Below are 57,671 nucleotides of genomic sequence, written 5' to 3'. Positions count from 1 at the left end.
CGAGCAGGTTACCGTCCATTCTTTTTAGCAATCCAGCTCGGTACGGTTTAGCTCCAAGATTCAAAGTAACAAGTTGTCCTTCCAGTTTATGAAGCTGTTGATCTAGTGTCCTGGATAGCGATATAGCGGCAGGTTGTACAGGGAAATGCTCGTGCTTCAGGGAGAATGGCGTCGTATTTACTGGATAGGGTACGATATATTTTAAGTGCTTTACAGAAATATACACCGAGTGGTGAAGGGGAGAGAAAAATACAAAGTAATCGTTCATAATCGCAGTGACGTATCCATGAATCGATGGATCGCCTAGAGATATTTCACTAAAGATTCCTCTTGAATTCATTAGTATTTTACGATAAGAAATTTTACTATGATCAATGGCAGGATCAGGAGGCGTGTTGACGGTCATGTTACTTCGTTTGGGAGCATGTCTCATCTGCTGCAGATGATGAATGGGTATATAAATATAACGGTTATTTTCATAGACGACAACAATATCATTTCCGATATCGATTATTTCTCCTTGAATCGGATTCTTACAACCGGAAAGTACGAATTCTGCTTGTTTGCCTAACCAAGATGTAATCAGCTGCACGGTTTACCTCCTCTCAAAACAAAATTAATGTCCAAATATACAGGGAGACTAGGCTAATGATTAGACTAATGGGTATCACAATAAACGTGACTTTCATATACTGTTTCCAAGAGATCCGAATATGGTGAGTTTTTAAAATATACATCCAGATCAGTGTTGCCAGGGTACCGATTGGTGTCAGCAGTGCTCCAATATCACTTCCTAAAATATTAGCAAGATAAGCTAGGTGAAGTTGATGGTCTGTTAGGCCAAGATCTGTAACCACAAAAGTTCCAATCATAACGGAAGGCAAATTGTTTACTAGATTGGATAGAAGGGTAAGCAAAATGCCGGATGATAGAATTAAAGCAGCATCTCCCATTTCAGCAATCGGCTTTAATAGATCAATTAACGATTCTGTGATACCGGCCCGATGCAGGCTATCCACAATTACATAGATACTGAATGCAAACAATAAGATATGCCAAGGTGTCTTTGTAAACACATCTCGCAGTCCTTGACGAGTGCGGTAATATCTAACGGATAATAAGAGAACAACACCAGTGATTGCAACGATCTCCATGGGGATACCTACGCTCTCAGCTAGAAAGAAACCTCCGCGAATGAAAACGACAATGCTGATGCAGACCCGGAATAACCACCAATCCACCTTTTCCCCTTCATCAGGTGGTGTCTGTAATGGATGATAGTTCAGAGAAGAAACCTGGTTAGGGAAATGATGAATCTTTTTGGGGATATTTTTGCGGAAGTAATAATAGAGTAATAACATCATACTTAGAATACCCAGCATAGAAGGGACAAACATCATGAGTGTGTACGTGTTTAAGTCGAGTCCCACCATCTTCAGTGCAATCAGATTTGCTAAATTACTTAACCCGATAGGAGCACTCGAAGCCGTTGCAATTAACGCCCCAGAGAGTAGATAAGGAAGTTTTTGATGCAATTTCAAACGAAGCATAGAACAGATGCGAATGATAATGGGGGTTGTAATCAATATACTGCCGTCATTGTTGAAAAATATGGTCATCAGGAAACAAAGTAAGATGACAAGCCAAAATAATGCGATACCGGACCCCTTTGCCTTGTCAATCATGTTGATCGCAATCCAGCGAAAGAAACCGATACTATCTAGGATAATGGACATGACGATGGTCGATAGGATGGTTACGGCCGCCCCTGAGACGATACCGAAAATGTCTATAATGTGGGTATAACTAGTTACTCCAGTAAGGATAAGAAGAAGGGCGCCCAAAGAAGTTGGAATAGATTCATTCATTCCGCGTGGACGCCACATTAAGAAGATCACAGTAGTGATGAATACACCAAAGGTCAGCCAAAGCTGATAATCAAGCATTCTATTGGGATTCACCTCCTAAGGGAAGAATTCCTTGTGTCAGCTGTATGGCTGTTTCTTCGGACGGCGGATATCTCTTAGGAAGGACAATGACGTATAGAGGCACGCCAGTTAGAACGATTGCGATAAATATCAACATGATGATTCCCCCCTTTAGTTTGATAGAAAATTGATTCAACTTATTTCTTTATCTTATTTTGCTGTTTTCTTTGCGCTCCGATTCCCTTGGGCTTGTGTACCTCGGGATTGATTGCCTCTGGAGTTACTGTTTCTTGCTCCGGATTGGTTGCCATTCGATTTGTTATCTTTAGATTGGTTATTATTTTCATGGTTTTCGTTATTGTGGCCGTGAACATGGACAGAGATTGTTTTAACATGATGAATGAAAACACGAACAATTTCATTGTTTTTCAAGATGATGATCAATCGATTATGAGTCACACTTACGAGTACCCCTTCTAATTTTTCAGGTCCCCCCTGATTGATCTGCACGCGCTTAAGACGTAAAGATTTTAATACTCCATGAAAATCATTGGCATGGATAAGTTTCTGCTTCGGTCCTTTTTCACGGTGGGAATGTCCTGCTTCGGTTATACTTTTAACATGGGATTCATTCACATAAATGAAGCCTTCTTTGTTACGAACAACCATATAGTCGGAACTTACCTTTACTAATGTTCCTTCAAATGATTCTGGTCCGCCTCGGTTAATCTTTACTACTTTACCTCTTAAACCTCTCATGCTTTGTCCCTTTTTACTCATTATTTATTTCCCCTTCCTCTTACTTAAGATTTGATAGATTAGAAGAATCAATTTCAGATGGTTACCCTCCATTGGTCCTTCAAGTCTATCTGTAGTTTATTAATATGTGACTTGTAGCAAAAAGGGACTAGCCAAACATACATTTGACTTTGAATCTAGTTATTTATCTATGATTTACTGGTAGATCGGTTACTTGTCATCAGAATTCAAAGAGAAGATAAAAGAGGGAAGGTTAAAAGATTAGTATTTTCACTATTTAAAATTTGGTTTACAATTCCAGTTCGGGGTGTTAATCTAATTTTACAGATCGATGATCTGTGAAAACAGATTGATAAAGGGGAACTCATTTATGAATGAGGAAATGCTGAATATTTCCGTTCAACAATCCAAATTATTAAGCAGTGCACTGCGAGTAAAAATTATGAAGTATCTGCTCGATTCTCCGAAGACCTCAAAACAAGTCGCTGATCTTCTTGGAGAATCAGGCGGGAATATTCACTACCACATCAAAAAACTGTACGATGGCGGTCTGCTTGAAATTGTCGAGGAGAAAAAGAACGGGGGGGTTACCGAAAAATATTATCAATCCAAGTCGAAATGGTTTAACACGGAGGGAGCGGAGATCATTGATCCCGTACTCAGTGATCAATATGAGTCCGCAGACGCAACCAAGTTAAGCATCCGGTTGGAGTTAACTGGGGCGCAGAAGGAACAAATGACGAGTGAATTCAGAGCCTTTCTGGAACGTTGGGTTGAGAAAACCACAGCCGAAAGGAACGAAGATACACAAGAATTTAGTATTGGAGTCAAGATCATATCGACAGAGCCGAAGCAAGAGAAGAAAGAGTGAGTGAACCATCTATGAATCTGTTCTTGAATCGGAATTTTCTATTTATGTTCTTTGGAAGGCTCGTTACGAATGTAGGAGACTCCATCTATGCCGTAGCGGCAATGTGGCTGGTATCGGAGCTTGGCGGCTCTACTTTTTATACGGGGCTCGCTGGTTTCCTCTCGCTAATACCCAGGTTTATTCAATTCTTCAGCGGACCGATCATAGACCGGATATCGATACGGCATCTGCTCATCCATACTCAGCTCATACAAGCTTTTCTACTATTGATTATTCCTGCAGCAAGTTATTTTGGTCAGCTGAATGTTGTCCTTGTTCTTATCATTTCACCAATTATATCGATCTTCAACACACTCATATACCCCGCACAAATGTCATCGTTACCTTCTTTCGTCCATAAAAAGGATCTCACCAAAGCGAACTCCTATTTCACCTTTGCAGGTCAGGGGATTGATACCTTCTGTAATGCAGTATCCGGTGTACTCATCGTGATTGTCGGAGCTGTCTCTATTTACTTACTGGATTCCGTCTTATTTATCATCAGTGCTATTTTATTCTCCTTCCTCCGAATTCCGAAGCATAAACAGCAAATTGAACAGAGTCAGCCAGTTAAAAAGGAAAAAATATCAGTGATATTACAACACTATAAAACAGAACTCTGGGAAGGAATCCACATTCTATTAGGCAAATCTTTCTCAAGACTTCTTTGGGGGATGATCCTCATTAACTTGGTCGGGGGAGCAACGTTTGTGGTTTTACCTGCGTTTAGTAAATTACATGGGGGCCCCGAATTGTATGGGATTTTACTGATGGCGCAAGCGATGGGGAGTATGTTTGGAGCCTTGATCGCTCCTTTTTTGAAGTTGGAGAGAATCAGTATGGGTCTTATCTATGCCGTTGCGTTTTCGGTGAGCGGTATATTGTGGACCCTTAGTGTGCTCAGCCCAAATATCTGGATGATGATGATCATATACGGTTTATCTTGGGTTCCCGGCGGAGTGACCAATATTCTGATCAATTCTTATATCCAAAAAGGAATCCCTCAGCATCTATTAGGCAGAGTATTCTCCGCATCCTACAGCCTCAGCGGTATTGCAGCGCCCATTGGATCGTTATGCGGAGGTATTCTAGGAGAAGTGTTTGGAAGTGAAATGATTATTGGTTTAAGCGGACTGTCTGTGTTATTGATTGGTCTATATTGGTTGTTCGATAAGACCACCCGGAAGCTCCCAAGCTCTGATCATGTTACGGATAAAGTATTCCAGGCATAAGCAAATTTGCATAGCTAATTTTTAAAAAAGCACCCTAAAAGAGTAGACATCTTCTATGAGTGTCCATTCTTCAGGGTGCTTTTTACCTTCAGGTATCTGCCTTATACGCTCTTACACAGGCTTCGCATACACAGGATTTGCCTCTTTGCTCGTCTGGAATTTGCGCAAGTAGTAGTTTGGGTACAGACAGATTCATACACCAGCACTCCTCGGCAGGTCTTCCCGCAGCATAGGCACAGTGATTAGGTTTACGGCATAAAGGGCAGATCAGCGGATTATTCATGGAGCGTGTGCTCATATAGAACCTCTCTTACTGAATTATGATTTCATTTAGTTTATCATATTTCTGCGGGATGCCGCAGAAGCTCTGTGTGACAGAACAGAATAGGCGTAAATGAAATAAAGTTTCTACCTTACAGATCCTCCGGTCTTTTTTCGATGGTCAGCCCGGGCACATGTCTTTTGGACATTAATTTCCGCTTCTTACGAATGTCTTTCGACTCAAACACAATATCAAGATCATACTCTTCTGGATACAACTCTTCGGCAGAGATTTGAAGTTGTAATCTTTTACGAGCGATCTGAATTCGTTTGCCCCTTACCAGCACGGTGCATTGACCTCTCGTATCCGTATCTACAATAATTCCAGACTCCTTCATAAAAGGAATCAATACACGATCTCCCGTTTTTATCGGTTTTCCCTTCAGTCTCTCCTTATTGTCATCTTGAGGACTTGAGAGAACAGGCTGCTCCTCCTGGGTCTTCGGATGTACATCTTGCTGTTGTCCTTCCTCGCCCTGATCATGCTGATCATTAGAGGGATCGTGATCTTCTTCCATTATGGTTGGTACAGTCACAGCAGATGCTGCTGAGGATGGAAAGGCTGATGCGACCGGTTTAGCGGCAATTTCTTTTGATCGTTCAATGATGTGAGGCGGTATCCCAAGCTTCAGTGCAATCGCAAAAGCGTAGCTTTGTCCCGCTTGCCCAATCGTTAGTCGATACAGGGGTTTAAGCGTTTCTGTATCGAATTCCATCCGTGCATTTTCAAAACCGGGTGTACTGCTTGCAAAGTTTTTGATCTCGGTAAAATGAGTCGTAGCAACAACGACAGCCTTTCTTTTATGCAATTCTTCAAGCAGGGCAATCGATAGTCCGGTGCCTTCACCGGGATCTGTCCCAGAAGCCATTTCGTCAATCAGAACGAGAGTCGATGCACTCGCTGTACTTAGAATATCAATCATGTTCTTAATGTGCGCAGAAAAAGTACTCAGTGCATGTTCAATGCTCTGTCCATCGCCTATATCCACTGCGATCTGTTCAAACATGCTAAGTTTACTTCCTTCGCCAGTGGGAATAAGCAGTCCCGATTGTGCCATTAGCGTAAGCAGACCAATCGTTTTTAAGCAAAGCGTTTTTCCACCTGTATTGGGTCCTGTAATAATGAGAGACCGATAAGAATCACCAATATGGAAATTGAGCGGTACCATGTTTTTAACAAGAGGATGTCTTGCTTCACGTAAATGGATGCTGCCATCACTCGTTATTTCCACTGATCGTGCCTGTATAGATAGAGCATAACGTGCTTTTGCTAATAGAAAATCGTACAGACCCACCGTATCGGTATTCACTTGTAGTTCATACCTATAAGAGTCAGCAAGCTGGGTAAGTTCACTGAGAATTTTACTTTCTTCACGCTGTTCCTGCGCTCTATACATGTTCAGTTCCATTTGGAGCATCGAAATATCTGTGGGTTCAATAAATACAGTCTGGCCGCTTGCTGATTCGTCGATGATGGTACCTTTTAGCTGTTTGCGAAACTCTTTTTGAACAGGAAGGCAATAACGATCGCCCCTTTTTGCTACTAACTGATCTTGTAAAATGGAACGGTGCTTGTTTAATAAAGTGTCTAGTTTCTTTTTCAGCCGTTCTTCAGAAATTGCTGCTTGTTTGCGGATTTTCGCCAGTTCCTTACTAGCCTGATCCGTAATTCGTCCCAGATGAATACATCTTTCTATTTCCTCCCTAAGGGAATCTAAGGTATACATAGAAGTGGCATAGGATGCCACGCTTGGAGCGATGTCTTGTTTGCTGATCATATATTTCTGGAGTTGATGACAACTTCTCAAAAACTGCAGCAGGTTCATAAAATCTTGTTCTGTAAACAGATATCCGGTGCCCAGCAGATTCATGATATTTTCCATCCCTGTTAGGGAGGGGAGTGGAATGCTGGAACTATAACGGATCAGCCCTAGAGCTTCTTCTGTTTCCGCAAGTTTCTGACGAATGATCTTCACATTCATGATCGGTTCGAGCTGTTCTATTTGAGCCTCTCCGAGATAGGATACTGCATAACCTTTCAGTTGTTCTTTTACCGTGTCGAATTCAAGACGCTGTTTACTGCTCTTATTCATGTGATAAGCTCCTTTTCGTTTCCTAAAGTGTTGTGAAAAATAGAAAAAGGCAGAGCTATGAACGATTGCGCTCATTGCTCTGCCTTTTATGGGGGAGATCTCGGATAGGTGTGGCGTACCATAAGTAGAAATGATTGCAGAAGGCATGTTCTGCAGCCTGTATAAGCTTGTGGCTTACAGAGCATGCATAAATCCTTCGCTTATCATTTCCGTTTATCTACGCGGCTTTTCTTGTGAACGGTACCCTCAAGATGTAATGGAGGTACAAAAAAACCGTGCTGAAAAACAGCACGGCCTTACGTTCACAAAAATATCCGGGGGGTGACTACCCGCTGGAGAGTTATGTTGTCCGCTGTTCTTAACTGATTTCACGAGGATGATCTAGTCGCCATAGCAGGGCATCAAAAAATAAACGTCGCTATAGGGACGAAAAAAAGAAAATCCTCAGTATGAAATTTGATTAGTTAAGAACATACCCCGACATGAAATTCTCTCCTTTGAATAGAAGTTATAAACTATAATATGCGGCTACAGATGAAATGTCAAACCTTAGTTGCCCATAATAATATCCTGGTGTAAACTGGAAGGGATTCTAAAACTAAATCGTAGAACGGGAGCCTGCGGAAGCAAGCTGAGAGTACAACTAATCTGTTGTTGACCGGTGGAACCTGCCATGGATAATGCCAGCGTAGGGAGCGAACATGTATATTTACGCATGCATTCGCATGCGTTTTTTTGTGCATTCTGCAAAAAAATCATGATTCTTCTTATAAGGTGGGAGTCGTATCCCATTCCTCAGTTATCTATCTTTTCACCGTCAAAAACAGTAGATCAGACTCCCTTATCTCGAGAAAGAAAGGTCTGATGAAACATGCTGAGTATAAAGAAACTTCCATCCCTCATTACCCGCATTCATGAAGAACAGCCTTTAATTCATAACATGACAAATACGGTTGTCACGAACTTTACGGCTAACGGACTGCTTTCAATTGGCGCATCTCCGGTTATGGCCTATGCAGAAGAAGAAGTGGCCGAAATGGTCCAAAATGCTCGTGCACTGGTACTCAATATCGGTACCTTAACGACGGAACTTTTAAACGCCATGATCGTGGCAGGCAAAGCTGCGAATGTTTATGGAGTTCCTGTATTACTTGATCCAGTAGGAGCGGGAGCAACATCTTATCGTACAGATGCGGCCCTTCGCATGATCCGCGAGGTGAATGTAACGTTGATTCGAGGCAATGCAGGGGAGATCAGCCACCTGATTGGTGAATTCATGACCGTTAAAGGGGTGGACGCAGGCCAAACCGAGACTTTAGAAAGAGCGCAGTTAGCCATACGGGCTGCACGTACGCTTGGAACCGCCGTCATTGTATCCGGGCCAGAAGATGTGATTACGGATGGAGATGCGGGATATGTGGTGAAGTCCGGTCATCCTCTATTAACGCGTGTGACAGGAGCAGGGTGTTTGCTTACTTCCGTCATCGGAGCTTTTTTGGCTGTCGAACCTTCCATATTGGAAGCAGGAACCGCAGGTCTTGGCTTTTACGGAGCCGCAGCGCTAAAGGCAGCAGAGGACAAAGGACATGCGGGACCGGGTAGTTTTCAGATTGCTTTCCTCGATGAATTATCAAAACTTACTCCTTCTTCTTTTGAGGAATATGTAACGGTCATGGATCTCCATTCTTTGTTCAGCAAGGAGGGGACCCTAGGATGACCGTTGTAAAAGCATTAACCATTGCAGGATCAGACAGCGGAGGCGGAGCCGGCATTCAAGCTGATCTCAAGACCTTTCAGGAGCTGGATGCCTTTGGCATGTCGGCGATTACTGCAGTCACTGCGCAAAATACACTTGGGGTACAGGGAGTTCATCCCCTGCCTGCCCGTTTCGTAGTGGAGCAGATCGATTCCGTATTTTCCGATTTAAGACCGGACGCCGTGAAGACAGGGATGCTGTTTAGCAGTGAAATCATTGAAGCGGTAGCGGAAAGGATTAGCAGGTACCATGTGGACAAGCTGGTTATAGATCCCGTGATGATTGCCAAAGGTGGAACCTCTCTGCTGGAGTCGGAAGCGGTGGAAGCTCTGATCTTGCATCTGCTTCCACTTGCACTTGTCGTTACGCCAAACATTCCGGAAGCTGAGGTCATGACGAATATGGAGATTCGAACAGTTGCTGATCGGAAGGAAGCGGCGAGACGATTATACGATTTGGGGGCGGCAAATGTGGTCATCAAAGGCGGGCATGATGCGGTGAACGACATCATAACGGATATTTTATATGACGGTACATCTTTCACAGAGCTTTCGGGAAAACGAGTGGATACCGTTCATTCTCACGGGACAGGCTGTACGTTCGCAGCGGCACTTACGGCGCAATTGGCCAAGGGGACAGATATGAGAGAAGCAACATTAATCGCGAGAGAATTCGTGCAAGCGGCCCTTACCGATACGCTGGGTATTGGAAGCGGCCATGGTCCTACGAATCACTGGGCATACGCCAAACATAAAGGAGTGATTGTGTGACCCGAATTTCTAGCAGCCGTATGAAGGCATTGCTTCAGGTGTATTTTGTGATGGGAAGCCAAAATTGTAAGAAATCGCCGGAGAGCACGTTAGCTGAAGCGATTCAAGGTGGAATTACCCTGTTCCAGTATCGGGAGAAGGGGCCTGGATCGATTGGAGAGAAACGGATGGAACTTGCTCTTCATTTGCAGCAACTGTGCCGAGAACAAAGCGTTCCCTTCATCGTCAATGATGATGTAGATTTGGCGATTGCGATCGCAGCGGACGGTGTGCATATTGGGCAAGATGATGAAGAGACCGTAAGAGTAAGAGAACGAATCGGCGATATGATTCTTGGTGTTTCTGCTCATACGTTGGAAGAAGCCAGATTAGCACAAGAGCAAGGGGCTGATTACATCGGAGTCGGGCCGATTTATCCCACGAGTTCCAAAGAGGATGCACATGCCGTGCAGGGGCCGGAGATTATTGAGTCTATGAGGGCACACGACATGGATATCCCCATCGTAGGGATTGGGGGCATTACTTCGGTGAATGCTGCTAGGGTGCTGGAGGCAGGAGCAGACGGAGTAGCGGTAATTTCAGCGATCAGTCTGCCAGATGATATTGCAGAGAGCGTTAAAGGGCTGCGACATTAAAATGTAAAATGAAATGAGAAGGATACCTGACATCAGTTAGGTATCCTTTTTTCATGAAGAAACTTGTGGTTTTTTCGTCATGTTTGTAATATTCGCGATAGACCTTACACTGATATAACATACTAAGTGCCTGAGGCACAAATTGTATGAGTCATTTTATATAATTATCCAAATTGAAGTGAATTTAGTTTACATCAGTGACTTCTTCCGATTACATTGGTCTTATCAACGAACGAGAAAGCGGTGAGGTGAATGAACGAACGTTATCAAGGAATGGCGTATGACCAGCTGTTCCTGCCCAGATTGCCTGGACCAGAAATCGGCGAATTAGCAAAAACAGGGGCAATGGTTATCCTGCCGATTGGTGCAATGGAGCAGCATGGGCCGCATCTTCCTGTTTTCACTGACACACTGATTGGAGAAGGGATATTAACGGAAGCATTCATGCATCTTACTCGTGAGGATAATATCTGGCTTTTGCCGCATCTGCCTTATGGAAAAAGCAACGAGCATACCGGATGGAATGGAACAGTTACACTGTCAGCTTCCACTTTACTGGCTGTGCTGATGGATATAGCGGATAGTCTTGCGAAAACAGGTTTTCAGCGGCTCGTTCTATTTAATACACATGGCGGTAACATAGATGCTCTAAATCTTGTAGCGAGAGACATCCGCGAAAAAACAGGCATGTACGTTTTTCGGCTCGACGGCGGCGGATTAGATGATGAGAAGGACCTGCTTACACAGGAAGAACGAATGTATGGCATTCATGCTGGAGATTCCGAGACTTCCCTGATCATGGTTTTACATAGAGAATGGGTTCATGAAAATAACCTTCCGAATGAATTTCCTCCCATTACACCAGACCGGAAACTTCAATTTAGCAATAAACGATTTGCTTGGCTAATGAAAGATCTGTCTTCTTCCGGTGCTTGTGGGAATGCACAGCTGGCAACAGAAGAGAAGGGGAAGGCCATCCTTGCCTCAGCGGGTAGAAATGCAGCAGAACTATTTAAAATGATGTCTGTATTTAGTTTTAATCAGAAGAATGGTCCAATTGGATTCTTACCAAGGGAGAGATGACTTATGAGCAAGATCATTAGCACATCAGGGGTAATTCCAGCTGTAAAAAAAGGATCCGCTCCGCTCGTAGAAATGGAGAGAATCAGTAAAGTTTATCAAACAGGCACCATTGCACTCCAAGATGTAAATCTAAGTATTCCCGAAGGGGAGTTTGTCAGCTTTGTAGGCCCGTCTGGCTGCGGTAAATCAACGATTTTCAGGCTGATTGCCGGTCTTGGAGATCCAACGTCAGGAACGATGCGGCTCATGGGGATGGACCCGGCAGAAGCGAGAAAGCAAAGTGATATTTCATTTGTCTTTCAGGATGCTACACTACTCCCCTGGTGCAAAGTAATTGATAATGTCACCCTGCCGATGGAACTGCGCAAAATACCTAAGCAAGAGAGAATCGACAAGGCCATGCATGTACTGGAAATGGTGGGTCTTCAAGATTATGCTCATGCCCTGCCAAGGCAGCTGTCCGGCGGGATGAAGATGCGGGTGTCTATTGCAAGAGCGCTGGCATCTGAGCCGAAGCTGCTTTTGATGGATGAGCCTTTTGGAGCGCTGGATGAAATGACAAGGCAAACCCTGCAAGATGAGCTGCTTGGTATATGGCAAAAAGATAAGAAAATGACGGTATTGTTTGTTACACATAACGTATTTGAAGCCGTCTATTTGTCCACCTCCATCGTGGTGATGTCGGCTAGGCCCGGTAAGATTACAGAAACCATTTCCGTTCCTGTTCCGTTCCCGCGAAATGAGACTTTCCGTACTGCTTCCGAATTTAGTCAGCTTGTGGGTCAAGTTTCGGGTGTACTGCACCACTAAGTAACGGGTTACCCTGGATTGTTATGTAGACAAAGGAGGGAATCATGATGGCAATTGAAGCGGAAAAAGCCTTTATGCTTGGACTAGGGATCAATCGGGTACTGCTTGATTCAGGCTCAAGAGAGAAATTATCCAAGGATTATTACTGGTATTCTCCGGTACTCGAGAAGAAACTGCATGATAAGTTGGCGGATGGCATTATTCAACCTGAGACCGATGAGGAAGTGGTGAAGGTACTGGAAATTGCCTATGCGCATCAAATGCCTGTTACGGTCAGAGGTGCAGGAACAGGAAATTACGGACAGGCCGTTCCGCTGAACGGTGGAATTGTACTTGATCTGAGTAGACTGGATCGCATTGTGGAATGGGGTGAAGGATGGGCCCGGGTACAGTGCGGAGTGAAATTAGGTGTGTTAGAGCGTGAAGCTCGAGTACGAGATAGGGAACTTCGAATTTACCCGAGCACGTATATGAAAGCAACGGTTGGCGGTTTTGTCTGCGGAGGCTCAGGCGGAATCGGGTCCATCACTTGGGGGGACCTATGGGATGGAAATGTGCTAGAGGCCACCGTGTATACGATGGAAGAACAGCCGAAAAAGATGATCGTGAGCGGCGATGAGCTTCACGCCTATATTCATAACTATGGCACAACGGGCATTTTGACGGAGCTTGTGATTCCACTAGCCCCAAAAACAGAATGGACGCAATCCATCGTATTTTTTGATGATTTTATGAAGTCTATGGAATTCTCTTATACCCTGTCTCTAGATGATTCGATTCGTAAAAGACTTGTTTCCCCGCATGAATGGCCCATTCCCTCGTTCTTCCGACCGATCAAAAAATCCATTCGCCAGAATCAGGCGGCAGTACTTCTAGAGACAGCAGAAGGGACGCTTCCGAAGGTTACTGAACTTGCACGGAGCTTTGGCGGTGAGGTAGGGTACTCTATTCCATCCGAAAAATACCGAAGCGGCATTGGGTTGTCTGATTTTGGTTGGAACCACACTACCCTGTGGGCGCTCAAGTGTGAGAATAATGTTACGTATCTGCAGGCAGGGTTCTCCTTGGAACATTTTAGAGAACAGATCAAGCTCGTAAAAGATACTTTTCAGGACGAAGTTCTGCTTCATTTTGAATGGATGCGAAGCCGTGGAAAGGTAAGCCCTGCTTCTCTTCCTATTATCCGGTATACGACGGAAGAACGGCTAAATGAGATCATTGATTTCTTTAACAAACATGATATTTTCGTAGCAAATCCACATACCTATTCTTTGGATTCCGGCGGCCGCGGAATTTTGCCGCTGATGAAGCAGCGGAAGCTGGAGAATGATCCGCTAAGACTGCTGAACCCAGGGAAAATCGACTAAAGTGCCCTAAGAAAGAAAGGACGTGCGCGACATGGCAATGAATCAACCAAAGCTTGCATATGAGAAAAGCGGTCAGGACGGAAGTGGAACACCTTCCTCTACTACCGAGATGCTGGCCATTCCTCCAGCTCAGAAGAATAATGAATTTATAGAGAAATTCATTCCCCCAGCCATTGCTTTTGTTGTTGTAGTTGCACTGTGGGAAATGGTGACCCGAATGCTAGGATATGCTCCTTATCTGCTGCCAAAACCTTCTGATATTGTACTTGCTGCTGCAGAGAACTGGAGTAATCTGATGACCTCTGTACTCACCACAGTGTATGAATCGGTACTTGGTTTTTTGCTTAGTATTGTAATCGGGGTAGCTGGAGCAGTGCTGCTCGCTAGTTCCAAAATCATTGAAAAAGCGGTGTATCCTTACGCGATTGTCCTGCAGACGATTCCCGTCGTCGCGATTGCGCCGATTATTGTCATTTGGTTTGGTGCGGGGGTGAACTCCATCGTCATTATCGCTTTTTTGATCGGATTTTTTCCGATGATTTCAAACACGCTGATTGGTCTGAACTCTACCGAAGGCAACATGCAAAATTTGTTCAAACTGTACAATGCTTCACGTTGGCAAGTGATGTGGAGACTTCGTCTGCCTGCTGCACTGCCTTACATTATTGCTGGACTTAAAATATCTTGTACGCTTTCGGTTGTCGGCGCCATTGTCGGTGAATACATTGCGGGTATTGGCGGCGGTCAAGGTGGACTTGGTTATGCGATTACGGTAGCTTCATCGAGACTTCAAACGCCTTATCTTTTTGCTTGCGGACTCTCTGCTTCTGTCCTTGGAATTACCTTTTTCTTGCTAGTTAGTGCATTTTCAAAATGGGCACTCAGTTCTTGGCATGAATCAGAAATGAAATCAGAGAACTAGGATAAGAGTTCATAGGATAAGGGGGAAGCGGCGAATGAACCAAAAGGGACTTCCGTTAAAGAAAAGAATGCTCGGATTTACCGTATCGATGACACTTGCCCTTATATTTGCTGGTTGTAATGCGAGTACTGGAACGGGGCCAACAGGCGGGGATGCAGGTGCAGAGGAAGAGCCCACGAAGAAGGTGAAGATAACGCAAGTCACCAACTGGTTTGCACAGCCTGAGCACGGCGGACAGTACACTGCACTTGCGAAAGGGTACTATGAAGAAGAGGGCATCGATATGACCATTGAACCTGGTGGACCTCAAGTGTCTTCTATGCAGATTGTCGCTTCCGGCAAAGCACAGTTTGGAATGGGGCAAGCTGACGAAGTGCTCACCGCCAGGGATTCTGGGATTCCCGTTGTCGCCATTGCAGCAGTATTTCAAAAAAGCCCCCAAGCCATGTTGTTTCATGCCGATGCGGACATTACAGATTTTGAAGATCTGGACGGTCGTAATGTGTATACGGCACCTGGATCTGGTTACTGGGACTTCATTAAGAAAAAGTACAATCTAAATGAAGTGAAAGATATGGCTTATACCGGACAGTTCGTTAACTTTATCGAAGACAAGAATGCGGTCACCCAGTCCTATATTACTTCGGAGCCCTTTACACTGAAGCAGCAAGGGATTGAGATCAAATACTTACTTACCTATGATGCCGGTTTTCAGCCCTATTCTAATGTTCTATACACGACAGAGGAGTTTCTGAAGGGAAATCCTGATGTGGTGAAAGGGTTCCTTGCGGCTTCTGTTAAAGGATGGAATTATTATAAGGATAATTATGAAGAAATGAACGAAGTATTAAAGGAGAAAAATCCGGATCTGACACGAGAAGGGATGAAATATGGGGCGGAGCAGGAAATGCAGCTGATTTTTACGGAAGAAACAGATACTCACGGCATGGGGATTATGACAGAAGAACGCTGGACTAAACTACAGAGCGATATGTATGATCTTGGTCTGCTCAAGAATAAGGAAGACATCGCGGGGGTCTTTACAACAGCATATCTTCCGCAAGCTGAATAAAAAAAGGCAATAGCGTACCTCCTGCCATAGGTCAGTCATGATCTGCTTTCGGGTAAATGACTGTCCTATGGCAGGAGGTTATTTGCGTCTACAGATTTATTCGCGGTGGCTGCAATATTCAATATTCATTTAAGGAGGGATCTGTATGAAAGGTAGGATTCGGCTCATTAATGCGGCACTGCAAGGTAAGATGCATACAGGAAAACAGTATGAAATTGTGGTGGAGAGCGGGCAATTTAAGAGGGTCGAAGAACAACCTTTCGTTGTACATAATGAGCGGTCAAGACCTCTAGAATCTTTCTCTCATATCTCTGAACTTAATAGTCATGACCCGGAAGGGGAGCTTGTTATTGATCTTAAGCAACGAATGGTACTTCCCGGCATGATAGATATTCATATGCATCTAGATAAAGCGTTCAGTCTCCGTGAAGTCGGCAATCCATCCGGTACCTTGCTTGAAGCCATTCAAAGATATAGCCAAGCGGCTCCCTATTTTACGAAGGAGGTCATCCGTTCACGGATGATTCGAACCGCACTTCAGTCTGTTTCTTATGGGTCGACAAAGCTGCGTTCTCATCTGGATTTTCAGCTTGCAGCGGGGGAAGACGTAGCCATGAGAACCGTGGAAGCCGCTTTAGAAGCAAAATCGATGCTGGAGGGAATCGTAGATATTCAGTTTTTTCCTATGGTTCCTTATCGTGATCTTGGAAAAAGAGGACTCGATCTCATCGAAGAATCGATTCGTATGGGGATTGACGGCCTTGGCGGTGCTCCACATTTATCTGCGACCCCTGATCAAGATATAGAAGACATATTCAAACTTGCTGCAAGGCTGGACGTCCAGATTGACCTTCACTGTGATGAATCGGATGACCCTGCGAAGCGCACGGTCTTAAAGGTGGCGGAAGAATCACTGAAATATGGATATCACGGCAAGGTAACCGCAGGGCATCTGTGTTCCTTATCCTCCATGCTGCCGGAAGAGGCAGAAGAAATTATAGATAGGATGTCGCTTGCAGGTGTGCATGCAGTTACCTTACCCGCGGCCAATCTTTATCTACAGGGAAGAGCTGATCTTGGTCCGGTTCAAAGAGGGGTAACGAGGGTCCGTGAACTTCGGAAAGCGGGGATCATGGTAGCCGCAGCATCTGACAATATTAATGACCCATTCCATCCCTTTGGCAGAGGTGATGTGCTGCAAATGGCTTTGCTTACAGGATATGCTTCCCATTATGGTAGTCCGGACGATATGAATAGCTTGCTTGAAATGGTCACGACAGCCCCAGCTGAAATGTATGGGTGTAGAGGAGATTATGGAATTTACCCGGGATGCCCGGCTGATTTTGTCATTATCGATGCAGGATGTGCGGAAGAGATCTTTACTATGCTTCCCGCAGGACGCTGGGTTGCAAAATCCGGCACATGGGTCAGTATGACTCCATTCTCGAGGCAGTGGGGTTCCGCTAAAATGACAGCAATGTGGGAACAAGCATCAGAGACACTTTTACCGGAAAGGAGAGTGTAATATGGCGGAGCATATTCTTCAAAATGTCGTGCTGCTAAATGGACAGCGATCTGATATTTATATGGATCAAGGTAAAATTATTGCAGTAAGATCGTGCGGTACTTCAGATCATAAGCACATCGCTACCTTTACCAGGATAACCGATGGTAAGGGCGGGCTTGTAATGCCTGCTTTTGCAGAGTCTCATATCCATCTGGATACTGTACTTACGGCAGGTCAGCCGGCGTGGAATACGAGCGGGACGTTAAGCGAAGGGATTGCGATTTGGAGTGAACGAAAACAGCAGTTGACCCGGGAAGATATACGGGATCGGGCGATGAAAGTGATCCGGCAACTCATCGCCCACGGCGTCCTTTTTATACGCAGTCATGCGGATATTTCAGATCCGAATATGACTGCTTTACAAACGCTGCTTGAACTCAAGGAAGAGCTTGCTGAGATCGTAACCCTTCAGGTTATCGCTTTTCCGCAGAATGGGATTATAGCTTGCCCTGGCAACCGGGAGCGGATGGAGGAAGCACTAAGGCTCGGAGCGGATGGTGTCGGCGCCATTCCGCATGGAGAAAAAACACGTGAACATGGGATTGCGTCCCTTGAAATTTGCTTTGAACTAGCCCAAAAAGCGAATTGCTTTGTTCATGTTTTTTGTGATGAAACGGATGATCCAGAGTCTCGTTTTCTGGAATGGACAGCGGTACTTGCGATGGAGACAGGACTTAGGAATAAGGTAACAGCAAGTCATTGCTGCGCTTCTGCTTACTACAATGAACCCTATTTTCAAAAAGTGCTTAGCCTCATTCTATCTTCGGGGATTCATATTGTGGTGTGCCCACTGATTAATAGCTCGATGCAGGGGCGGTTTGATTCCTATCCGAAAGGTCGTGGTATCGCTCGTATACAGGATATGCTTCGTGCAGGGATCCCCGTTGCCATTGCACATGACGATCTGCTTACCCCATTCTACTCTTACGGCGATGGAAATCTGCTGCAGGCGGTACATATGGCTGCGCATCTAGCCCATATGACAGGCAGGAATGATGTGTTGCCGCTTCTTGATGCGATTACAGAGCATGCTGCGGAAGCGCTTGGACTAACGGAAGGATACGGGGTAACAGAAGGTTGTCATGCGAGTCTCGTTGTACTCCCAGTCACCGATCCGGCAGATGCTATACGTTTGCGGCCCAAACCTTTGTATGTCTTATGTAAGGGAGAAGTACTTGCCCATACCCCAGCGGTAGAGACTGCATTCAACCATGAATCTATCACGGGGTGATAGACATTTCCCCCTATACTATAGATGATAAAAACTGCCCAAATCCGCTGCTAACAAGGCGCTCCTGGGCAGTTTTTGTTCTATGGACAACAATGAATAGGTTCTACATAAAGTCCCTCCTATATTCCATTTAAAACATAGATAGGAGCCTTTTTTGTGACCACGGGGAAAATAGCCGACAACCTTTGCAGATATCGACATATACTACATGGTGTAAGCGTTTTCCGTGCTTGTTCTAGTCGTATGTATCGTAATATTCTCTGTTCATTTAGTTATAGTTTCTCTATGAAATGGCATTACTGATAGTAACGGAATGAACGAGCATTATAGCGTAGGCTAATTACCTTGCTGTCGGTACACACAATATAGTTCGAAAACGTATTTGTGGCATAACCCACAAACCTACTAATACGAGAGCAGGGTCCGTAAAGATTGATTTTACAATAACGGGCGGTGAGTTATATGCAGGATTTACACTATGACAACAATGATCTGGGTCTCACGTATTGGGGCAATGCCTGCAGGTTTAAGGTGTGGGCTCCTACGGCAAGTCAAGTAGAGGTTGTTCTCTACGAGGAAGCCGGGGAATACGATCAGTATGGTATGGTGCATAACCATGAGGGCGGACTCACTTTTCTCATGAACCCAGGGAAAAAAGGCACCTGGTCTTTGGAACTGGAAGGAAATTATAGCGGGAAGTATTACATGTACCGGGTTGCTTTTTCCGATGGGACCGTAAATTATGCCGTGGACCCATATGCAAAAGCGGTAGCCGCAGGGGGAGCACGTACCGCAATTATAGATATGAAGAAAACGAATCCCGAAGATTGGGAAGATGATGTAAGTCCTCCGCAGATCAGACCGACAGATGCGATTATTTATGAACTGCATGTCAGAGATTTTTCGATTAACGGTGATAACTTGTTTCAGCAAAAAGGGCTGTACCGTGCCTTTACTGAGGAAGGCCTCACCGATCAAGACGGCAATCTGGTCGGTATCGATCATCTGGTTGAACTAGGGATTACGCATGTACATCTGATGCCTGTATTTGATTTTAAAACGGTAAATGAGCTGACGGTTCATGACCCGTCTGTAGAGGATGGGAAATATAACTGGGGGTATGATCCGCAAAACTTTAATGTTCCAGAAGGGTCGTACTCGAGCGATCCAACAAATCCAGCTGCCCGGATTATCGAGTTTAAGCAAATGGTTCAAGCGCTCCACCGAAAAGGAATTCGCGTCATTATGGACGTAGTATATAACCATACTTTTGGTGTTGATGATGGTCCATTTGAGGGAATTGTGCCGGGGTATTTCTACCGTACGAACAGTGAGGGGTATCTTACGAATGGTTCAGGTGTAGGAAATGAACTTGCCACAGAACGGCCTATGGTGCGGAAATATATTAAAGATTCTGTCCGTTATTGGGCGGAAGAGTATCATATCGATGGTTTTCGGTTTGATCTTATGGGACTGATTGATATACGAACCATGACGGAAATTACGAATATGCTGCAGCAAGAGATAGATCGTACGATCCTTGTCTATGGAGAGCCGTGGACGGGCGGAGATTCACCGCTATGGGATAAAACATTAAAAGGTGCACAGAAAGGCAAAGGGTTTGCTGTCTTTAATGATAACTACCGGTCTGCTGTAAAAGGAGACAACGATGGTTACGCAAGCGGCTTTGCTACGGGTTGGTGGGGGGTTGAAGGTGCTGTCCTTAAGGGAGTTCAAGGTGCCATTCATGATTTCACTTACCATCCTTCGGAAACCATTAATTACGTAACGGCCCACGATAATCTTAACTTATGGGACAAAATTGTCACTTCCCAAGGCATGCGGCATGCACTCTCTTTTCCTGAGTGGCATAATGGATCGCCCTCTGGAGGATATAGTGCTCAAGATGCCGTTATCTCCGCTGATCCGTATCGATTTGTTGAACCGGACAATATGCTCAGTAACGATACGGTACGACGCTCACTTCTAGCGAATGGAATTATGATCACCTCGCAAGGAATTCCGTTCCTTCATGCGGGGGATGAGATCCTTCGATCTAAATACGGTGACCATAACAGTTACCGCAGCGGGGACGCTGTAAATGCACTGCGCTGGAGTAATAAGGCGAGGTTTCGCCCTGTATTTGACTATTACTGCGGACTTCTTCGTTTGCGTAAAGCGCATGTGGCATTTAAGATGGCGCAGCGGGAACAAGTGGAGCGTCATTTAAAGGTGCTTAGCTGCGGGCATGGAGTGCTTGCTTATCTCTTAGAAGGAACAGAGGTAAAGGACTCCTGGAACCGAATTTTGATTATTTATAATGGGAAAGAACAGGAGAGCAAGGTGGATTTGCCTCAGGACAGCGCATGGAATGTTGTCGTTAATGACCATGCTGCTGGAGTCGAAGTGCTGGACCATGTCCAAGGTAGTGTGACCGTTCCGCGGCTGTCTATGATGGTTCTCTACGACAAGGAAAGCGGAGTAGAACCTCAGATTCTTACATCCATGGACATCCGGTCTCCTAAAAAAGCAATTCAACGTGCAGAAGAAATGAAGCTTGAGGTCGTGTTTAAAGATCAGCATAACAAAATGATAGAAGGACTGCAGCCGCAGTGGATATCTTCGGATCCTGAAAGGATTATCGTTCGTCAAACAGGAAAAATAATAGGAGCGGCTCTAGGTGAAGGAACCATTACCGCTGTGTGCGGAAAAGTTCAAGCTTCTATCCGTATGATCGTAGATCATCTGGTACCTGCTCGCATTGAAATTACGGGAGAACCTATGATGTATGCGACCCAAAACTATCCTTTACAAACGACCGTGCGGGATCAGTACAATCAAGTCCTTCCCGGTCAAACGGTCCAGCTTGCTGCGACAACTCCCAGAATTGTGTCCATAGATCATACAGGGAAGCTTCTAGCCATTCGTCCTGGTAAAGGAGTAATTACGGCGCAGTGTGGTTCCCTTACAGCGGAGTGGAATGTACAGATTCATCCCTTTTTTATCCGGACGGTTGAGATTGAATATGAACGCCCTGACCATCATTATGATGGATGGAACGTTTGGGTATGGGGTACCGGAATGCATGATGGGAAGATCCCATTCCATCCTACTTCAGATGGAAGCGTGGTTGCGCAGGTCAAGGTTGCTCCAGGTATGAAACGAATTGGGTATATCATACGGCTGAATGAATGGGAAAGGCGCGAAGGTGATCGTGATTTGTTCATTGAACTTCCTTCGACTCCAGGAAACGAACGCATTAAGGTCAAAGTGAAGAGCGGTACACGAGAAGTTGTGGTAGCTGTAGGGGGAAGGCTAATGAAGCTGCATGGTTTAAGCAGTGCATAATTGTGGAGAAGAGGCTGCTTATTTGGCAGTCCTTTTTCTCTTTTATGGAAAGGTCTCTCATCTATTATTTTGAAAAATATTTATTAAAATGTTAGGTTTCCTCCTCTAGTGGGTAATGTAGATTATGACCAAGTGGCCAAATTAGGAAACCACGGATCTTTGAAGGAGGATGTTTTACAATGAAATCCAACGGAAAAACAGCCCAACTCACAGCTGAGCAAAGAACAGAGAACAAGGGCGCAGCACTTGCAACTCTCAGAAAAAGTGGACGAGTTCCTGGCGTCGTATATGGTCCATCGTTTGATAGTATTTCCATTCATGTAGACGAGAAGGACGTCAATCGTTTAGCTCGTACGGGACGTTCTGAGTTATTTGAACTCCAATTGAAAGACGGCAAAAAAGTACCGGTTCTCATTAAAGATATGCAAAAGAGAAATGATCAATTGATTCATGTTGACTTTATTCAAATTTCTAAAAATAAATCCATTCAGGTAACCATTCCGATTGAGTTTCAAGGAACACCAAAAGGGACTAAAAAAGCGGGTGTTCTTCAGACACAAGAAACAGAATTGATTGTAGAAGGATTGCCGGATGCTCTTCCAGCTTCCATTGAAGTGGATATTTCGGGAATGGACGTCGGAGATAAATTATCTGCGTCTGATCTGAAATTGCCGAAAGGGGTCACTTTAGTTTCTTCTGAAGATATGTTGATTGCTTCTGTAACCGTGCTTAGAGCCGCTGATACGGATACAGGTGAAGACACTACTGTTTCTGAAGAATCAGCTGAGGGCTCTAGTGAGGAATAATACGTAAATTAGTAATTTAATAGAAAGCAAAAAAGCTCGGCCCTTAGGGTCGAGCTTTTTTCGGTGTTCACCGTAAGAGGCAAGGAAGAAAGATGATTACTTTGCACAATTATGAAGAATGAATCGAACTAAAATCTCAATTTCCCTATTTCAGTGAAAAATAACAAGGGAATGTTTAAGGATATAATAGTGACTTTAGAACTAATTTATTGAATTAAAATATATCATATAGTTCAAAAGATTTAGTTGATAGTGTAAAAGAACGAATATAGGTTACCGATATAGTAAGTATTACATGTTGATCGTGTTGAAGATGAAGGAGGAAGAACAATGCATAAAAAGATTTACGCAGCTATTATAGGCATGAAATATTATCCGAGTTCTTTAAAAGTAAAAGTGGGAGATCCCGTATTCCTTGTAAAGGATCCTGACAATCTTTCTGATCCTGAAGCAATCCGGGTCGTTCTGCCTTCTCATGGACAAGTGGGTTATATAGCGAATAATTCAACTTCGGTTCCCCGAGGATGCCGCAGTGCTGGCCGGATCTATGATTCCTTTCGGCAACAGACCCTAGGGGTAGTGCAGTTTATTTTTCATGATATCGCCATTATTGAACTGAAGGAAGTAGCAACGAAACCGGGAACGGGAGAGAAGGAAGCGTTCATTATGTACCGCACTCCATCGGAACAACTCTGATAGCGGGCGGCTATATAGGATTCATAGCAAACTCATATAAGCAGATTCTAGCTTTTGAGCAGTTACTTGCCAAGCATATCTTTCTAGTACGGTTGTTCTTCCGTTATTTCCCATCAAGCTTAAGAGTTCCGTTGATTGAGCCAGATGGGAGAGATGAGAAGTAAAGCTTTTTGCTTGTTTATAATTGGTTACTAAGAAACCATTATACCCATGAGTAATAATCTCTTTCATCCCTCCATTACTGGAGGCAATCACGGGGATTCCGCAAGACAGGGCTTCTATATTGACGAGACCAAAGGCCTCGTGTTTTTGAGAGGGACATACCATACAAGAAGCGAGCGGATATAGTGTATGAATTTGCTCATGCGGTATTTCACCAAGAAAAGTAACGGAAACGTGCAGTTTTTGCGCGAGTTTTTGTAAGGTGTTCCTGTAAGCTTTATTTTTTGTTTTTCCCGCAATGATTAGATGAGCTTTAGATTTGATGATTGGTTTTAGATGGTGAATCGCACGAATGAGGGTAGAAATCCCTTTCTGGGGAATAAGTCTTCCTACATAAAGAATATGAAATCGATCTGCCGGGAGCCTATAGAGTTCATAGTAAACTCGCTTCTCTGCATCATGTAACGGTTTGAAGCGAAAATGATCAACACCGAGAGCGATATGAGTGAGTTTTTTTGCCTGTATAGGAAAACGATGGAGGACAGCTCGTTTTAGCGACTTACTATTGGTTACGATAAGATCAGCCTTTTGAAGAGAAGAAGTAATGAGACGATTCTGCGGGATAAAGGTAAGCGAGTGGAGGAAAAGGACCACCGGAATGGAAGGGAACGCCTCTTTTATTCTCGACATGGATCTGGGACGATTATCCACTTGGATGATATCGACAGGTTGTTCCAGCTGAGCGATAGTTTTAATCACCGCTTTACTGTATTCAGAGGGAAGTTTTGCGTTAACTCGTTTAATCCGTAGCTTGGGATTTAGCCACGTTTCTTCGGTTTGATGGGAGAATAGAGGGCTGATTACCGTAACTTGATGGTGCCGGGATAACTGTTCAGCAATGGCAAGAATACAAATTTCAACAGATCCGCTTCCTGGCAAAGGAAATTGCTCCGGGCTGACGATGAGGATATGCACCCTGTATTCATCCTCCTTGTCTATCCTGGTTTTAATACTATATGTACTGTCACGTAAGGAAGACAGCCTAATATAAAAAAGCGATCCGTATCGACAGAAAAAGAACGGCCGATCGAATCGCTATTCATTATTTTATTCTGAAACAGTGATGGCTTGCGGGATCTTTACATCCGGATTCACATCCGCTTCGTAATCAACCCCGTCCATTTGAAATCCAAATAATTGGAAAAATTCTTTCCGATAACCTTCAAGATCCGAAAGTTCATTGATATTATCTGTAGAAATTTCATCCCAGATCTGGCGAACTTCTTCTTGAACATCCGCTTGAAGCTCCCAGTCATCAATTCGAATACGGCCTTTTTCATCCACTGCCGTGCCTTCAGCATGATATAAACGATCTGCGAATAAACGATACATTTGTTCAATCGTACCCTCATGCAGTCCTTTTTCTTTCATTACTTTATAAAGTGCGGATACATATAGCGGAACGACAGGAATTGCAGAACTGGATTGGGTTACAAGTGCTTTGCTTACTGCTACATAAGCGCGGCCCCCGTTTTCTCCAAGTGTATCGTTTAAGGTATGGGCCGTCGCTTCGAGGTGATCTTTCGCTTGTCCGATCGAACCTTCGCGATAGATCGCTTGTGTAATGTCAGAACCGATATAGGAGTAAGCAATGGTCACTGCATTCTCTGCAAGTACGCCGCCCTCTTTAAGAGCATGAATCCATAGCTGCCAGTCGTCTCCGCCCATAACGGTAACCGTATGCTGTACTTCTTCTTCCGTTGCCGGATCAATCGTGATTGGCGTTACTTCTCCGGTATGGAAATTGACCGTTTTATTGGTATATGGCTCACCGATTGGCTTAAGCACCGAGTTAACCATCTCACCCGTTGCAGGATCTTGACGTCTAGGAGCTGCTACACTGTATACGACAAGATCTACCTGTCCTAGTTTTTCACGAATGACTTCTATCGTTTTTTGTTTCGTTTCTTCTGTAAAAGCATCGCCTGTCACGCTGTAAGAAATAAGTCCTGCTTCTTCCGCAGCCGCTTCAAAAGCGGCAGAGTTATACCAGCCTGCAGATGCGGTGCGTTTCTCACTTCCTGCGCTTGGGCGATACACGCCAATCGTATTTGCACCTGCGCCAAAAGCTGCCACAATTCGGGATGATAAACCATATCCCGTCGACGCTCCAATAACAAGGACGTTTTTTGGACCTTTAACTGCCGGTTGTGATTTTACATATTCTATTTGCTGTTCTACGTGACGTGCACAACCCACCGGATGGGAAGTTGTACAGATGAATCCGCGTGTTCTCGGTTTTATGATCATGTAATGGATAGGCCTCACTTTCGATTCTAATCTTCAGTTATATTCACACATTCATATCCTATTGTAACAATTTTTCACGAGAGTGAGAAACTCTATATGATTCTTAATGAAATATAAGGGCATTCCTATTTAGAAATATCAATAAATCCTTCACCAAATACATCCCGAACATCATGAATAGTGACGAATGCACTCACATCTTCTGCTTTTACAATTTTTTTCAGGGTAGATACTTCTTGTTTATTGATGACGATATACAGCACATCTTTTGTTGTCCCTGTGTAATATCCATAACCTCTTAGGACGGTGACACCGCGATCCATAATGTCGGTTACTTGCTTTGCAATTCGATCGTGATGAGGAGAAATGATCGTTACTGCTTTTTTCGGGTTCAAACCTTCGATGATAAATTCCATCGCTTTCGTGCCGATGTAGAGAATGAGAACGGTGAACATCGTTTTTTCGATCCCAATAACAAAGACGGATAATCCGGCTACAATGAGATCAAAGAAAAGTAAGCCATAGCTGATATTCCAGTCCCAGAACTTATTAGCTAGACGAGCGAGAATGGTTGTTCCTGCCGTGGTTCCCCCGACTCTGATAATGAGACCGATGCCGACTCCAGCAAATAAACCCGCAAATATTGCATTGATAACCGGTTCATTCGAATCAATATACCAATGTTCGGTAAGATGCAGGAACAAGGCGTTAAATGCGACTACAATGATCGTATAAACCGTAGTCGTTTTATCGAGCAGTCGATATCCAATAATCAGCAAGATGCTGTTTGCAACCAAACTGACAACAGCAGGGGACCATTCAAATAAATAAAATAGAATAATAGAAATCCCTGTAACGCCGCCTTCTCCGAAATCATTAGGAATAATAAATAAATTGACGGCAAGTGCAAAAATGAATGCTCCAACGATGAGCATAACCATGTCATACATTCTTTTCTTCATGTGTAATTCCTCCGTTTGTCTTTTTACTCACAAAAAAAGCGACTAAAGGAAAGGATATCCTTTAATCGCTTTGTGCAAACCTAAATTGCGCAGCTCTTTTAATAGACTCATTATAATGAATTAGATTCAGACTGTAAATATGTGAACAACGGAAACATGAGGAGATTTAGATCTGTAGTTGTTCTTCCGAGTCCATTATTTTCTTCTTCCATACTGCTTGGCATAGGATAAAATTCGGTAATACATGCTTTTGTCCTTCATTTGTTTAAGTGGATAGATCTGCGGCCTTGTATTTACTTCAAGAATCCAAATGTTACCGCCCTTGTCCAAGGCAACATCAAGCCCGAGTTCTTGAAATCCAGGATCATGCTGATTAAATATAGTTCCTACCGATTCGCCTAGAGTGATCAGTTCTTCAGTGATCCTATTTATTTGTGTCTTTCTGAATCCTGCTAGAGTCAAAGTTCGTGAAAAATATCCGATAGTTCCACCTTGGTTGTAGTTTGTTGCTACGGAATTCGGTCTGCCAATTTTAACAAAGATGGCTGTGCTTTTCCACACGTCACGATTTGTTTTTTGAACCATGACACGAATGTCGAAAGGTCTCCCTTTAACCGTGGCAAGTTTGATTCCTTTTTGTAATAGATAATCTCCCCCTTTTGTATGTTTTTTCAAATATTCATAGAGTCCATCAATGGTAGAGTAACGCTTCTTTACGGATTTGTGCTGAGTTTGATAGCTGCCGCCTATTTGTGTGATACGGACAATATGATGCCCGCCGGCGCCGCTTACAGGTTTAAAATAAACAGTGGAATACTCAGAAATCATAAATTTTAAATTGTTATAGGTAAAGGGAAGGGTTCTGGGAATATACTTTTTTATTCTTGTGCTTTCTAAGAGCCACTTTGTTTTGGTCCATTTGCTTTTAATGGTCGTACTTTGATAGTTCATAATGAAAAAGTTCACCCCTTTCTCCCTAACATATGAGGGAGGAATGAAGTCGGACCGTGCTTATGTCCGAGAGTTTTAAGTCTCCGGTCTAAGATGGAATAAATCTGCAAGAACTAGCGAACGCTAATTCTTATGAAAAAACGTATACTTACAAAGACGATCATTTTTATTTGTATCCTTTTGTTCATTTTTGTGTTCAATTCCGTTTTTAGCACAGACAACACGCTGATTGGTGTAACTATAGTTATCGCAACGCTTATGTACTTGGATAGAGATTTAACTGCGAACCCTTGGAAAAACTTCTTTCTTTTACTCACTGTTAATCTACTGCAAGGGATATTTGGGTACATATCGGCTATCCATATGTGGATCGCGATCCCTCTAAACTTTGTATCGATGTTTGTCGTCGGCTATTTCTTTTCCTTCAATCTAGTGAAGCCGCTGACGATTGCTTTCGGTTTACAATATCTTTTTATCTTGACTACACCTGTACCCTTTGAAACATTGCCGCTTCGTATTATGGCTCTGATCTTCGGTGCTGTCATGATCATGGCAGTTCAGTTCTTAGTTAATAACAATAAGATGGAGAAAATAGGGAGTAAACTCCTGGTTTCAATCTATGAACAGTTCATTCAGAAGTTAGAGGCCATTCAATTACAAAAAGATACGCTGCATTTCAATCATACAATTGAAAAATCCATTAAAGAGATACGAAAGATGATTTACCATCGTACAGTCGATGGTTATTATGTATCAAACGAAGGCAGAATCTATCTTAAAATTTCAGCCTGTCTCGAAAAATTGCACCTGTTACTAGATCAATATGATGAATCTCTTCCTATTGATGAGTTTATTCAGGCATTGACGGCAGAATTAAGGAATGTAGTTCACTTTATTCGAAAAGAGCCGCTTGATGGGGAGAAGCTTCAATACCTACCAAATGAGGAGCAAACAGCCAACCGCGAATTCGCTTCGGAATTGTTTCTTACTTTTGAAATGATTTATGAGTTGCTTGAGGAATTACAAAATACGGAGAAGAAAGAACTGCGAAAAGTCGAGAAATTGGAGAGCATCCCCAGACTATTTCAAAAATCGTATCTTCATATCGCTAATTTCAATAAAAATTCGGTGCGATTTACTTATGCTGTTCGTTTGAGCATTTCGGTTACGATGGCGGCTTTTATTACAGATTACTTTGCACTTGAGCAGGGAAGATGGATGATGTTTACGATCTTCTCTGTAACACAGCCATATGCTGAAATTGCAAAGTTTCGATTTACTGAACGGCTCAAAGGAACGATAATGGGAGCTGTTATCTTCTTTGTGTTGTTCAGTATATTTAATAGTCCATCCAGCCACGCACTGATCATCCTGCTGTTTGGATATTTGAATAGTTTTGCAGTCGCTTATCGCACGATTATCCTCACAGCGACCGTTCCGGCTTTAGGAACTGCTGCAGTAGTGAGTGGCATGGGTGTGGTGACGTTTGAACGAATTTTATACGTCATCCTTGGTATTGGCATAGGGATGCTGGCGAATCGGTTTATTCTTTCTCATAGCATTGAAAAAGGCACAAAGGACCTCGTTCAAATGTATAAAGATACATCTAGGTTTCTGATAGAGGAGCTTTATGACTTTATTAAAAATCCCAATCCGACCAATATTCACAGTATTCATCACCTATTTGTGATCTCGACGTTGATAGAAGACCGGATACTTCTGAATAATGAAACGAGAGAGCTAAAAGATGCGAACCGTTTTTTAGAGAACCTGAGATTGGTTAATCATTCGATTTACGAGCTTTTCTTACGCGTGCAAACGAAAAAGATAGATCAGGCTACGGTGAGAATCATTCTAGAAGAAGTTGATAAAATAAAGGATTCTAGTGAGGAAGAGTTAGACTGTCTGATTAAGAGGGACAGGCATACAAACCATGAGAGGCCTACACAGACTATGTATGACAGCATTGTTTTGAATGATGTAATATCGATTTATCAAAGATTTAAAAAAATAATGGAATTTCAAGCTGAGTATGAAACTTTTACCGTTATAAACTAGTCTATTCAGTAAAGATACTGGCATAGAGGAGGTAAAAGAACGATGAAAAAGTCAGGTTTTAAAAAATGGATAATATCCGCTGTTATGCTTCTTATACTAGCTGGTACTATTTATATAACCTATAGTAATTGGGGAGGTACAGATCGACAGCAGCCTCTTACCCAAATAACCTCACCTAATCAGGCAGCAGTGAATAATGAAGCGGAACTGATCGATTCTACAGAAAAATTCATCACGTTCTCGGGTACTCACGGTGAAGAAGTAGAGCTCCCGTTACAAATAACAAAAGCCGATCTCAGTGTGGATGATGGTACTCAGTCAGAACCTTTTCAGATTCTTACGCCAACTGCTGTAAGTTATAAGATTCCACCTGAGATGAAGGATGAACTGCAAGCGGTACTGATTTATCGTTCTGACATGGCTTCTGGATATCTGCTGCTTGCGCCCATCGGTTGGGAAGCTTCCGCGATCGTTGGAGCGAATGGTTCTTATGGGGTAACGTTGACCGATCCAAGTAATAAAGAGCAAACGCTCCATTATAGCGACACGGCTGGGTCTTGTCAGGGCTGTGCGATTACTAAAATAGGTACGTATTTTCCTGATCAAGCGAAGTGGGCTGATGAGCAAGGGTTTACCGTATATGAGCCATTGTCATTCACCGAATGGAATCAGCAAGCAGGAGCAGCGGAAGATGGGGGAACAGCGACTTATACGACAGCCACCAGTGAAGGATATTACAATACGGGCATAGCTTCCTACGAAAAGGATGCAGTGGGGCAGTGGTATCAGTTTCGTCAATTGGAGTTTACGCTTTCTGAAGAGACAACCCGGAGTGACCTTCAGGACATAGTGATCGATTTCTTCGATGCTCATCACGGGCCTCTGACTGTAGCTAATGTGAACAAAGAATTTGTAGATTAACTGATAAAAGAATCGCTGCTATGCGACTACTTCATTGCTGACTTTGCAAGAAAAACACGGTATATGCTAAAAAATAACCCACGCTCTCTGCGTGGGTTATTCCATCACTACGCGGCACCGATGTCATATAGCAATGCACGAAAATGCCGAGTACACAGCACTGCGATAAATTAGTAATTTTGGACCAAATCAAAACAATACCATTACATAGTTACACCATCGCAATGGTTAATGAAACTACACTGCCTCCTTTTACGTATAGAAATAAAAATCAAATCGTATTTTATTTGAAGGGGGATTTGTTATTGCGTCTGATCATAGAAGATATTGTTAAACAATTTGACGGGAAAAAGGTGCTCAAGGGAGCGTCTTATACTTTTGAAAAAGGAAAGATATACGGGCTGCTCGGCCGGAACGGGGCAGGAAAAACGACATTGTTCAACTGTTTGAGCGGAGAGATGGCTATGGATGGAGGGAACGTGTTATTGGAGGAGAATGGACAGGTTCGAGAGCTGCGCGAGCAGGATATTGGTTATGTCTATTCCCTACCGATTCTGCCTGAGTTCCTGACTGGCTATGAATTCGTTAAGTTCTTTATGGATATTAACCGTGATAAGCTGCGAATGGATCAAAGCATCGACGATTATTTTGACATGATGAGTATGTCAGAGGAGGATAGACACCGGCTCATTAAGGGTTACTCCCATGGGATGAAGAACAAGCTACAAATGCTGCTGTTCCTCATAACGAAACCACCGGTGATTTTGCTCGATGAACCGCTCACCTCTTTTGACATCATTGTGGCATCGGAGATGAAGGAGATGTTGAGAGAGATGAAACAGGACCATATTCTTGTTTTCTCTACGCACATTCTACAGTTGGCATCCGATCTATGCGATGAGCTTGTCATGTTGAACAATGGACTATTGTCTTCCGTACCCACAGAGTTGTTGCACAGTGCGGAATTTGAACAAAATATTATAAATCTGCTGAAGGTTGATAGCTATGCTGAGAACACTTAATACACTTGTTGCCGTACGGACATCCACTGCAGCGAACCTGTTCATTTATTACATCCAGAAGATACCGGTGATCGGCAAGCTTGTGACGGACAGTATCTACGCCAATGTAAACTTGAAAAAGGTCATTTCCATTATCGTATTTCTTATAAGCTTGCTATGGGGATTTGCAATTAGGCTAGCCTATGTAGGGATGCTTATCTACGTGCCGGTAGTTGGATTAGGTAATGGACTCTCTGAGGAAGTTCAGCTTCAGTATTTTATACATATTTATTTCCTGCTCAGCTTTGTGGTCGCAGGGGTTAGTAGTGCCACCATATTGGAGCCGAAAAGGGAGAAGTACGTAGCTGTGAAGCTAATGAGACAGTCTCCTGCAAGATATATGAAGGCTTCTCTTGGTTATCGTTATGTCACGTTTATGGTGTATTTCATGCCTGCAATGTTGCTATTCACCTCACTGCTGGGAGCCTCCATCACAGAGACTATTTTGTTGGTGGTGTCTGTCACCTTGTGGAGGATTGGAATGGAGTATCTACATCTTAAGCTATTTGATAAAACAGGTATGGTCTTGATTAAAAATAACGTGATGGTTTGGAGCGTTATCGGGTTTGGCTATGCAGCTGCTTATCTGCCACTACTGTTTGGCTGGGTACCGGTAACCTCGTCGATTCTGCTGAGCCTGCCAATCTGTCTGGTCATCGTGGTTGGAGGTATTTACGCAGCTGTTCGACTTGCCCGTTATTCCAATTATAGTGGGGCTGTCGATGCCGCGACCAAAAGGGATGATCCCTTGCTGGATCTTGGACGTATGATGTCGGAGGCACAAAAAACGAGTGTGAAATCCAAAGAAAGCGATTATGTCTTGGATGAGAAGCATCAGAAGAAGATCGGAACAAAGGAAGGCTACAGCTATCTGAATATGTTGTTCTTTTCCAGGCATCGCAGTCTTATTTATGATCCAGTTTACAAAAGGATGGCCATTATAGGTGCATTGGGTGCGGTGGGAGTGGCAGTCGTTATGATGCTCTCACAGAGAGAAGAGTTTTTAGTGCTAGATCAAGGAATTGTTTTTCCCTTCCTAGTTTTGGCTATGTATTTTTTGTCCGTGGGAGAGAAAATGTGCAGAGCTATGTTCTATAACTGTGATCTCAGTTTGCTGCGGTATAGCTTCTTTAGAGCTGCATCTTTTGAGCATTATAGGATTCGGCTAGTTAAAATAATGCTCCTCAATATAAGAATTGCAATAACTCTAGCTGCGGTATTATCAGTTATCATGTTAGCTGCGAGCGGAGAAGGGTTGAGTAAAGAGATACTCATGATGTGGGTGTGCGTATTATCTCTGTCTATCTTTTTTTCTATCCATCATCTGTTTATGTATTATATCTTTCAGCCATATGCTACGGAATTAAATGTGAAGAATCCGCTGTATCATGTTATAAACATGTTGGTATCGTTCGCAAGTGGTATTAGTATTATCGTACGAGCGCCAGCAGGTATTTTTACTGTCATTGTGGTTACTCTTACGCTAGTTTACTTACTTATTTCGCTTATTCTCGTCCGTAAATACGGAAGCCGCACATTCCGAGTAAAATAAATCGATGCTTAACATAGAGGGAGCCTATAAGGCTCCCTTTTTTTGAGCGCAAGATCAAGCCTCCGCACTCCAACTTTCTCTCTTCAGTAGCTCGGAGATCCACCGCCATAGGATCAAATAATAAAGAACGCTAAGAGCACGATCTCCCCGTTGTTACTCTTTTCCAGTAGCCACCGGGTTCTCCGGATAGGAGATCCAGTCGCTCCAGCTTCCTGCATATAGTTTAACTTTATCAAATCCCGCTGCGCGAAGAGCTAACACATTGGGACAAGCCGTGACACCTGAACCGCAGTATACAATGATCTCCTGATCTTTCGGCAGGTGACGGAAGCGATCTGCAAGTGCTTCTGGGGATTTCCATCTACCGTCCGATTCAAGATTTTCCTTCCAAAATAAGTTGATCGCACCCGGAATATGTCCTGCTGTATGATCGATCGGTTCTTCAAGACCTAAATAACGTGCATGTTCACGAGAATCAATGAGTAGGGAAGAACCCTGCTTAGAAGCTTCTCGAACTTCTTCTAAGCTTGCGAGTAGATTCTGCTGAATTTGAGGTGTAAAAGAAGCAGGTATGCGAATCGGCTCCTCTGCTGTAACGGGAAATCCAGCCGCCTTCCAGGCGCTGTAGCCTTCATCCATCAGGTAAACCTCCTCATGCCCCATATAGCGCAGCAGCCACCATAGACGGGAAGCCATCGCACCGCCCTGATCATCATACACAACAATACGTGTCTCGTTACTTACGCCTGATTTTCGCAATAGCTGCGCAAGGCTGTCAATATCTGGAAGAGGGTGACGTCCCCCGTGTCCCTGATCTTGTAGAGGAGAGGACAAACTGTGTTCAAGATTAAAATAAACCGCTCCAGGGATATGGTCTTGCTGAAAAGCGGTTCTTCCTGCTTCAGGCTCTGCCAAAGAAAAGCGGCAGTCTGCGATAAAGATGTCTGGTTCATACATTCTTGCTAGGACCCATCTCATACTTACGATTGAGTTCATTCATCTTCCTCCTTTTGATGACTTCTACACATTTATTAATATTCTTACGCATTATCCTTTGGTTTGAGGAACGGGACTTATCGTATTCAAGGGATCTGCTGCTTCTGCCAGCGGTATGGTCTCTGCATGAAGAGGATCTGTGCCATATCGAAGAAAAAACCACACTCCGGCAAGTATAATCACTCCAGCGATGAGCTGCAGGGCCGTAAGTGCTTCTCCAAGCAGCATCCAAGCTAAGAGAGAAGCGATGACTGGTTCACCCAGTACAGACATGGATACGGTGGTTGCGCTCATTACTTTTAGCAGCCAATTAAATAAATAGTGACCGAGCAGGGTAGGTACAATCGCAAGAAGAAGGAAGATCCCCCACTCGCGGGCGTCGTATCCTGTGAACGGAATCTGGTTTCCAGCGTTATACAGTGCCAGGGAAGAACCAGCGAACAGGAACACCCAGAAGTTATATACAAAAGCACTAATGTTCTTCCGAGCATGTTGTCCAATAATCATATGTATAGCAACCGCAATCGTGCCTAGAAAAGAGAGAAGATCTCCTGTAAGGGCATCTCCTGACAACTTAAAATCACCTGCTCCGATAATGATTGAACCGGCGACAGCCATACCCATACCAATGAGCATCGAACGATTTGGTTTGGCAGCAAAGATCCACATCGAACCCAGCATCACGAAAATCGGTTCTAGTGTCAAAATGACAGTGGAACTCGCTACGGTAGTCAGCCGTAAGGAACTCATCCATAATAGAAAGTGAACTCCCAGTATGATACCGGAGGCAGCAAGAGTCAGCCACTCTTTCTTATTCAAACGAAAAATTTGATGACGGTATTTATAAAGTAATGGGGCCATCAGTAGATTCGTTAAAAAAAGCCGATACATGGCAACGACAGATACTTCCGCCTCAGACCATCTTACAAAAATAGAGGAAAACGATATGGCAACAATGCCAATAATATAAAGCAGTTCATACTTACTAAATGACCGTCGTTCACTTTGCATTTCTGATTCTCCCAATCGAATGTATGTATTGTCTCTAGATGTATATTAAATCACCTACAACCTTTCATATTATACCGATAAAAAACAAAGCCGAAAAGCAAAAAAACAAACTTGAAATGCACTCTCTCTTTGCGGAAAAATGATTGAACCCCTCTTTTTTCGTGTAATGAAAAGTAAGCTTAACTCAGGATTGGGAGGATAAACTTATGAAAAGACGAAAACATCATTCGACTTTGTTAACCGGAAGTATATTGATGTTAGCTGTTGCTACTTTTAACGCAGAACAGGCGGCGGCTGCAGAGATCAACACAGCAGGCTCCCCTGAAAAGCCGTTCATATATGAAACAACTTCAGAGACGATTCAAGATAAAACCGAGATCACGACAAGTGAATCTAATAAAATAGAAGCTAAAGGAATTTACACCGGTCTAGCGGATCCACATACTGTGGAAATTGAAGTAGATGGTGAAGCGATATGTTTTCAACTGAAGGAAGGCATCATGGAGAAAGTGGAAGCTTGGGATTCTGAGAAGTCTGTAGAATTCACCTACAGCATCAAGTCCTTTGCTGGTATGCCCGATGTGAAGCAGTTTATTCTGCATGACATAAATCAAGTGAAATAAGTGTATTGGTGAGTCAATTCTTATACCTAATCTTTAAGAACAGTTCCGGTGTGGGAACTGTAAATGCGAAACGGAGGAACCAAAAATGAAAACGATTACAATAAATAAACCTGTAGGCATGTTAATTGACGGCGAGTATATTCAGACGAAGAAAACGATTCCCGTAATTAATCCTTCCAATGAAGAGGTCATCGCTGAAGTTCCTGATGCCTCACGTGAGGATTTAGATAGAGCGGTTGCAGCAGCCAGAGAAGCATTCCCTGCATGGTCTAGCAGACCAACTGAGGAACGTGCAGAACTGCTTATGAAACTGGCTGACGTAATAGAGAAGAACAAAGATGAATTAACGGAACTGCTTATGAATGAGAATGGGAAGCCGCTTCAGGCAAGCCAGGCTGAGATGGAAGACGCGATCCGGTGGTACCGGGCAATCGCCTCACAGCGTCTGGATGAAGAGATATTGGAGGATTCCGAAGAGCATAAGGTGGTACTGCAGTATGTTCCTCTTGGTGTAGTAGGGGCTATTGTTCCTTGGAATTTCCCTATGAATTTGGCGGCTTGGAAAATCGCACCGGCGCTCCTTACCGGGAATACACTCGTTGTTAAACCATCACCTAATACGCCGCTATCTACTCTTCGTATGGCAGAACTCGCTAAGGATTTGTTCCCTAAAGGGGTACTTAATATCATCTCGGGTGGAGATGATCTGGGTCCTTGGATGACAGCGCATGAAGGAATGGATAAAATTTCTTTCACGGGTTCAACGGAAACAGGGAAAAAAGTAATGAAGAGCGCATCAGACAATCTAAAACGGACAACCCTTGAGCTAGGCGGGAATGATGCCGCGATTGTGTTGTCTGATGCAGATCCGAAGCAAGTGGTTGAAGGGTTATTCTGGGCAGCTTTTGCGAATACAGGACAAGTGTGTGTGGATGCAAAACGACTTTATATTCATGAAAAGATTTATGATGAAGTTCTCGAAGAAATGATCGCTTATGCGAAGACGATACAGGTAGGAGATCCTTCTGATCCGAAGACGGGTCTAGGTCCGCTGCAAAACAAAATGCAGTATGACAAGGTGAGGGAACTCATTCAAGAGACCAAAGACAGCGGTGCCCGGATTGCCTATGAAGGAGAAGTTCCTGCAGGTAAAGGATATTATATTCCCGTTACTATTGTAGATAATCCGCCAGAAGATTCTCGGCTCGTTCAGGAAGAACCATTTGGTCCCATCGTACCGCTCCTGAAATATAAAGATATTGATGAAGCAGTACAGCGTGCTAATCACACGAAGTATGGTCTTGCCGGTTCTGTATGGGGCAAAGATTTAGAGCTGGCTTATGACGTGGCTTCACGTTTAGAAACAGGAACGGTCTGGATTAATGAATCCCAAGTCATGCAGCCTGACTTCCCATTTGGCGGCCATAAAGAGTCGGGAATTGGTGTAGAACACGGTAGAGCAGGACTTGCTGCTTTTACGAATTCAAGAACCGTGATGATCAAGAAAAAATAACGTTTATGACAATGAAATAAGCGGAATAGGTTAAACTGCTGAGTTTGAACTGCACCCCAAATGTTAGATATCAACTAACATTGGAGGTGCAGTTTTTATATGGCTGAGTTTAGTTCAGCTCGGCGGTTTTTATGCTTGGCCATAAGAGGAACTATATTATCGCCAGTGATTTTCATATTTGATTTCAAGTGTTTGCTCGGATACAAATCCTTTTTGTAGAACAGGATTTGGTACTTTTTTATTATAGTTTTTAATCTTTTCATTAAGAAGTTCAATCTCGATCTCTACTTCCGCTGGGTTAATATGATTCATTTTATGGATGAGAAGTTTCATTTCTGCTGCAATTTCTTTTCTAAGCTCAACCCAGGGAGGGAGGTAATTTGCGTTCTTTAGAACACCGGACAGTACATCCCCCTCTGGAACCTTTAGAGGTTTTCCCATTCCTGCCAGATCATCAAAACCTCCACGTTTAGCGAAGTCTTCAATGGCATCGTTAACCAAATATACGCTTGGGCTTTGATGCGATTCTGGCTGATGCTTTTCTTGTTTTTGGGCTTCTTTATCTTTTGGTTCTTTTTTCGAGAACATGTCCGTTTACCTCCTACTATAAACATGATTTTTTCACAGACGAAGTGGCAATGTCATTACTTGAACCTTACCATAATCCATATATAATAGGAATAATATGGATATAATTTAGGGGGATAACCAATGAAATTCGTGATCATCTTTGGTCCGCAGGCGGTTGGTAAAATGACGGTAGGGCAGGAATTAGCCCGTAAGACAGGAATGAAGCTTTTTCATAATCATATGACGATTGATTTGGTTTCTAATTTTTTTAGCTATAGTAGTCCCGCGGGGAAACGGCTGGTGAACTTGTTTCGAAAAGAGATTTTTGAAGAGGCAGCGAAAAGTGATCTTACGGGTCTCATCTTTACGTTTGTATGGGCTTTAGACCTTCCTGAGGATCGAGACTACGTGGAGAAGATTAGTAGTATTTTCACCTCGCAGGGGGCATCCATATATTATGTTGAACTAGAGGCAGATACGGAGGAACGACTGAGACGCAACCAAACACCGAATCGACTTGAACATAAACCAACCAAGCGGGACATCACTTTTTCAAAGCAGGATTTACTGGATACGGTGAAGCAGTACCGCCTTAATTCGCTAGAAGGAGAGTTGTCGGGGGAAAATTATGTGCGGATTAATAACACTCAGGTCGATGCTGAAAATGTGGCCGATATGATTATAGATCGTTTTAAATGGTAGCCAAAAAGACATTCCAAAACGGAATGCCCGTGTTCAATTATAGTTGGCTTCTTCGATTCATCCGACGGAGCTGTCTTTCGAGTTTGGCAAAACTTTCAGATAAAGATGTGATTTCCTGCTGTTGAGTAGAGACCAGATGGAGCACATCTTTCAGGCTTCCTTTGTTGTATTCGGTTATATCTACTGTTCTCTCTGCTGCTGTTCCAAGGTTCTGTAACATAGACTTTATCTCAATAAGAGTCTCCTCTAGAGGTGCAGTTAAAGCTGAATCTACAGCTGTAGCTGTGAAGAAAGAGTTTTGTTTATGTGGGAACATGGTAGGTATCAGTAGATTGTTAATCTGCTCATTAACCTGATTGAACTGATTAGCTAGCAGCAAAGATTGTTTGTTCTGCATTTCTAACGATTCAATGATATTTTCAATGGAAGACACAATCTCAATCGATCGTTGATTGGTTTCATACGTGGCCACCTGTAAATCATTCTGATACTGACTCGCAGCCTGAACGGATTCTGTAATTTTAGTCAGCATGGTTTTCATTGCGCTTTTGGCTTCTAATGCTCTTTGCTTTTCTAGTTCCTTTTCTTGCTGTAAAGTGTTATTGAACTGCGCATACATCAGATTTACGACAGATACCAAAGTAAAAGTAATGATATAGAAAAGAAGGTCCTGAACATTTGTAGAGTGAAATATATTTTCTCCTTGAGTAAAAAAATAGAAACATAAGATCGACAAGGTGATGAGCAGTGTGAGTGCATTAATTATTCGATCCTGGTAGATGCCCATGATGGCCACATAAAAATACATGGTCATAATATTGATCATATGGGGATCGATCTTGATTAATAAAAATAAAGCAACACCACTCACGAGGGTAATAAAGTATTTTATGTAAGGAACGGTCCAAGTGAATTTAGGATGATTGGATATAAGGGTCACAGGTACAATAATGAGAAATATGGTACCCATTACAAGAAGTATAAATTGGAGTGAGATCCCAATTGTAAAACTAAGCATTTCGTTTACGGTGATAGCTGCTGCAAGGACAAAAACCAAACGGTTATTTCTTTTTTTTGTGAGTTCAATATCAGTCACAAGTAGACACCCCTGTTTCTCCTAGGCATATTCTGTCCTAAGATTGTCCTGCACTGGTAGATAGCCAATGGTTCCTTCTCCTCCTGTTCCTATGGCTTGCTATGTAAAGTATATCGGAAAATGTCGAAAAAGACTGTAGTTTTATGCAAATACCAAGCTTTCAGTTTTAAAGAAGTGTTCCAAGGGATAGTATGAGTACATAAGATCAGTTATAATGAATCTTTTAAGACAGGCAGAAAGGGTGACATAAAATCATATGCTAACAATTACAGAATTTGAGGTACAGGAAATTAACGACCCCTTTGGTATTGTAGAAGGGACAAGATATGAGTTCCAAATCGTAATTGATCCAGAGGAAGATGATGAGTTGTACTCTGAGAATGGTGTTTACATTCGCGTCATTTATAGAGCAGACGAGCCTAAAGCGGGAATTATTAAGTACGATTTGTATGAAAAAGTAACAGAAAAATATCTTGATTTTGATCTTGAAGAAGATGAACTGGCCGTGCTTGAAACGTTCTGCAAAGAACACATCTAAATGTCGTTTAAGTAACGACATGGTTAATAAAGCATATTCTGAACAGCGTAAGGGCTGTGCAGGGTATGCTTTTTATTTTATAACTGAATATATTCGGACGAAGTTGGGTGTGGGCTACAGTGAAATAAATGAAAAGTGCGAAAAATCGTTGTTAGCAGCGACGATGCAGACGTTATTAGATAACACATTTAAACAAGCGGTAGCCTCTTTGCTTCTCCCAATAAGCATGATGGGGTTGTTGTTCACCGGAGTAACGATTATCATCATATACAGTATCAGTCGAATGACGATTCGAAAAGAAAGCAAAACCTACGGCATTTATAAATCGATCGGATTATCTTCACAGGATCTTCGATTATCGATTTCGATAGGGCTGATCGTTCTTTCTGCTGTGGGAGTCATCATTGGTATTTTACTGGGTGTTTATTTACTTCCGAGCTTGCTTGGGACGATTCTATCAGATTATGGGATTGCAGAGCTTCCTTTGATTTTGCACTGGGGAGGGATTCTTTCTTTTGCGGCTGTTACATTCATTGCTGTAGGAATAGGTTCGTGGGTTTCCTCAAGAGTGATCGCTGCCACATCTCCACGAATTCTTGTTATTGATTAGTTCGGCATTAATCGAGAACACATTTTAGTTGGAAGAAAGGGAGATATACACAGTGAATCATAAAAAATTGTTTAACGATGGCTGGGAGTTTTGTAAGAGTGATTTAGAAACAACGGCTAAACCAGAGCTTGATTTTGAGCCGGTAGATATCCCTCATGACTGGCTGATTTATAACACATTAGATTTATATGAAAATAGTATTGGATGGTATCGTAAGCGCTTTACTATCTCGAAGAAAGAGAAACATACGCTAATCTGCTTTGATGGTGTTTATATGGACTCTACCATTTATGTGAATGATACGTATGTTGGAGAATGGAAATATGGCTACTCCTCTTTTGAATTTGAGATTACCGACGCACTCATTGAAGGGGAGAATGAGATTCTCGTGAAAGTCGTGCATCAAAGTCCTAACAGCCGTTGGTATTCGGGAGCCGGCATTTATCGCAATGTATGGCTTAAGACAAGAGAAAGCAGTTATATCGAGACAAATGGAGTGTATATACACACAAATCAAGAAGGGCATAAATGGAGTATTGAAATTGACACTGATCTACATAGCGCAGGGGAAACTCAGCTATTACATACATTGCTGTACAAAGACCAAATGATTACGAATGGTGTAGAGATAATTTCTGGAAAAGGTGAAGCGGTTTCAAAGGTAAGTCAAGTTCTCTATACTGAGAATCCTTTGCTATGGAGTACAGATGAACCGCATTTGTATCAGCTGAGAACAGAATTATTATGTCTCTTGCCGGACGATATAGCGGAGAAGGAATGGAAGGTCATTGAAAGCATCACTCAGAACATCGGATTTCGAACTCTAGTCATGGACCCTCAGCAAGGATTGAAGTTAAATGGCGAGAAGATGAAGCTGAATGGGGTATGCGAGCACCATGATTTGGGCGCATTAGGGGCAGCGTTTCATGTAACGGCACTGCGAAGACGATTTGAAATTTTGAAGGATATGGGCGTTAATGCCATTCGGACAGCACACAATATGCCTGCAGTAGAGTTTATGGATTTGGCCGATGAGATGGGGATGCTCATTGTCTCGGAAGGTTTTGATATGTGGGAAAGGTCAAAAACGACCTATGATTATGCACGTTTCTTCAAGGAATGGGCTCCAATTGATGTGAAAAGCTGGGTAACGAGGGACCGTAATCGTCCAAGCCTGCTGATGTGGAGTATCGGTAATGAAATTTATGATACGCATGCAGATGAGCGGGGACAAGAAGTAACGAAGATGCTGATGGAAGAAGTCCAACTACATGATTACAAAGGAAATGCCAAAGTGACGATCGGTTCGAATTATATGCCATGGGAAAACGCACAGAAATGTGCAGATATCGTGAAGCTAGCCGGTTATAATTATGCAGAAAAATATTATCATAAGCATCACGAAGAGCATCCTGATTGGATCATTTACGGCAGTGAAACCGCATCGGTTGTTCAAAGCCGGGGAATTTATCACTTCCCGTTCGAACAATCCATTCTTGATGATGATGATGAACAGTGCTCAGCACTCGGGAACAGCACGACGAGCTGGGGAGCCAAGTCGGCAGAAGCATGCATTATCGCAGAAAGAGATGCGCCATTCTCGCTGGGACAGTTTATTTGGACAGGGTTTGATTACATTGGTGAGCCGACACCGTATCATACGAAGAATTCGTATTTCGGACAGATCGATACGGCTAATTTTAAGAAAGACGCTTATTATATCTATCAAGCTGCATGGACGGATTATAAGAAGAAGCCTATGATTCATATTTTCCCTTATTGGGATTTTAACCCGGGTCAAATCATTGATGTTCGTGTCTGCTCGAATGCACCAAAGATTGAACTTCAGCTCAATGGGGGAACGGTAGGAACTTATGAAATCGATCATGAGCACGGAGATCAGCTGGTAGGCTGGTGGAAAATCCCTTATGAGGCGGGAGAACTGAAAGCGATTGCTTATGACGAGTCAGATCAAGTGATTGCGGTCGATGTGAGAAGATCCTTTGGTAATGCAAGCGAAATTTGTTTGAAGCCAGATCAAAATACGGTTACAGCAAGTGGAACCGATGTGGTCTTTGTCGAGATTACGATGGAAGATGAGCAGGGTAATCCGGTAGAGAATGCGAGCAACCGCGTACATGTACACGTTACAGGAGCCGGACGCTTATTAGGCTTAGATAATGGGGACAGTACAGATTACGATCCATACAAGGGCACAAGCCGAAGATTGTTCAGCGGTAAACTTATGGCGATCATTGGAACAACTCTAGAGCCAGGTACGATCGAGGTGGAAGTTTCATCAAAAGGGTTAGAAAGCCAGAAGCTTGAGATTACATCTCTACCAGCAGATGAAAGCGCATTAGATGGAATTACGGCAATTACGCAAAACAAAGAGCTGCAGCCTAATCTTGGAATGGTGGATGAAATACCTCTTCGCAAAATTGAACTGCTGAGTCCTTCCGGACAACAGTTTGATGAATCGACAAAAGAGATGACGATACAAGCTAATTTATTCCCTGCGGACACATCGTATCCAGATGTAATTTGGAGTGTGGTGAATGATGCAGGAATTGAGTCTAATCTAGCCCACATCGAATCTTTTGGCCAAGAAGCGAAGATTACGGCACTCGGGGATGGAAGCTTTCGAGTACGCTGCATGAGTAAGAATGGCTCGGATAAGATCAGAATGATATCCCAGTTGGAATTCACTGCAACAGGTTTAGGCACTGCTTTTAAAGATCCGTACAGCTTTATTTTTGGAGGGCTTTACGATGAAGTGAAAGGGGAAGTCGGCAATGGGAATGAACGCGGTGTAGCGACAAGCCGAGATGGGGAGACGCAGGTCTGCTATCGTAATATCGATTTTGGCGCGTATGGGTCTGATTTGATTACCATTCCTATCTTCGCACTAGATGACGAACCTTATGAACTGCAGATTTGGGAAGGCATGCCGGAAGAAGAAGGCAGCGAACAGCTCGCTGATGTAGTTTATCAGAAAAAGTCCCAGTGGAATGTCTATCAAGCGGAAACGTATCCATTATCCAGAAGACTTCGCGGGGTTACGTCCCTTTGCTTTGTTTTACAGAAGAAGGTGCATATCAAGGGATTTTCATTTGAGAAGAAGAACCCGGCCTTTGAGGTTAATATGGCGACAGATTGTGATCGTATTTACGGAGATACCTTTACCTTGGCGGAACAGGGAGTGGAAGGGATCGGAAATAACGTTTCCCTTACGTTCGAACAGATGGATTTCGGAAGAGAAGGAGTTTCAAAGCTCGTTATTTATGGAAGATCGCTAATTGATAAGAATACCATTCATGTTCGCTTCGAGAATGATGAAGATTCAAGCAATCAACTTATCGAATTTACGGAGTCCGAAGGATATGAGGAACGTGTATTTGAGCTAGAGAGAGTTACTGGACTGCAGAAGGTTACCTTTATCTTCTTGCCTGGAAGCAACTTTGATTTTGGCTGGTTCCGATTCGAACAATAAGGATTGCTGAAATAATATTTTAGATTTTTCGGTAATTAGCTATTTCCGCCGTACAGGCACGAATAGGTGTATGCCTACATACAATGATTAGACGACAAACCAAGAACTGTCCCGAAAATTGTAGGAGGTGTCCCCCGTGCCTGGATTATTTACGGCGATTGCACTATTTATTAAAGAGCTTTCTTTGCTGGTGTCTTATGTAAAAAATAATGCATTTCCTCAGCCTTTGTCTGAGAAAGACGAAGCAAAGCATTTAAAGCAAATGGCGGAAGGCGATGCCCGTTCACGTAATTTGCTTATTGAACATAATTTACGGCTGGTTGCACATATTGTGAAGAAATTTGATAATACCGGTGAAGATCAAGAAGACCTGATCTCGATTGGAACGATTGGTCTAATCAAAGCCATTGAGAGTTTCCAGCAAGGAAAAGGGACGAAACTGGCGACCTTTGCTGCACGCTGTATAGAGAACGAGATACTGATGCATTTACGCTCCTTGAAGAAGACAAGAAAAGATGTATCTCTCCATGATCCGATAGGAACTGACAAGGAAGGTAACGAAATTACTTTAATAGATATCCTCGGTACCGAAGCGGATGAGGTGATGGATAAGGTTCAGCTTAAGATAGAGAAGAGCAAAATCTATCAAAACCTTGATATCCTCGATGATCGGGAGAAAGAAGTAGTAGTGGGCAGGTTTGGTCTTGTAACCGGCGGAGAAGAGCGGACACAGCGAGAGATCGCAAAAGAGCTTGGTATTTCGCGTTCCTACGTTTCTCGTATCGAGAAACGGGCACTGATGAAACTGTATCATGAGTTTTATAAGGCGAAGAATTAACTTAAAAATTTCAGGAAAATAACCTGTAGGGATGAGATACGACTGTCTTAATCCTACAGGTTATTTGTGTATTATGAACAGACAAAGGAAATCATCGTAGCGATTCTTGCTTTCTAGTATACTTGTACAAGTAGCTTGGAAAATATAAATATATTTTGTGTAGGAGGCTTTTGTGCAAAACTTCGATGATGTGGTTTCGTTTATTTGCCAATCTTTTTTGAAAAAGGACGAGCAACTAGAGATGCCAAGGACAATAGGTGAAACTTCACTTGTAGATATAGATATTGTAAAAAGAACAGCACGTACAATACGAAGAGTCGGGATCATTACGGTTGCTCGAGAGTATTCTTCTATTGTTCAAGAACCACCGGATCCACAGCTTTTACGTTGGACAGTGAGAAAGCGTACCTCACTAGACGATAATCAACAGACTTTTGATTGGCTACATAAAGGATGGATTTTGAAAGAAGTACGTTTAAAACATGATGGGAAATCTGTAGAACGAATTCAGTACCGAATGGGCTATTTATTATATGTTTATTTATTAAATAAGCAAACGGATGAGCATTGGGATTTTTTGAATCAATTTACGGAATATCAGTCGAATGCTGCACAGAAAATGGAACAAATTACGTATTTACATGACGAACGATTACTTAAGTTGAAGGATTTGGCATTGTTCTTGTCAGGTAGTTTACAATGGGCCCTTAATGATCTAGATGAACAGCATGTTTTCCCTGCGAATTGGAGTTTAATTAAACGAATCAAAGGGTTGAACTTTTTATTAGCTTTTCTCATGATTTCTAGCAACAAAGAGATATTTGATTGGAAAGAAATTGGCGCACATTATTACCCTAGCATTGGAGGCTCTAAGGCATTTGATGCGTATAAAGCAGAGTTTCTTATTATTTTGGAGACAATAAGTGGAAATGCGCCGGAAACGTTGGGGATGATTAGTGGTGGTCAAATAACGTCAATCTATTTCGCCGGAGATCTTGAAGGAAAGTGGTCGACTTATCGAGCAGGTCCTGTGCATGCATTAACGAATATTTCGGTTTCACAAGACCAATATTCAACTAGAGCAACAACACTCTGGTTAGTTGAGAATCGAGCTATACTGACTCGGATGTCAGCAGAGCCTCATTTCTTGCAGGAGACAAATTCATTGATAATTTGTGTAGATGGTCATCTTCGAAGTGCACATAAACATTTCATCAGACAATTGTTGCTGAGTAGTAGTATCGACCAAACGATTTTGTGGAGCGACTATGATGAAGCTGGACTGCAAATTGCAGGAGAGATGTTTCAATCGCTCAGGGGACACGCTATTCAGCATAAATGGATCTGTCCGGATCACTCGATAATAACCAATTGGTTGGAGTATCAACAGAGCATGGAGAGTTTACTACAAGATATGAAATCAGAACAAGAAATCGTGTTAGGGGTGGCAGATGATTGGAGAAGCTGGATCAACCATTAATTTCAATTTTTCAAACAAACGTATCCAAACCAGAAATGCATCAGGCACTGAGGGATATTGCATTATTATCTGGGGTTCTTAATGATCTCAATTCACAAAGCTTTCTGCAGACGCCTATCGAAATTTTGCGATTTCTTCGTATTATTCAACTGATCAATGAAGAAGCTTTGGGACTCGATGAACCGATTGAAAACGCAGATACGCTATATTATCGTTATCGTAACCGTTTTGATGACCTTGAACCACCAAGTAAAAAAAAGGTCGAACAAATTGTAAATGTTCTAGTGAAGTATAACTGGATATCCAAACAAACAAGGCAGCTAAAAATGCGAGATGTAGGTAAGCGAATGATGGATACGCTTATACGTCTTGCAAATGATTCATTAGCCTATTATATGCATGATGATATTGGCAGATCGTTATTCCAAGCTAGACGGGATGCTGAGCTTAGCGAAGCATATGACGATCATGGCATATCAGGGGGCAATAAAATTGCTAGTATGATTCATAATGTTGAAAATGCAATTCAATTGATGAAAGAACGAGAATTAGAGATGCTAGCTGACCGTAATGCGCTACCTCAACTAGAGATCATACATCAGCTGATGCAGGAATTAGAAATTAAATTGTCGGAGCGTTTTCGCCAATTCCATACGTTAGAGGACAGTCTGGTACTCAGTAATTTAATGCAGTCAGGAACTTCAGCACTTGCAGAGGGTACGAATTTGAGTATGGGGATGATCAATAAATATCTTAAATTTACGATGATGAAGCAAACGATGTTATTATCCTCGATAAATCCGGAAAAAGTAAGGATGTTTATTACACAAATGTTTGATCCGCCTCAAGAATCAGACATTCCCAATGCTCATCAAATAATGAGTTTTATGGAGCAAAATGAATACGAGGGTGAGTCCATGGATGGTTTATGGATTCCGGTTAAATTCGCTGCGCCTCTATCAGGAGAAGCAATTGGTGAAGCCATACAATATTTAGAAAACTATGAGCCGATTGTTGATTTGATGCAAGAGGACGTCCAGGAAATCGAATATGTAAATGAGGAAATGGATATTGATCTACTAGAAGATATGATGGGGGATTCACAATGGCTGCTTACCAAATCCATGATTGAAACGGAAGCAATTGAAGAATTCATGAAGGAAGTGGAGGAAGCTCCTATAGAGACCGTGATGATTGAAGCAACGTCTACGGCTTGGGGGGATGCGATTAATGCGCTTACTGCGGTATCTGCATTGGTAGGCAGTAAGAAGTTAACCTTGGAGAAAGCTACGGATTCAAAAGTTCAAGCCTCTTTTTATAAAAAGAAATGGGATTGGATGAATCGTGATGATATCAATCAAGTGGTCAAACATAAAAAATATTTCAATATAAATAATAGGGACATAGAAAATATGCATGAGAGGAATGATGATGAGCTTGACGGATGAAATGAATGTAAATCCTCTTAATGTTATGCAGACTATCAAAGGGATACTAACTGAAGTCGAAGAGATTGTTTTTATGAATCTTTTATTCTCATCCTCAGCTACAATACGTGCGGGGAATTTCGGATTATCCAGGCGTGAGGTGGAGAAACAATTAAAGATCTCTGATGATCATGAGAAGTTCGATTCATTCCTCAAGCGAGTTAATCAAGCGGTAAGTCGATACTTTAAAGTGATTTATGATGAGAAAAAGGATCAAGTCATCGTTATGATGAGAGTTCCTGCTAAAGCTGCACGTAGTACACTGTCTAAAGAAAGTTTATCAATCCTTCTGTTTATGTTTTACCAGCAAGAAGTTTTACAGCATGAATTTACATTATTTGATCAACTGTTAAATGCTCTAGGACATGAGACAACAAAGGCAAATCAACGTTTAAATCTGAATATAGACCAACTGAAAAAAATCGGTGCACTTGAAGAATATGATACAAATTCAAACGAGAAGGCTTACGCAATCACTGCAATTGGTACAAATATGTTCTCGGATTCATTTTTGCGTCGTACTGTTGAATTTAGTCAATCCAATCAATTAAATAAAGAAGAAGTACTTAAATTCTTCAAACGATATAATCTGTATCAGGAAGGAACTGACAAAATAGAATGATACCTTGGAAATTGTGGTTTACTGGCATCAGAGATTATCAGCCTACTATGATGGATTTGTCAGGAAAAGAATCACATATACTGATAACCGGTCCTAATGGAGCAGGGAAATCTACTGTGACATACTGTATGGGAGTTGTTCTATACTCTTCCAAGGTAGATATTGAGGGTTTGAAATCTCGTAATCTCCTTCCGAATGATACGTGGAAGGCTCATATTCGACTTCTCTTTAAGAATGAGGGACGCATGCGTATTGATGCCCCTACTTATGTAGAATTTGCAGTTTATATCCTACAAGAACCAGGACAACCAACTAAGAAGGAATTTGTTATACATTCAGGGGATGATCCAGAACAGTGGGACGAAACAATTAAGTATACGTCTGGGGATCGACAATACAATTTCACCTCTTATAAGAAGGATCTCCAGTACAAATATAAAATTGATCCAGATTTGTTCTACCTGATTTGGTACCAGCAGGAGGTAAATCAATTTGCTGTCATGGATCCGCAGGAGCGTTTTCGTATTTTTGCCGAAATGCATGGTATTGATCAGGTGCAACGGAACTGGGAAGAAAGTATGGAGCAGCTAAAGGATGTACAGGAAAGTTTAAGTACGGCTGAAGTGAATGTAGCCAATAAGAAGCAATGGCTGGGTATAGCTCGAGCAGCGCTAGAACGGTATGAAGATAATCAGAAACGGCTTGTAGAAGGAGGGGAGCTGTATGCTGGAGCTTTATTGAAATTAGAGATTTACTACAAGCAAGAACAATTGCATTTAGTAGCTAAGGAAGAACAATTGCTCGTGGATCAGGATATCGCGAAGGATAGACTAGGAGCGTTACAGGAGCAAGGCGAACGATTGAATAATGAGCTAAAGCAAATACAAGAAGAAAGAGAGCAACTGGATACGAAAATCATCTTATTACAAGAGCAAGTAGCTGTTGTAAAAAAAGAAATTGAAGAAACTACAATTGTCATTGGAGAATTAGATCTCCAGCTGAAGGAGCTTAATCAAGAAAAGTCTCAAATTACACGTAATGAAAATGAGGTTCATCAGCAGCTAACGGAAATAACTAAGCAGATCAATGAATTGAATATAGAGATTGAGAAAGCGGAAGCTAGTCTTCAGGAAGCCGAAGCTGTTATAGCGCAATTAATGGATTCAAGTTCTAACTTGAATGCGCAGATTCAACAGGATAAAGGGTTGGATCATATGCACAAGGAACGGTTACGGCAGTATCGCAGCAGTCATGATGTGCAAATGGAAATTAACTGCTTAGACCGATCAATTCAACAATCCAAGCAGGAACGAGAATATAAGGCTAAACTACTTCAGGAAGTAACCGATGAGAAACTGAGGCTTGAACAAAAACAATTATGGTCAACTCGTCAAAGGGAATCACTATCTTTGTTCAAAGCCATAGGTGTGCGAGCTTATACACTAAATGAATTGGTTGAATTAAATGAGTCAGCTCGGCCTATAGTTGAAGAACAGTTTGAAGCGATAAAATATTCTGTATTCTTTGATGGCTCGCACGTACAAGCACCTAATGATTTGTATCATGTTCCTTTACGAAGTATAATACCGGATCGTACTGTGACTGAAATTCAGACACTACAAATTCGTGTGAAGAATGGGTTAGGAGATGACGTATTCCCGCATGCGGTCAAGGCTTTATGGTGGATAGAGCAATTCTTTCTAGCAGGTGAGACGCGAATAGAGAATGGATTACTCATCGATTCGAAGGGTATTCGAGGTCCTCAGGAGAAAAAGAACTATATATTAAGCCTGAAGGCTATGCAGAAACGTAAAGAGGAAATTCAAAAGGAAATTATCGAACTCAATACATCACTTGCGAGTCTCCATGACTCCATTAAGAGCGATACACTAACTATACAAGAATTACATTCCATTATCCAATCTGTACGTGAATCGGAAGCTTTTCTCACTAAGAAGCATGAACGGGAAGGCAGGCTCCTAAAGTATGAAGAGGAGATGCAGCAACTTCAGGAACAGAAGGCGAACAGAGAGGAAGTAAAGAATACGAACATAAAGTTCATTGAGAAACGGGTAAGGCTAGAGCATATGCAAGGTATATTACAGCGTGAAGCAGATTTTTATGTGAAATTAGGTCAACAGAAGGAGCAGTTTGAAACGTTACAACGTAAGAAACAAGATCTCCGTAGCTTATCTATACAACGGGATACGTTAAAGCATCATATGGATATAGCGGAAGAGCAAGTTGAACAAATAGAAGGAATTGAACGTCAACAAAAACGTGATCTTTCGAATAATGAAGACAAAATTCAACATGCAACGCGTAACTTAAATCAAATTGATAATCAAATTAAAGATACAAGTGAGGCACTTGATACATCCAAAATAAATCTGCTTACGGTCACTGAGGAAATTGAAAACTTTAAAGGGGTAGCACGGTTTATTTATGATGAGCTGGCTAAAGAGTTTGAACTTGAATCCAATTCCTCGAAAAAACAACAATCGCTTGCGAAGCTCCGTCAGGAGCATGAGTCTGGAAAAGTTACATTTAACAGCGCTAGAAATGAGTCAGGCATTGATCCCGCAGCACCTGAAAATTATAAAGTGATTGAAGAAGATGTTCATCAATTGCAGGATGAGTATAAGCGGACAAGCTTATTGTTTGAAGAAAATCAAGAACGAGCTGAGAACCTGAAAGATCAGCTAGAGACGACAATCAATATGCGAGTCCTTGAAATTCAACAGCGATTTAAGAATTACATGAGCATTTTTCAATTCGAGGGACAGATCGATTGGAATCAGCGAGAGGATCGTCGAGGTCGCGTGCTTTTCCATTTGTTCATAAAGGCTCGCAAGGAAGGGCATCGGGGAACATTAGAGGATGTCAGTGTGAAGGCTCGTGGAGGAAGAGTAGGCAAAGGTGTTTCTGGAGGGGAAGAGTCGCTTAGTTCGCTTCTTTTTGCTCTAGCTTTATTACAGAATCTTCAAACGGCACCTGGATTCATTGTCATGGATGAATTTGATAGTGCATTAGATGAGCAGAGGAAGTTAAAGGTATTTGATCTTTATGCTGAGGAATTAGAACGTAAATTGATTATTCTGTCACCAAAGTCACATGAGAATTCTTATCTGGATCGATTCTCGAAAGCGTACATTGTGCATCATGATCCTACTGTACCGCGAAGTAAAGTGACGGGGTTAATTTTGAAACGAAAATGACAGAGTTTTAGAAATAAATTAGCCTGTTAGAGTGAGATATACACTGATCATTCTTACAGGCTATTTGGTTGTATGATACATCCAGGCATAAGCTAATATAAAATGTACTTTGCTGTGGTATACTCGAGCTACAAGAAAAAGATGAGGTGTTTTTATAAATGATGAATCTTACGAAGGATCTTGCTAAATTGATTCGATTAACGGGAGATCGTGCGAAATTGGATGCTAAAGCAAATGGGACATATATAGTATATAAGACAGCTGAAGGACAAATTGTGAAAGAATATAGCACGGGTGAGATTGAGGAAATGAATAAACAGGAACTTAACCATGACTGAGACAGCTGCAGCAACCATGTACGTGTTTGCTGGTAATAATGGAAGTGGTAAGAGCACAATCCGTAACTTGATTATTGACCGACTTGGGGTAAGTGTGAATATTGATCCGGATGCACTAGCTCGCAAAATTAATGCTAGACATCCTGAAAAGAGTAGAGTATCTGCTGGAAAAGAAGCCATAAGAATAGCCAGAGAATGTATCCGAAATAAGTGGGATTTCACTGTAGAAACTACTTTAGCGGGTGGTAACGTTATCCGGCAGATACGAGATGCAAAGGAACAAGGCTTTGAAATCATTATGTTTTATGTAGGACTCGGGGATGTTCGCCTTAATATTGAACGTGTTGCTACGCGTGTGAAAAATGGTGGGCATCACATTGAAACTGAGGATATTATCAGACGTAATGTCACGAGTATGAATAATTTGTTGTCTCACTTGGATCAATTAGATCAATTAGTCGTTATTGATAATAGTAAAACAGATGGTGAAATTATTCTTGGAGCAGATAAAAGTGGAATAAAATATTATTTAGATGAATTGCCTGAATGGGCACAATTAATTGATCAACAATTACAAATTAGGGAAAAAACAAAAAAATAAACCAATTTGTGTCGAGCGATCGCAATTGGTTTATTTTTTTTATCGGTATCCATAGTTAAGAAATTTGATAATAAGCCAAAGATCAAGAGATCTGATTTCCATAAAAAAGAGCATTGAAGAAACTGGGTATACCTATACGAACATACGTGCTATAATAGTCAAGATATTTCAGATGGAATGCAGCTTTCTAAGCGCCGGACACCTCAGAATTATACATATTACAGAAGGGAAGTATTATTGCCATGATGGGTAGAACCCATATTATCGTTGGAACAGGGATATCTTTATCCCTTTTAGAGCTGGGTGGTATACCAATCACGGTTCCTGCAGTGGCTGTTGCTCTCGTAAGCTCCATATTGCCGGATATAGATGAACCAAACTCACTACTTGTGACACGTGTAATTCCCAATTGGCTGCTTAGAATTGTTCAGATTGCGCTAATTATTCTGGCGTTAGCTGTTGGTATTTATGGGATGGCTCGTTCACCCTGGAACTGGATCCTTGCTGCCCTCATTGCCACGGTTTCTTTTATGCCTTCCAGGTCGCTAAGGCAGTGGATTATGTTCTTTATTGGACTTGGGCTCATCGTGTATGGTCACTCATTCCATCCGTGGAATCTGCTTGTTGGCAGTCTTTTGATCTTGGCCACCCTTGTCCCTCATAGGGGACTGACCCATACCTTGTATGCAATTGCCGTGTGGACGTTTTTACTATACGGGACCACTAAGTCCTATGGAGATGCAGTATGGATTGCCGGAGGATTGTCGTATACCCTTCACCTCTTGGCTGACAGTTTAACAAGCCGGGGGATTCGCCCACTTCCGCCGTTCAAGTGGAAGATTAAATTTAAACTGATGAGTACGGGTTCGAAGCAAGGAGCTTGGGTAGAAATCTTCTTTATCGGGGTTACATTTATTATTGCCTGGCTATCCTTTTCACCCTTATTTCTATAAGTATCTTTCCTTGGGAAGGATTTTATCCATAAAAAAGGTGCCTATTAAGCATTGTGCTTAATAGGACACCTTTTTTGTTGCTTTACAGACAGATTAGGAATTTTCAATAATTGTGTTCATCGTCGTACGATCAAGTCCACGAACGAGCTTGATGATCAGCTCTTTGGCTGCATCATAATCATCGGTGTGAATAATCGAAGAGGATGTATGAATATATCTTGCACAGATTCCAATCACCGTAGATGGAACACCGATGCCGCTCAAATGAACTTGCCCTGCATCGGTACCGCCCGGAGAAATAAAATATTGGTATTTAATTTTATTCGTTTCCGCAGTATCCTGCACGTACTCAACCATACCGCGATGGGTAAGCATACCCGGATCGAGAATCCGTAGAAGCGCACCTTTGCCGATGTGACCAAATTGACTCTTATCTCCCGTCATATCGTTTGCTGCACTGCAATCGAGCGCAAAGAAGATATCCGGCTGAATAAGATTGGCTGCTGTGCGTGCTCCGCGTAGACCTAGTTCTTCCTGAACTGTTGCACCAGAATACAAAATATTGGGAAGCTTTTCTTTATGCAAGGCTTCCAGCAGTTCGATGGAGAGGCCAACTCCGTAACGATTATCCCACGCTTTTGCCATGATTTTTTTCTCGTTTTTAAGAGGTGTGAACTCACAAATAGGCACGATCTGCATACCCGGTCTAATTCCCCAGGATTCTGCTTCTGCGCGGTTATCTGCACCGATATCTAAATACATGGTACTCAGCTCAACAGGCTTGCTGCGCTGCGCTTCAGACAACAAATGAGTAGGAGTGGAGCCGACAACGCCTGTAATCGGGCCATCCGGTGTAATGATCTGCAGTCGCTGTGATAATACAGCTTGGCTCCACCATCCGCCGATTGGACGGAAAGTAACCATACCTGTCTCCGTAATCCCCGAAGTCATAAAACCTACTTCATCAAAATGCCCAGCGACCATAACCTTCGGTCCTTCTTCATTCCCGCGTAATACACCAAATAAGCTGCCAAGACGGTCTTGAACGAACTCATTAGTATACTCCGACATCAAACTTTTCGCATAGGCACGAAGTTCTCTTTCAAAACCAGGTGCTGAAGGGAACTCGGTTAGCGTTTTAAACAGTTCTTTTGTTTTCTGTTCCATCATCATCTCTCCTGTCATTTATTTAATTATGTACCAATGTTCAATTCCTCTATTATGAACTTGGAAATCCTGATTGTCTATGTTGTAATCTCTCCTGTCCTGGGTCCTTAGGACGATAATTCATAACTTAGATTGGGTGTTGCTCACAAGACAACTGCCTAGTGCATACACTAATAATGAATGCAAAAGTTCCTCGAAAGACGGCCAAATTGATGAAGGGAGCGGACGAGATATGGATCCTCACGTAAGAAAAGGATTAATTATGCTCGGCGTTTTAATTATTTTAACTATTTTTGTTCTTTTCTATAAATGAATTAAATTTACGGGAGAGCGGCGATATAACAATAGATGAATACCCCCTTTATTATCCATCCAAAAGGATGATTTACCAAACATAAGATTGGTGAGTGTAACCCATAATGAACATATCTCAGGCACGACGAAAGTGTGAGAGAAATTACTTAGGGTTATGAGGGGGGTGTCAGCTATTTCGGATCAAAAGAAATCTCCGGAAACAAGCGCGAAATCTTCTTCGCTATCAATCGATACGAAGGAATACAAAAAGATTGCATCAAAACATGAGCCTTCAAGGCCTGTTTTGAAAAACTGTATTCGCGCCTTTCTTGTTGGAGGGACCATTTGCCTGATTGGACAATGTATCCAGCAAGCTTTTATGACTGGATTTGATATGACGCAGAAGGATGCAGCTAGTCCTACGGTTGCAGTTCTTATTTTGACATCTGTCATTCTGACTTGCTTTGGAGTATATGATAAACTGGCGCAATTTGCGGGTGCAGGTTCTGCTGTACCGGTTACCGGTTTTGCCAATTCCATGTGTTCCGCTGCACTTGAACATCGGTCCGAGGGGCTTGTTCTAGGTGTGGGTGCAAACATGTTTAAGCTGGCCGGATCGGTAATCGTCTTCGGTGTGGTCGCTGCCTTTATTATCGGAGTTATTTACGCTTGCCTCGGATTTGGAGGTTACCATCTATGAAGCGAATTGGAAAGCAGAGCTGGGAATTTGAGAACAAACCGAAGATTATTGGGGCATCTAGTGTGGTTGGGCCAGAAGAAGGCGAAGGTCCTTTAAAAGACTATTTCGATTATGTCTACGATAATTTGGAACTTGGTGAGAAGACATGGGAGAAAGCCGAAAGAAGGCTTTTTGAACAAGCAGCTCAAATGGCGATTGCGAATGCCGGTATATCGAAAAATGATCTGCAGTTTTTTGTTGGCGGCGACTTAATGAACCAGATTATCAGCAGCTCCTTTTCAGCGAGGCAGCTAGGGGTTCCATACTTAGGATTATTCGGGGCATGTTCTACATCGATGGAGAGTTTAGCTCTTGCAGCGCTTATTGTAGATTCTGGAGGAGGGGACAAGGTCCTTGCCGGTACATCCAGTCATAACTGCACCGTAGAAAAGCAGTTCCGATTTCCAACAGAGTATGGCGCTCAAAAACCGCCAACGGCGCAAAATACGGTGACCGGCTCTGGATGTGCAGTGGTCAGTAGTACTGGCAAAGGTCCGATTGTCGCACGGGCAACAATTGGACGAGTCATGGACCTTGGAATCAAGGACCCATTTAATATGGGGGCAGCAATGGCTCCTGCAGCCGCAGATACGATCATTGCTCATTTTCGCGACACAGGACTTGAACCAGGCTACTATGATCTCGTTGTTACCGGTGACCTTGCTTCGGTGGGACTTCCTATTGCTAAGGATTTGCTCAAAAAAGAAGGAATTCCAATGGAGCAAACGGTCTTTAATGATTGTGGGCTAATGATCTACGACCTGAAGAAACAAACGTATGTTTTTGCTGGCGGCAGTGGATGCGGATGTTCAGCAACGGTAACTTATGGACATATCCTAAAGAGAATGGAGCGAGGGGAGCTAAACAAGGTATTAGTTGTAGCGACAGGAGCTCTATTATCCCCTTTATCATATCAACAAGGTGAAACTATTCCTTGTATTGCACATGCAGTAGCAATTGAAAAAGAGGGGGCTAAATAAAATGCAGTTTCTATGGGCTTTTTTGGTAGGCGGAGCGATCTGTGTCATTGGGCAATTGATGTTTGACATACTTAAACTAACACCAGCACATACGATGAGTACACTGGTTGTTGCTGGTGCAGTCGCTGATGCTTTTGGTATATATGATCCGCTCGTAAAATTTGCGGGTGCAGGCGCATCTGTGCCAATCACGAGTTTTGGGAACTCTCTTGTTCATGGCGCCCTGATTGAGCTTGAAAAAGACGGCTGGCTGGGTGTGATCACAGGGATATTCAACGTAACAAGTGCCGGTATTTCGTCAGCGATTATCTTTTCTTTTCTCGCAGCTTTGTTTGTCAGACCGAAAGGGTAATTTGTATCAAACATTAATAATAAAGAAATCTTGTGAGAAATGAACTGAACCCTATTAAGTAGACAGTTTTAAAAAAAGGATGCGCTGCTGTTTAAGCGGCAATGAGATGACTTCGGTATGCTGCCGGAGTCATCTTTTTTAATGTCCATTGCTTTCTTGTATTGTTA

At 42.6% G+C, this 57,671-nt stretch carries 52 protein-coding genes (1 of these 52 running past the window's edge); 36 read left to right on the top strand and 16 right to left on the bottom strand.

Going from position 1 to position 57,671, the window contains the following annotated elements; genetic code table 11:
* The 4 genes in view from KJS58_RS17220 to KJS58_RS17205 are tightly spaced (at most 53 nt apart) and all read right to left on the bottom strand, a layout consistent with a single transcriptional unit that may run on beyond the window.
* On the bottom strand, nucleotides 1-592 hold the 5' portion of the coding sequence (locus KJS58_RS17220) for a DUF2642 domain-containing protein (protein WP_213534279.1). Its footprint begins 71 nt before the window's first position; 592 of the gene's 663 nt are visible here — the first part of the coding sequence; it begins with the start codon at nucleotides 590-592; its stop codon lies off the left edge, out of view.
* Between the two features lie 13 nt (nucleotides 593-605).
* Complete coding sequence (locus tag KJS58_RS17215; RefSeq protein WP_213534277.1) at nucleotides 606-1,946, bottom strand: arsenic transporter; 1,341 nt, start codon at nucleotides 1,944-1,946, stop codon at nucleotides 606-608.
* A gap of 1 nt (nucleotide 1,947) precedes the next feature.
* Complete coding sequence (locus tag KJS58_RS17210) at nucleotides 1,948-2,085, bottom strand: hypothetical protein (RefSeq protein ID WP_213534275.1); 138 nt, start codon at nucleotides 2,083-2,085, stop codon at nucleotides 1,948-1,950.
* Nucleotides 2,086-2,138: 53 nt separating this feature from the next.
* On the bottom strand, nucleotides 2,139-2,687 hold the full coding sequence (locus KJS58_RS17205) for a hypothetical protein (protein WP_213534273.1): 549 nt from the start codon (nucleotides 2,685-2,687) through the stop codon (nucleotides 2,139-2,141).
* Between the two features lie 370 nt (nucleotides 2,688-3,057).
* Here KJS58_RS17205 and KJS58_RS17200 point away from each other — a divergent pair, with 370 nt between their 5' ends.
* Both KJS58_RS17200 and KJS58_RS17195 read left to right on the top strand, forming a co-directional pair.
* The gene (locus tag KJS58_RS17200; RefSeq protein WP_213534271.1) at nucleotides 3,058-3,558 is read left to right on the top strand and encodes an ArsR/SmtB family transcription factor; all 501 of its coding nucleotides are present in this window, start codon (nucleotides 3,058-3,060) and stop codon (nucleotides 3,556-3,558) included.
* Complete coding sequence (locus KJS58_RS17195; RefSeq protein ID WP_249717529.1) at nucleotides 3,555-4,829, top strand: MFS transporter; 1,275 nt, start codon at nucleotides 3,555-3,557, stop codon at nucleotides 4,827-4,829. Before KJS58_RS17200 ends, KJS58_RS17195 begins: the two co-directional genes overlap by 4 nt.
* 88 nt (nucleotides 4,830-4,917) lie before the next feature.
* On the opposite strand, the gene KJS58_RS17190 is transcribed toward KJS58_RS17195, so the two are convergent.
* Both KJS58_RS17190 and KJS58_RS17185 read right to left on the bottom strand, forming a co-directional pair.
* On the bottom strand, nucleotides 4,918-5,127 hold the full coding sequence (locus tag KJS58_RS17190; protein ID WP_249717513.1) for a cysteine-rich CWC family protein: 210 nt from the start codon (nucleotides 5,125-5,127) through the stop codon (nucleotides 4,918-4,920).
* Between the two features lie 115 nt (nucleotides 5,128-5,242).
* Complete coding sequence (locus KJS58_RS17185) at nucleotides 5,243-7,243, bottom strand: endonuclease MutS2 (protein WP_213534269.1); 2,001 nt, start codon at nucleotides 7,241-7,243, stop codon at nucleotides 5,243-5,245.
* A gap of 871 nt (nucleotides 7,244-8,114) precedes the next feature.
* Between KJS58_RS17185 and thiM the strand changes: the two genes are divergently transcribed.
* From thiM to KJS58_RS17120, 13 genes are all read left to right on the top strand, one after another.
* Nucleotides 8,115-8,960 carry a hydroxyethylthiazole kinase gene (thiM, locus tag KJS58_RS17180; protein ID WP_213534268.1) on the top strand — a complete coding sequence of 282 codons (846 nt, stop codon included), beginning with the start codon at nucleotides 8,115-8,117 and terminating at the stop codon, nucleotides 8,958-8,960.
* Entirely contained in the window at nucleotides 8,957-9,769 is an 813-nt protein-coding gene (gene thiD, locus KJS58_RS17175; protein WP_213534266.1) for a bifunctional hydroxymethylpyrimidine kinase/phosphomethylpyrimidine kinase, read from the top strand. Before thiM ends, thiD begins: the two co-directional genes overlap by 4 nt.
* Nucleotides 9,766-10,404 (top strand): thiamine phosphate synthase, encoded by a 639-nt coding sequence (thiE, locus tag KJS58_RS17170; RefSeq protein ID WP_213534264.1) that lies wholly within the window; start codon nucleotides 9,766-9,768, stop codon nucleotides 10,402-10,404. Before thiD ends, thiE begins: the two co-directional genes overlap by 4 nt.
* Before the next feature lie 252 nt (nucleotides 10,405-10,656).
* A complete protein-coding gene (locus tag KJS58_RS17165) occupies nucleotides 10,657-11,487 on the top strand; it encodes a creatininase family protein (protein ID WP_213534262.1) in 831 nt (276 codons plus the stop codon).
* 3 nt (nucleotides 11,488-11,490) lie between these two features.
* The gene (locus KJS58_RS17160; RefSeq protein ID WP_213534260.1) at nucleotides 11,491-12,297 is read left to right on the top strand and encodes an ABC transporter ATP-binding protein; all 807 of its coding nucleotides are present in this window, start codon (nucleotides 11,491-11,493) and stop codon (nucleotides 12,295-12,297) included.
* Nucleotides 12,298-12,344: 47 nt separating this feature from the next.
* A complete protein-coding gene (locus tag KJS58_RS17155) occupies nucleotides 12,345-13,664 on the top strand; it encodes an FAD-binding oxidoreductase (RefSeq protein WP_213534258.1) in 1,320 nt (439 codons plus the stop codon).
* 109 nt (nucleotides 13,665-13,773) lie between these two features.
* Nucleotides 13,774-14,586, top strand: coding sequence for an ABC transporter permease (locus tag KJS58_RS17150; RefSeq protein WP_213534392.1), 813 nt, complete (start codon nucleotides 13,774-13,776; stop codon nucleotides 14,584-14,586).
* 34 nt (nucleotides 14,587-14,620) lie between these two features.
* Nucleotides 14,621-15,658, top strand: coding sequence for an ABC transporter substrate-binding protein (locus tag KJS58_RS17145; protein ID WP_213534256.1), 1,038 nt, complete (start codon nucleotides 14,621-14,623; stop codon nucleotides 15,656-15,658).
* Between the two features lie 145 nt (nucleotides 15,659-15,803).
* Nucleotides 15,804-17,183, top strand: a complete 1,380-nt coding sequence (locus tag KJS58_RS17140) for an amidohydrolase family protein (RefSeq protein WP_213534254.1) — start codon at nucleotides 15,804-15,806, stop codon at nucleotides 17,181-17,183.
* A gap of 1 nt (nucleotide 17,184) precedes the next feature.
* Complete coding sequence (locus KJS58_RS17135) at nucleotides 17,185-18,456, top strand: amidohydrolase family protein (protein ID WP_213534252.1); 1,272 nt, start codon at nucleotides 17,185-17,187, stop codon at nucleotides 18,454-18,456.
* Between the two features lie 462 nt (nucleotides 18,457-18,918).
* Complete coding sequence (pulA, locus tag KJS58_RS17130; RefSeq protein WP_213534250.1) at nucleotides 18,919-21,804, top strand: type I pullulanase; 2,886 nt, start codon at nucleotides 18,919-18,921, stop codon at nucleotides 21,802-21,804.
* A 179-nt stretch (nucleotides 21,805-21,983) separates the two neighbouring features.
* The gene (locus KJS58_RS17125) at nucleotides 21,984-22,610 is read left to right on the top strand and encodes a 50S ribosomal protein L25 (protein ID WP_213534248.1); all 627 of its coding nucleotides are present in this window, start codon (nucleotides 21,984-21,986) and stop codon (nucleotides 22,608-22,610) included.
* Nucleotides 22,611-22,940: 330 nt separating this feature from the next.
* Nucleotides 22,941-23,306, top strand: a complete 366-nt coding sequence (locus KJS58_RS17120; protein WP_213534246.1) for an HIRAN domain-containing protein — start codon at nucleotides 22,941-22,943, stop codon at nucleotides 23,304-23,306.
* A 21-nt stretch (nucleotides 23,307-23,327) separates the two neighbouring features.
* Here the strand turns inward: KJS58_RS17120 and KJS58_RS17115 are convergent, their stop codons facing one another.
* The 4 genes from KJS58_RS17115 to KJS58_RS17100 form a co-directional block, all read right to left on the bottom strand.
* Entirely contained in the window at nucleotides 23,328-24,443 is a 1,116-nt protein-coding gene (locus KJS58_RS17115) for a glycosyltransferase family 4 protein (protein ID WP_213534244.1), read from the bottom strand.
* A gap of 132 nt (nucleotides 24,444-24,575) precedes the next feature.
* The gene (fabV, locus tag KJS58_RS17110; RefSeq protein WP_213534243.1) at nucleotides 24,576-25,778 is read right to left on the bottom strand and encodes an enoyl-ACP reductase FabV; all 1,203 of its coding nucleotides are present in this window, start codon (nucleotides 25,776-25,778) and stop codon (nucleotides 24,576-24,578) included.
* A gap of 125 nt (nucleotides 25,779-25,903) precedes the next feature.
* Nucleotides 25,904-26,740 (bottom strand): YitT family protein, encoded by an 837-nt coding sequence (locus tag KJS58_RS17105; protein WP_213534241.1) that lies wholly within the window; start codon nucleotides 26,738-26,740, stop codon nucleotides 25,904-25,906.
* A 195-nt stretch (nucleotides 26,741-26,935) separates the two neighbouring features.
* Nucleotides 26,936-27,691 (bottom strand): YheC/YheD family protein, encoded by a 756-nt coding sequence (locus tag KJS58_RS17100; protein WP_213534239.1) that lies wholly within the window; start codon nucleotides 27,689-27,691, stop codon nucleotides 26,936-26,938.
* Between the two features lie 132 nt (nucleotides 27,692-27,823).
* On the opposite strand from KJS58_RS17100, the gene KJS58_RS17095 reads away from it, so the two are divergent.
* The 4 genes from KJS58_RS17095 (at nucleotide 27,824) to KJS58_RS17080 (ending at nucleotide 33,283) form a co-directional block, all read left to right on the top strand.
* On the top strand, nucleotides 27,824-29,749 hold the full coding sequence (locus KJS58_RS17095; protein WP_213534237.1) for an FUSC family protein: 1,926 nt from the start codon (nucleotides 27,824-27,826) through the stop codon (nucleotides 29,747-29,749).
* 42 nt (nucleotides 29,750-29,791) lie between these two features.
* Nucleotides 29,792-30,670 carry a DUF4850 domain-containing protein gene (locus KJS58_RS17090; RefSeq protein WP_213534235.1) on the top strand — a complete coding sequence of 293 codons (879 nt, stop codon included), beginning with the start codon at nucleotides 29,792-29,794 and terminating at the stop codon, nucleotides 30,668-30,670.
* A gap of 143 nt (nucleotides 30,671-30,813) precedes the next feature.
* Nucleotides 30,814-31,692 carry an ABC transporter ATP-binding protein gene (locus KJS58_RS17085; RefSeq protein WP_249717509.1) on the top strand — a complete coding sequence of 293 codons (879 nt, stop codon included), beginning with the start codon at nucleotides 30,814-30,816 and terminating at the stop codon, nucleotides 31,690-31,692.
* Nucleotides 31,676-33,283 (top strand): hypothetical protein, encoded by a 1,608-nt coding sequence (locus tag KJS58_RS17080; protein WP_213534233.1) that lies wholly within the window; start codon nucleotides 31,676-31,678, stop codon nucleotides 33,281-33,283. Before KJS58_RS17085 ends, KJS58_RS17080 begins: the two co-directional genes overlap by 17 nt.
* A gap of 153 nt (nucleotides 33,284-33,436) precedes the next feature.
* Here KJS58_RS17080 and KJS58_RS17075 read toward each other — a convergent pair whose 3' ends face one another.
* A complete protein-coding gene (locus KJS58_RS17075) occupies nucleotides 33,437-34,279 on the bottom strand; it encodes a sulfurtransferase (protein ID WP_213534231.1) in 843 nt (280 codons plus the stop codon).
* A gap of 51 nt (nucleotides 34,280-34,330) precedes the next feature.
* Nucleotides 34,331-35,290: a DMT family transporter gene (locus KJS58_RS17070; protein ID WP_213534229.1), complete on the bottom strand. Its 960-nt coding sequence runs from the start codon at nucleotides 35,288-35,290 to the stop codon at nucleotides 34,331-34,333.
* Between the two features lie 206 nt (nucleotides 35,291-35,496).
* Between KJS58_RS17070 and KJS58_RS17065 the strand changes: the two genes are divergently transcribed.
* On the top strand, nucleotides 35,497-35,913 hold the full coding sequence (locus tag KJS58_RS17065) for a hypothetical protein (RefSeq protein ID WP_213534227.1): 417 nt from the start codon (nucleotides 35,497-35,499) through the stop codon (nucleotides 35,911-35,913).
* 85 nt (nucleotides 35,914-35,998) lie between these two features.
* Entirely contained in the window at nucleotides 35,999-37,426 is a 1,428-nt protein-coding gene (locus KJS58_RS17060) for an aldehyde dehydrogenase family protein (protein ID WP_213534225.1), read from the top strand.
* A 156-nt stretch (nucleotides 37,427-37,582) separates the two neighbouring features.
* On the opposite strand, the gene KJS58_RS17055 is transcribed toward KJS58_RS17060, so the two are convergent.
* The gene (locus tag KJS58_RS17055) at nucleotides 37,583-38,014 is read right to left on the bottom strand and encodes a DnaJ family domain-containing protein (RefSeq protein ID WP_213534223.1); all 432 of its coding nucleotides are present in this window, start codon (nucleotides 38,012-38,014) and stop codon (nucleotides 37,583-37,585) included.
* Nucleotides 38,015-38,137: 123 nt separating this feature from the next.
* On the opposite strand from KJS58_RS17055, the gene KJS58_RS17050 reads away from it, so the two are divergent.
* Complete coding sequence (locus tag KJS58_RS17050; protein WP_213534221.1) at nucleotides 38,138-38,698, top strand: AAA family ATPase; 561 nt, start codon at nucleotides 38,138-38,140, stop codon at nucleotides 38,696-38,698.
* Nucleotides 38,699-38,735: 37 nt separating this feature from the next.
* On the opposite strand, the gene KJS58_RS17045 is transcribed toward KJS58_RS17050, so the two are convergent.
* Entirely contained in the window at nucleotides 38,736-39,794 is a 1,059-nt protein-coding gene (locus KJS58_RS17045) for a hypothetical protein (protein WP_213534219.1), read from the bottom strand.
* Nucleotides 39,795-40,050: 256 nt separating this feature from the next.
* On the opposite strand from KJS58_RS17045, the gene KJS58_RS17040 reads away from it, so the two are divergent.
* From KJS58_RS17040 to KJS58_RS16990, 11 genes are all read left to right on the top strand, one after another.
* Nucleotides 40,051-40,332 (top strand): DUF6509 family protein, encoded by a 282-nt coding sequence (locus KJS58_RS17040; RefSeq protein ID WP_213534217.1) that lies wholly within the window; start codon nucleotides 40,051-40,053, stop codon nucleotides 40,330-40,332.
* Nucleotides 40,333-40,351: 19 nt separating this feature from the next.
* Nucleotides 40,352-40,942 carry an FtsX-like permease family protein gene (locus KJS58_RS17035; protein WP_213534216.1) on the top strand — a complete coding sequence of 197 codons (591 nt, stop codon included), beginning with the start codon at nucleotides 40,352-40,354 and terminating at the stop codon, nucleotides 40,940-40,942.
* 52 nt (nucleotides 40,943-40,994) lie between these two features.
* Nucleotides 40,995-44,435 carry a glycoside hydrolase family 2 TIM barrel-domain containing protein gene (locus KJS58_RS17030; protein ID WP_213534214.1) on the top strand — a complete coding sequence of 1,147 codons (3,441 nt, stop codon included), beginning with the start codon at nucleotides 40,995-40,997 and terminating at the stop codon, nucleotides 44,433-44,435.
* Between the two features lie 136 nt (nucleotides 44,436-44,571).
* On the top strand, nucleotides 44,572-45,273 hold the full coding sequence (sigK, locus tag KJS58_RS17025) for an RNA polymerase sporulation sigma factor SigK (RefSeq protein ID WP_213534212.1): 702 nt from the start codon (nucleotides 44,572-44,574) through the stop codon (nucleotides 45,271-45,273).
* Between the two features lie 172 nt (nucleotides 45,274-45,445).
* Nucleotides 45,446-46,753, top strand: coding sequence for a DUF2399 domain-containing protein (locus KJS58_RS17020; protein WP_213534210.1), 1,308 nt, complete (start codon nucleotides 45,446-45,448; stop codon nucleotides 46,751-46,753).
* Nucleotides 46,729-48,201, top strand: a complete 1,473-nt coding sequence (locus KJS58_RS17015) for a hypothetical protein (protein WP_249717495.1) — start codon at nucleotides 46,729-46,731, stop codon at nucleotides 48,199-48,201. The genes KJS58_RS17020 and KJS58_RS17015 overlap by 25 nt, the downstream gene beginning before the upstream one ends.
* Nucleotides 48,185-48,862 carry a hypothetical protein gene (locus KJS58_RS17010; RefSeq protein ID WP_249717493.1) on the top strand — a complete coding sequence of 226 codons (678 nt, stop codon included), beginning with the start codon at nucleotides 48,185-48,187 and terminating at the stop codon, nucleotides 48,860-48,862. The genes KJS58_RS17015 and KJS58_RS17010 overlap by 17 nt, the downstream gene beginning before the upstream one ends.
* Nucleotides 48,859-52,080, top strand: coding sequence for a chromosome segregation protein SMC (locus tag KJS58_RS17005; protein ID WP_213534207.1), 3,222 nt, complete (start codon nucleotides 48,859-48,861; stop codon nucleotides 52,078-52,080). Before KJS58_RS17010 ends, KJS58_RS17005 begins: the two co-directional genes overlap by 4 nt.
* A 158-nt stretch (nucleotides 52,081-52,238) precedes the next feature.
* Nucleotides 52,239-52,418: a hypothetical protein gene (locus KJS58_RS17000; RefSeq protein WP_213534411.1), complete on the top strand. Its 180-nt coding sequence runs from the start codon at nucleotides 52,239-52,241 to the stop codon at nucleotides 52,416-52,418.
* Nucleotides 52,411-53,019, top strand: a complete 609-nt coding sequence (locus tag KJS58_RS16995) for an ATPase (protein ID WP_213534205.1) — start codon at nucleotides 52,411-52,413, stop codon at nucleotides 53,017-53,019. The genes KJS58_RS17000 and KJS58_RS16995 overlap by 8 nt, the downstream gene beginning before the upstream one ends.
* A gap of 242 nt (nucleotides 53,020-53,261) precedes the next feature.
* Nucleotides 53,262-53,972: a metal-dependent hydrolase gene (locus tag KJS58_RS16990; protein ID WP_213534203.1), complete on the top strand. Its 711-nt coding sequence runs from the start codon at nucleotides 53,262-53,264 to the stop codon at nucleotides 53,970-53,972.
* Nucleotides 53,973-54,065: 93 nt separating this feature from the next.
* Here KJS58_RS16990 and KJS58_RS16985 read toward each other — a convergent pair whose 3' ends face one another.
* A complete protein-coding gene (locus tag KJS58_RS16985) occupies nucleotides 54,066-55,139 on the bottom strand; it encodes a M42 family metallopeptidase (RefSeq protein WP_213534202.1) in 1,074 nt (357 codons plus the stop codon).
* A 478-nt stretch (nucleotides 55,140-55,617) separates the two neighbouring features.
* Between KJS58_RS16985 and spoVAC the strand changes: the two genes are divergently transcribed.
* From spoVAC to spoVAE, 3 genes are read left to right on the top strand one after another with little or no spacing between them, the layout of a single operon-like run.
* The gene (spoVAC, locus tag KJS58_RS16980; protein ID WP_374705830.1) at nucleotides 55,618-56,133 is read left to right on the top strand and encodes a stage V sporulation protein AC; all 516 of its coding nucleotides are present in this window, start codon (nucleotides 55,618-55,620) and stop codon (nucleotides 56,131-56,133) included.
* The gene (gene spoVAD / locus KJS58_RS16975; RefSeq protein ID WP_213534200.1) at nucleotides 56,130-57,152 is read left to right on the top strand and encodes a stage V sporulation protein AD; all 1,023 of its coding nucleotides are present in this window, start codon (nucleotides 56,130-56,132) and stop codon (nucleotides 57,150-57,152) included. The genes spoVAC and spoVAD overlap by 4 nt, the downstream gene beginning before the upstream one ends.
* A gap of 1 nt (nucleotide 57,153) precedes the next feature.
* A complete protein-coding gene (spoVAE, locus tag KJS58_RS16970; RefSeq protein WP_213534198.1) occupies nucleotides 57,154-57,504 on the top strand; it encodes a stage V sporulation protein AE in 351 nt (116 codons plus the stop codon).
* A gap of 91 nt (nucleotides 57,505-57,595) precedes the next feature.
* On the opposite strand, the gene KJS58_RS25810 is transcribed toward spoVAE, so the two are convergent.
* Nucleotides 57,596-57,671 (bottom strand): IS3 family transposase (locus KJS58_RS25810; protein ID WP_374705832.1); only part of this gene is annotated, 76 nt, incomplete at its 5' end.

This window comes from Paenibacillus sp. J45TS6, from assembly GCF_018403285.1.
In the GTDB taxonomy this organism is placed as follows: domain Bacteria; phylum Bacillota; class Bacilli; order Paenibacillales; family Paenibacillaceae; genus Paenibacillus.
The sequence above is the reverse complement of the archived record's forward strand: the minus strand, read 5'-3'. Positions and strand labels throughout refer to the sequence as shown.

Bases quoted from the DNA above. Each gene is read 5' to 3' on its own strand.
- KJS58_RS17215 (WP_213534277.1), bottom strand. From the start codon at position 1,946: ATGCTTGATTATCAGCTTTGGCTGACCTTTGGTGTATTCATCACTACT.
- KJS58_RS17210 (WP_213534275.1), bottom strand. From the start codon at position 2,085: ATGTTGATATTTATCGCAATCGTTCTAACTGGCGTGCCTCTATACGTC.
- KJS58_RS17205 (WP_213534273.1), bottom strand. From the start codon at position 2,687: ATGAGAGGTTTAAGAGGTAAAGTAGTAAAGATTAACCGAGGCGGACCA.
- KJS58_RS17200 (WP_213534271.1), top strand. From the start codon at position 3,058: ATGAATGAGGAAATGCTGAATATTTCCGTTCAACAATCCAAATTATTA.
- KJS58_RS17190 (WP_249717513.1), bottom strand. From the start codon at position 5,127: ATGAGCACACGCTCCATGAATAATCCGCTGATCTGCCCTTTATGCCGT.
- KJS58_RS17185 (WP_213534269.1), bottom strand. From the start codon at position 7,243: ATGAATAAGAGCAGTAAACAGCGTCTTGAATTCGACACGGTAAAAGAA.
- thiM (WP_213534268.1), top strand. From the start codon at position 8,115: ATGCTGAGTATAAAGAAACTTCCATCCCTCATTACCCGCATTCATGAA.
- thiD (WP_213534266.1), top strand. From the start codon at position 8,957: ATGACCGTTGTAAAAGCATTAACCATTGCAGGATCAGACAGCGGAGGC.
- KJS58_RS17165 (WP_213534262.1), top strand. From the start codon at position 10,657: ATGAACGAACGTTATCAAGGAATGGCGTATGACCAGCTGTTCCTGCCC.
- KJS58_RS17160 (WP_213534260.1), top strand. From the start codon at position 11,491: ATGAGCAAGATCATTAGCACATCAGGGGTAATTCCAGCTGTAAAAAAA.
- KJS58_RS17155 (WP_213534258.1), top strand. From the start codon at position 12,345: ATGGCAATTGAAGCGGAAAAAGCCTTTATGCTTGGACTAGGGATCAAT.
- KJS58_RS17150 (WP_213534392.1), top strand. From the start codon at position 13,774: ATGCTGGCCATTCCTCCAGCTCAGAAGAATAATGAATTTATAGAGAAA.
- KJS58_RS17145 (WP_213534256.1), top strand. From the start codon at position 14,621: ATGAACCAAAAGGGACTTCCGTTAAAGAAAAGAATGCTCGGATTTACC.
- KJS58_RS17140 (WP_213534254.1), top strand. From the start codon at position 15,804: ATGAAAGGTAGGATTCGGCTCATTAATGCGGCACTGCAAGGTAAGATG.
- KJS58_RS17135 (WP_213534252.1), top strand. From the start codon at position 17,185: ATGGCGGAGCATATTCTTCAAAATGTCGTGCTGCTAAATGGACAGCGA.
- pulA (WP_213534250.1), top strand. From the start codon at position 18,919: ATGCAGGATTTACACTATGACAACAATGATCTGGGTCTCACGTATTGG.
- KJS58_RS17125 (WP_213534248.1), top strand. From the start codon at position 21,984: ATGAAATCCAACGGAAAAACAGCCCAACTCACAGCTGAGCAAAGAACA.
- KJS58_RS17120 (WP_213534246.1), top strand. From the start codon at position 22,941: ATGCATAAAAAGATTTACGCAGCTATTATAGGCATGAAATATTATCCG.
- fabV (WP_213534243.1), bottom strand. From the start codon at position 25,778: ATGATCATAAAACCGAGAACACGCGGATTCATCTGTACAACTTCCCAT.
- KJS58_RS17105 (WP_213534241.1), bottom strand. From the start codon at position 26,740: ATGAAGAAAAGAATGTATGACATGGTTATGCTCATCGTTGGAGCATTC.
- KJS58_RS17100 (WP_213534239.1), bottom strand. From the start codon at position 27,691: ATGAACTATCAAAGTACGACCATTAAAAGCAAATGGACCAAAACAAAG.
- KJS58_RS17095 (WP_213534237.1), top strand. From the start codon at position 27,824: ATGAAAAAACGTATACTTACAAAGACGATCATTTTTATTTGTATCCTT.
- KJS58_RS17090 (WP_213534235.1), top strand. From the start codon at position 29,792: ATGAAAAAGTCAGGTTTTAAAAAATGGATAATATCCGCTGTTATGCTT.
- KJS58_RS17085 (WP_249717509.1), top strand. From the start codon at position 30,814: ATGCCGAGTACACAGCACTGCGATAAATTAGTAATTTTGGACCAAATC.
- KJS58_RS17080 (WP_213534233.1), top strand. From the start codon at position 31,676: ATGCTGAGAACACTTAATACACTTGTTGCCGTACGGACATCCACTGCA.
- KJS58_RS17075 (WP_213534231.1), bottom strand. From the start codon at position 34,279: ATGAACTCAATCGTAAGTATGAGATGGGTCCTAGCAAGAATGTATGAA.
- KJS58_RS17070 (WP_213534229.1), bottom strand. From the start codon at position 35,290: ATGCAAAGTGAACGACGGTCATTTAGTAAGTATGAACTGCTTTATATT.
- KJS58_RS17065 (WP_213534227.1), top strand. From the start codon at position 35,497: ATGAAAAGACGAAAACATCATTCGACTTTGTTAACCGGAAGTATATTG.
- KJS58_RS17060 (WP_213534225.1), top strand. From the start codon at position 35,999: ATGAAAACGATTACAATAAATAAACCTGTAGGCATGTTAATTGACGGC.
- KJS58_RS17055 (WP_213534223.1), bottom strand. From the start codon at position 38,014: ATGTTCTCGAAAAAAGAACCAAAAGATAAAGAAGCCCAAAAACAAGAA.
- KJS58_RS17050 (WP_213534221.1), top strand. From the start codon at position 38,138: ATGAAATTCGTGATCATCTTTGGTCCGCAGGCGGTTGGTAAAATGACG.
- KJS58_RS17040 (WP_213534217.1), top strand. From the start codon at position 40,051: ATGCTAACAATTACAGAATTTGAGGTACAGGAAATTAACGACCCCTTT.
- KJS58_RS17035 (WP_213534216.1), top strand. From the start codon at position 40,352: ATGGTTAATAAAGCATATTCTGAACAGCGTAAGGGCTGTGCAGGGTAT.
- KJS58_RS17010 (WP_249717493.1), top strand. From the start codon at position 48,185: ATGAGCTTGACGGATGAAATGAATGTAAATCCTCTTAATGTTATGCAG.
- KJS58_RS17005 (WP_213534207.1), top strand. From the start codon at position 48,859: ATGATACCTTGGAAATTGTGGTTTACTGGCATCAGAGATTATCAGCCT.
- KJS58_RS17000 (WP_213534411.1), top strand. From the start codon at position 52,239: ATGATGAATCTTACGAAGGATCTTGCTAAATTGATTCGATTAACGGGA.
- KJS58_RS16995 (WP_213534205.1), top strand. From the start codon at position 52,411: ATGACTGAGACAGCTGCAGCAACCATGTACGTGTTTGCTGGTAATAAT.
- KJS58_RS16990 (WP_213534203.1), top strand. From the start codon at position 53,262: ATGATGGGTAGAACCCATATTATCGTTGGAACAGGGATATCTTTATCC.
- KJS58_RS16985 (WP_213534202.1), bottom strand. From the start codon at position 55,139: ATGGAACAGAAAACAAAAGAACTGTTTAAAACGCTAACCGAGTTCCCT.
- spoVAD (WP_213534200.1), top strand. From the start codon at position 56,130: ATGAAGCGAATTGGAAAGCAGAGCTGGGAATTTGAGAACAAACCGAAG.
- spoVAE (WP_213534198.1), top strand. From the start codon at position 57,154: ATGCAGTTTCTATGGGCTTTTTTGGTAGGCGGAGCGATCTGTGTCATT.